Source organism: Shewanella sp. ECSMB14102 (assembly GCF_000813075.1).
Taxonomy (GTDB): Bacteria; Pseudomonadota; Gammaproteobacteria; order Enterobacterales; family Shewanellaceae; genus Shewanella; species Shewanella indica.
Window position 1 is genome coordinate 1 of record NZ_JWGX01000018.1, and the last position, 57,671, is coordinate 57,671.

Genomic DNA, 57,671 nt, shown 5'->3' on the forward strand with positions numbered 1-57,671 from the left:
GCTGACATCAAAGCTTAAGGTGATGGTTTCACCGACGGCGAGGAACTGCACCAGGCTGTTGGCAATCTCATAGCTCCAGCCGGAGTTATCGACACTGAAACCAGCTTCCAGAGCGCTAATGAGGGCCGGATCCAGAGGGGGATTATTGCTCCATGTTGCGTCATCATTGTAACTGCTGCTGACGCTGTGGCTGTCGTTGATATCGACATCGGTGAAGCTCAAGTCGCCGCTGTCGCTGAGCATGCCATTGATGACATCGACATCCTCGGTGACCGCGCCGCTCATGTCGATGCTCAGCACCGGCGCATCATTGGTGCCGGTGATGGTGACAGTGACAGTCTCGGTATCTGTGCCGCCGTTGCCGTCATCGACAGTGACATCAAAGCTTAAGGTGATGGTCTCACCGACAGCAAGGAACTGCACCAGGCTGTTGGCAATCTCATAGTTCCAGCCGGAGTTGTCGACACTGAAGCCAGCCTCCAGAGCGCTAATGAGGGCTTGATCCAGTGGGGGATTATTGCTCCATGTTGCGTCATCATTGTAACTGCTGCTGACGCTGTGGCTGTCGTTGATATCGACATCGGTGAAGCTCAAGTCGCCGCTGTCGCTGAGCATGCCATTGATGACATCGACATCCTCGGTGACCGCGCCGCTCATGTCGATGCTCAGCACCGGCGCATCATTGGTGCCGGTAATGGTCAGAGTGACTTGTTGTGAATCACTGGCGCCAAAGTCATCGGTGACCGTCAGCGTGAAGCTTAAGGTGATGGTCTCACCGACGGCGAGGAACTGTACCAGACTGTTGGCGATCTCATAGTTCCAACCGGAATTGTCTGCACTAAAGCCCTGGGCGAGAGCATCCTGGGTGGCTTGATCCAGAGCGCCGCCACTCCAGCTTGCATCGCCATTGTAGCTACTGCTGACAGCATGGCTGTCACCAATATCGACATCGGTGAAGCTCAAGGCACCGCTGTCGCTGAGCATGCTATCAATAACATCCACGTCTTCAATGACGGCACCACTTGTGTCAGCGGTAAGAATGGGGGCGTCATTGGTACCTATGATAGTAATAGTGACCAGTTGTTCGGCGCTGGCGCCAAACTCATCCGTCACAGTAACAGAGAAGGTTTCAGTGCGAATTTCACCTTCCAGCAGCCCATCGGCTGCGGTGTTATCTAGCTGATAATTCCAGGCACCACTGGCGGCATCTATGTTGAAGTTGCCAAAGGGGCTGTCGGCACTGCCGGACCAAACAAGCACGGCACCATTATCCACATCGCTGGCACTGAGCTGACCACTGACGCCTGGGGTTCCGGGGTCTATGCTACCATCATCAAATTGACCGGCTTCTCGCACTGTACCATCGGCTTCACCTGGCTGGGGCGTGCTGATCACAGGTATATCATTGGTACCCGTTATGGTGATCGTTAAGGTTTGGACACTGGTATCGCCATCGGCATCTGTCAACAGATAGGAGAAGACTTCCGTCAGGGATTCTCCCTGAGCGAGCGCCTGAACTGCTTGTGCTGCAGAGTTTATTTGATAGCTGTAACTACCATCGTCATTGAGGGTCAGCAGGCCGTAGTTGCCGGAAACAAGGCTTTGATTGGACACGGTATTATCGAGGTTGCCGCCACTGCCGGCGGCTGTCACCTGTGCGGTATCGCCGCCCTGAACATCGTTATCGAGCAGATTGCCACTAATGGCCAGTTGTGAGTCTTCATCTACGCTGTTGATGTCATCCTGGCCACTTGGAGCGTCATCCAGTACCGAGATGGTAAGGGTATTCCCGACACTGTTTCCTTCTAGATCGGTCAATATCAGGTTGAAGGCCTCAGAGAAGTCATCGCTGAGGCTGTGGTCAACTGCAGAATTGAGGGTAAAGCTATAGCTGATATTGCCGTTTATCAGGTCAACGGCATTGATGGTGAGCACGCCATATTCGGTATTGATACTGACAGGGCCGTTAAATACGCCGCCAGAGACAATGGCAATCCCATCCAGGGTCAAGCTGGCTACGCCAGCCGCGGCACTGAAGCTCAAGTTACCGGTTTGGGTCAAGGCCGCGGGTGATGGCGTGGTTCCTGTCGGTAGGTTGGCATCTGAGAGTGTGGCTGCGCTACTGGTGAGTGTAGGGCCAGTCAGGGGAAGATCATCAAGTAATATTTCTTCTTGGGTGGTGATGGTGGTTTGCTCAAAGCCACTGGTATCGTAACCTGCGCTCGCCAATACTTCAGAACCATCCCTGGCTACGGATATATAGTCGAATCCGCCCTGGTTTCCAGCTGTCCCGGCACCGGCAGCTGTAGCGGGCAGGTTAGCGGTAGGGTCATCACCTGCAAGTATCTGTGCCTGTAATGCAGCTATTTCGGCATCGACCCCTTCATTGGCAAATTGGGCGCCATCAACAGCGGCGCTGTCTGACTGAGGTTGAGTGTTGGGCTGGGCATTTTGCTCTGTCAGCTGGGTACCGTCAGCATATTCTATGGTGAAAGTATCATTTGCAGTGAAGATGATCTCTTCACCATTGCGAATGACATCCCCGATACTCAGATCGCGGATATTGCCATTTTCGTCCTTGGCCTTGAGTTGTCCAACCAGATTGGTGACAACCGCGTCTTGCTTACTGATTGCGACGCCCATAACTCATACTCCTTTGCACGCATATACTGACGGCAAGGTCACTTTGTGCCCATGAGCGTCAGTTAAAGGTATTAATTATTAAGTCTGGGGTTGAAACAAAGACTGTCAAATATGTGACGTTAATGGTTGTAAAGTTATATGAGGGTGGGACAAAATGTCCACATCTTAGAATCTGTCTCGCATTCATGCGGTTACAGTATGTGTGCGGATAATCTTGTGATGATTAATAAAAAAGCCACTAAATAAGTGGCTTTTTTATTACGAAAAGATCTATCGATTAGTCGCACTTGGCGGCTTGCTTATAGCTCTTGAAAGCCCCTTGATGATCGGCTAACTGTTCCTGAAGTTTGGCTAAGGCGAGCCAGTACTCTTTGCGGGGCAGTAAATGACACAAGCGTTCCCATGCCGTGCGGGCCAGGCTGAATTCACGGCAGAGCTCATGGATTTGTGCCATACAGTGTTGGTAGTCGGCATGATTTTCGAGCTTGGGCTCCAAATTTTTCAGCAGTTTCAGGGTTTCGTTGTCCTGCGGCTCAAAAATTTTCGGCAACACTCCCAAAACCGCAGCGCAAGGTTCTTTTTTCAGCGCCTTATTCAGCAGTTTTAGGGCTTCGTCACGGCGGTTGAAGCCGGCCAGACCCAAAGCATATTGTGCCATATTGGCTTGTTGGCTGCGTTCCTGACGGCTAAGCCAGTGCCAACATTTTTCCAGTTCCTGTTCGCTGCGAAGGGCTGCCTGGGCCAGCAGAGCATTATTTACTCTTTGGTTCAGGAGGTCATACTCTTCATTATCCAGGAGTTGTTTTTTACGTAACGTCGGCAGTAGTAGTTTTAGGGCCTGCCAGTCTAACTGGCTCTGATAAAGCTCCAAGGCCAGTTGCAGTACCGGCGCTTTACTCTTGCTGCTGGGTTGTAGTTTATCCAGCTGCTCGCGGGCTTTTTCCAGCTCGCCTTGCTGCATGTAGTAGCGCACTCTGGTGGTGGTGACCGCTTGGGTTGCCAGTGGCAATTGGGCCGCCTTATTCAGGTATTCATCCCGCTCTTCATTCTTGAACTGTCGTTGGGCCGCTCTGGCGGCTGCCAGATAATTAAGAGCGGGCAGTTCACCGGCTTCGGCACCTTTTTGCATCGCCTTTTCGGCCGCAGGCCAATCTTCTTCTGCCAGTGCCAGGGCGCCAGTGAGCGTGTGCTTACGAGCAGCATTGCGGCGCCAGCGCCGCGGCAGGTAGCGACTGTTAAGCACCAGATTCAGCACAGTGACAAGCAGCCATTCCAGTAGCTGCAACAGGGCAAAGAATATGATGAGTGCCATAACGGCAAACAGCAGGTTAGTTTCCAGTTGCCAGTCCAGGAAGGCGATATAAACATAACCCGTCTTACCGGCTAAGAGTGGGCTCAGACAGGCGCCTGCCAGAATAATCACCAGATAGATGAGTACTCTTATCATAGTTCGGCCCCCGGCATGAGTTCGCCATAGGTGACCAACTGCTTGAGCTGGGCGCTGGATTCAAATTTAGTCAGACTGATAGGATCCAGCTGCAGACTGGACAAAGCATTAATTGCAGTCAGCACTTCTTCGGTGCGCGGATCATCAAGGTCGAAATATTGTTGGATCCATTTGCGGGCCATGGCCAATGATTGGCGGTAGTTGAGCTCATCATATTGGTAGAGGGCCAGCTGTGACTGCAGTAGTTTATTGCGGATATTCTCGAGTAGGTACCATTCCTGCTGGGGAGATAGCAGAGGTGTGATATCTGAGCTTATTTTGCGAATAGTGAAGAAGTCTTCCTTCAGCGCGCTCCAGGTCTTGGCCAGGTTGCTCTGCCAGTCACCAATAGAGTCAGACATTTTACTTTCAGTTTCCGGCTCTATTTGTTGACTGCCGACACGGTTAAGCGGCAGCTTGTCCAGCTTGGTGATAATGCCATCCAGGGTGAAAACAGTACCTGCGATGTCGGTATTCTTGATGGCGCTTACCGCCGCCATATCGTTGGCGAGGGCGCGACGCAGCGGCATAAGAGATGGCTCCTGCATGGCAGCAATACGCTCATCGGCGGCCTGTAACAGGCCAGTTGCCGTTTGCGGATCTTTCTCCAGCCACAGTTTACGTCCCGCCATCCGCACCAAGTATTCGGCTTCAGCCGCCATCCAATGGTTGGGACTACGTTGTGCAAGGGTAGCGATACGGGTTTGCATCTGTTGTTGAGCATCGCGCAGTTGTTCTATGGCACCTTGTTGCTGTTGATTTTGTTGCAGGTCGCTTCTCAGTTGCTGCTCCAGTGCCTGCAATCTGGCCTCCGGAGCTTGTTTGACTTGTTCGAGGGTCGTTGCCAGCTGCGCATTGGCGGTTTGCTGTTGCTGCAGTTGCCAAAAGAGATAAGCACCTGTGGCGCAGGCCAGCAGTGCCAGCAACAGGCTCAATAGTAGGGTTAGTTTCAGGAGCAATGAGCTGTGCTTGGCTGTCGCCACAGGGGTATCTTGCTCTGTGAGATCCTGGGGCTGGGTAGGCAGTGCGGGGGTATCGCTCCCGACTTCTGGCTTGCTGTTATCCATTAATGCAGTCCTTTAACGCGACAATAGGGCTGGAAATCGGGAGGGGGGAAACTAAAGCCTCAATGCCTTGAGTACGGCCTTACTGTTGGCCGCCGTAGCATCAGTCACCTGAGTTAATCCGGCGACGACGGCCTTATCTACCACCCGAATGCTGGGAACTATAATATGACATGCTTGCAGCCAAGCAAAATACTCTTTTGGCAGCAGCCGGATAAGGTTCGTCAGGCTTTCTGCACTGCTGATCACTATGGTGTCTATCCCGAAGGCTTGCCATTCCTTGACCAGTTGTACTGCATCATAGGAAGGGCAGGTGCGGCGATAGACCTCCCAGAACTTGACTACAGCGCCATATTGCTGAAGTGTTTTTCCCAGTACTTCCCGGCCACCGTTGCCCCGAATTATGACCACTTTCTTGTGTTTTACTACTTCGGGTTGCAGTCCTGGCAGGGTTAACAGGCCTTCGGTCTGTTGATTGTCATCCGGAGCCTTATGCCCCTGAATGCCATAATGTGCAAAGGCCTCAAAAGTGGCTTCGCCGACGGCAAAATATTGAATGTGTGACGGCCATGAGGCATTCAGCGCCTGAGTGCCGAAATGCACCGCATTGGTGCTGACAAATACAATGATGTCGGCATCCTGCACCTCGGTAGGGGAGATACTTTTGTCTTCCATGGCCTCGACTGCCAAGAGAGGGGTCACCATAAAAGGTATGCCCCTTTCTGCCAGCGCCTGTTCCATGGCGTGATTGCGCCCCTCAGGGCGCGTCAACAACACTTTCATAGTGCCGCCTTGTTATTTGCCGTAAACGGCATCCAATATGGTTTTGGCGCCTTTGCTCAGCAGTTCTTCTGCCAGGGCGTTACCCAAGGCTACCGCTTCGTCTTGATGACCACTTACCACTCCTGAAATGACTTCAGAACCGTCAGGATTACCTACCAAACCTCTCAAGGTTAGTTGTTCGCCCTGGATCTCGGCATAGGCCCCGATAGGTACCTGGCAACCTCCTTCAAGACGCGTATTCATCGCTCTTTCGGCCAATACCCTGTAGCGGGTTTCTTTATGTTCAAGCGGTGCCAGCAAGGCTTTTACCCGCTCATCATTAGTGCGGCATTCAATGCCGACAGCACCCTGGCCGTTGGCCGGCAGTGATTCTTCGGCGCTGATAAAACTGGCAATACGCTCTGACAGTTTCAAGCGGATAAGCCCGGCGGCAGCCAGAATGATGGCATCATATTCACCGGCATCCAGCTTACCCAGACGGGTTCCCACATTACCGCGCAGATCTTTGATGATAAGGTCCGGGCGACGGGCTCTGAGCTGACATTGACGGCGCAGGCTTGAAGTACCGACAACCGCGCCTTGAGGCAGTTCATTTATACTCTTGTAGCTGTTGGAAACGAAGGCATCACGGGGATCTTCACGTTCGCAGATCACTTCCAGCCCCAGCCCTTCCGGGAATTCAACCGGCACATCTTTCATGGAGTGCACTGCGATATCCGCCTGGTCTTCCAGCATGGCGACTTCCAGCTCTTTAACGAACAACCCCTTGCCGCCTACTTTGGCCAGAGGAGTATCCAGGATGACATCACCCTTGGTGCTCATTGGCAGCAGTTCTACTGTCAGCCCGGGGTGAATGCGTTCCAGCTCGGCTTTGACAAATTCTGCCTGCCACATGGCGAGAGGGCTTTTACGTGTTGCTATGCGAATGCGATTTTCTGACATGCCAATCTTTTCCGTGAGAGTACGTTAAATGCGCCAATGCTAACATTGCCCATTGGAGAATGGCACCGAACGCTGCTCAATCTTTGAAGTGGGCACGTTAAATTTTTGCCAAATAGTGTGATCTTGATCTCATTACTTGCCTGCTACCGCAAAAGTGTTAGCATGATCATCCAACTGGTTCAGGGATAGTGAAATTTGGATGACCGAGCGTCAGCGACAATACGCCGAATACGCCGAGCGCCTCAATCGAGTGCGTTTGGCTCGTGCTCAGGCGCTGTTTTCCCCATTGCAAAGGCATCTGTTTAACCTGATCCCCCTGTTGCTGCATCAGCACCACAGCCGACTGCCAGGATATAACAGCCCTTTGACGCCATGCGGAGTCAAGGGGTTCCAACTCTCAGTTGAGCTCAAGGAATCGCTCGCTACCCTAACGTTACCCCAGTTCGAGGATACCCTGCATGCCAGTCCTGTGCTGGAAGGGGTTTACGTAATGGGCAGTACCGCCAGTTTTGGCCAGAATCCCAAGAGCGATGTGGATGTCTGGTTAGTCTATGACGCCGGGCTGACACAAGAGGAAGTAGAGTTGCTGCGGGACAAGAGCCTCAAACTCACCCGCTGGTTTGCCGGCTTTCAATTTGAAGTGAACTTTTATCTGGTACACCCGCGGCAGTTTTGCCGTGACGACACTTGCAATCAGGATGCCGAGTGGGAGCTGCTGGGGCATGAACACAGCGGCAGCGCCCAACATTGGTTGCTGCTGGAAGAGTTCTACCGCAGCCATATCCGCCTGGCCGGCAAGACGGTCGCCTGGTGGCCCAATGCCGAGCCTTGCAGCGATTTTCTGTTTCTTGGTGATATGCACCAACTACCCGCCAATGAGTATTTTGGTGCCTCTTTATGGCAGCTCTACAAAGGCTTGGACAAGCCGCACAAGGCCTTGCTCAAGGTACTGCTGTTGGAAGCTTATGCCAGTAATTATCCACAAACCAACCTGGTCAGTGAATGGGTGTGGTTGAGAACTCTGGCCGGTGACTTTTCCAACGCCAACGATGCCTATCTGCTCCTGTATCAATATATAGAGTCTTATCTGCTTAAAGTGGGAGACGAGCGTCGGTTGGAGATAGTGCGCCGCTGTTTTTACCTCAAATGTGGTATCAGGCTCAGTGATGTCGAGCAGTGTCACGATTGGCGCTACCACAAACTCAAGCAATTGGTGGAGCAGTGGGAATGGCCCCAGAGTCTGCTGATTACTCTGGATGATTGCGAACATTGGCACAGTGGGCAGTTGCAGTGGTTCAACGCTCAACTTAACGAGTTGATGCTGGCCAGCTACCAAACTCTTTTGCATTTCGCTTCGACTCACAGGCTGAGCGAGTACTTTAAAGTAGAAGACTTGGGGCTGTTGACCCGCAAGTTACACACCTATTTCAGCGAGGACAAGCAGCAGATCCTGCGGCTCAACCGGCTTTGGAGTCAGTCGCTGGCTGAGCCGAATCTGACCATAGTTCGCAGCGAGCAGGATGGCCGCTGTCATCTCTATCGTCTATCGCCGGAGCCGCGACAGTTTATGGGCGAGGTGGCCATCTATCAGGCCGATGATGCCGCCTCTTTGATGATTTGGGCTTGCCTCAACGGGGTGGCTACCGCCAACAGCCGCTGGTTTGAGTATCGCGCGGGTCGTCTACGGTGTCGGCGTCTTAACCAGGTTGCCGAACGGCTATTGCCTTATACCGAAGACAAGCAATGGCGGGGGTCGAAACTGGATCTGTGTCAGCCTTGGCATTATCGCAAGTTGGTGTGGATTCTTAATCTGGAGCAGGACCCCAGCGAGCATTGGCAGGGTCAAAGCTTGATGCTGGAACTCATGGGCAGCAACCTGCTGGCGACAGGAAAACCGGCAGCCAGTTTGCTGGGTTCGGTGCAACTGATGAGCCTTAATTCTTGGGGGGAATGGCATTGTCATAGCTTTAGCGGTGAGCAGGCGCTATTGGAGGCCATTGCCTTTGCCACTCCAGGTATGAGAAGGGCGCCACAACAGGTGGCCTTCGATGTCGTCAGCGCCTCGCAAAAGCTGCAGTCCCAGCTGGAACAAACTGTAGTGGATATTCTCAAGCAGGTGCACCGACTGATAAAAGACGCCTGTCCGTCCAAGACTTTAGTGCAGCCATTACAGCTGGGTGAAAAGAAATATGGCCTGTTTTTCGATGCCAAGGGCATGAGTTACCGGGATCTCAGCGATGTGAAGTCCCTCTATCGTCAGTTGGCCAGGGGCGAGCTACAGAGTCTGCCAAGGCCCGAGCTTGCCAACGATCCTTGGGTCAAGGTGCCCGAGGTTATCCAGAACTATGCGGTGAAAGGAGTGATCCAGTATTTCCTGCGCAGCCGGGAAGATGAGTTGGATGTGTTTGTACTGGATGAAGGAAATGGCTTGAGCCACTATGTGCACAGCAATCCGGATGTCAGTGAATTGGTTAATACTGTCACCCAGCATTACGCCTTCGGTGAAGTACTGAACCTTAAAAATCAGTTCAACTTTCCGCAGTTTTTCCGCCTGGTGCGCCAGAGCGGTAATCTGGATGTGGTGCCTTTTGGGGTCACGGCAAGGGCGGCGCAGACAGAGTTCTGACCGCCCCTAAATCATCAGAACGACAGTTCTATACCACCCTGGCGGCTGATGGACTCTCTGACGAAGGGCATAAACTCGCCGCCGTTGCGCTCATCTATCCATTTACCGTCGACATAGCCAAAGTGATAACCACCGAAACGGGTTGCTACCCAGATCTGGTGCAGCGGCTCCTGTTTGTTAATCACGATTTTGGAGCTGTCGGCGAACTCGAGCTGCAGTACATTGCCTGAAGCGTCGATATCAACATCGGCATCCTGCTCATCTATTGCATTTTCAATTGCGGTTTCTATCCGGTCGAACATTTCATCGGCGAGCTGATGATATTCGGTATCTGTCATGGCCATGGAATATCTGTCCTTTGCTTTCATCAAGATGAATGCGATTATAAGGCTAATGTAATCCTGCTGCCCAGATGTTGAGTAAAATGAGACTGTTTTTATCCCTGATGCTTGCTAGCCTGTTGCTGCTTGGTTGTGGTCAAAAAGGCGTGCTTTACAAGAGCCCGGATCTGCCGGACAACCAATCCCAGACGGAACAAACCGAGCAACCCCAGCAATCGACAGAGGAAAACTAATTGGATCATTTTCAATATCAAGCTCAGGCTCTGTATGCCGAAGACTGCGCCGTAGCCGATTTGGCGGCTCAATATGGTACGCCTTTGTATGTCTATTCGCGGGCAACATTGGAGCGCCATTGGCATGCCTTTGACAGAGCCGTGGCCACTCATCCACACCTTATCTGCTATGCGGTCAAGGCCAACTCCAATCTGGCGGTGCTCAATGTGTTGGCGCGTCTTGGCAGTGGCTTTGATATTGTCTCAGGCGGAGAACTGACCCGGGTAATCACCGCAGGTGGCGATCCGGCCAAGGTGGTGTTTTCCGGTGTTGGCAAGACAGCGGCAGAAATGAAACTGGCACTGGAGCTGGGCATATATTGCTTCAACGTCGAGTCCCGCGCCGAGCTTGAACTGCTCAACGAAGTGGCAGGCTCTTTGGGTAAACAGGCGCCGGTTTCGTTGCGGATCAACCCAGATGTGGATGCCGGTACTCACCCCTATATCTCCACCGGCCTGAAAGAAAACAAGTTCGGCATCGCCATGGATGAAGCCGAGGAAGCCTTCCTGCAGGTGCAATCCTTGCCGCACCTGGCCATCAAGGGCGCCGACTGCCATATCGGCTCACAGCTTACTGAACTCAGGCCGTTTCTCGATGCTATAGATAGAATGCTGGCATTGATCGATAGGCTGGCAGAAAAAGGCATAGTGATTGAGCATCTGGACGTGGGCGGCGGTCTGGGAGTCACTTATGATGAAGAAACCCCGCCACAACCGGACAAGTATGCCGCCGCATTGCTCGAGCGTCTGGGTGAACGACCACTGAAGCTAATTTTCGAACCGGGCAGGGCGATTGCCGCCAATGCCGGGATCTTTGTCACCCAGGTATTGTTCCAGAAAGAGAATGCCGGCAAGCATTTTGCGATAGTGGACGGTGCCATGAATGACCTTATCCGGCCGTCACTCTACAGCGCCTGGCAGCAGATTATCCCGGTGCAGCCAAGAGAGGGTGAAAGCCGGGAATACGACATTGTCGGCCCAGTGTGTGAAACCGGGGATTTTCTGGGTAAATCACGCGCCTTGGTGCTGCAAGCTAAAGACTTGCTGGCGGTGCGTTCCAGCGGCGCTTATGGTTTTGTGATGTCCTCCAACTACAACACCCGTCCGCGAGCGGCCGAAGTCATGGTCGATGGCAGTGAACATTATCTGGTGCGTGAACGGGAAAAGCTGGAACAACTGTGGCAAGGTGAGCACTTGCTGCCGTAAACTAGTGTGAGTACTTTCCCGCTGTAGGCGTTGGAACCTAGGAGTAATCTTGATCCACTTCACTAAGATGCATGGTCTGGGCAACGACTTTATGGTCGTCGATGGCGTGACTCAGAATGTGTACTTTTCGCCGGAGCAGATCCGGCGCCTGGCCGACCGCAACTTCGGTATCGGTTTCGATCAACTGCTGCTGGTCGAGCCGCCCTATGATCCGGATCTGGACTTTCATTATCGTATCTTCAATGCCGATGGCAGCGAGGTCGAACAGTGCGGCAACGGCGCCCGCTGCTTTGCCCGCTTTGTTCGCAACAAGGGCCTGACCCAGAAATACAAAATCAAGGTCAGCACTTCATCCGGCAAGATGACCCTGCGCCTGGAGCGCGATGGCAATGTCACCGTCAATATGGGCGTACCTATCTTGGATCCGGCGCGGATCCCCTTCAAGGCCAAAAAGGCCGAAAAGACCTACCTGTTGCCTACCGAAGGGCAAACCTTCCTCTGCGGTGCAGTCTCCATGGGTAACCCCCACTGCGTGCTGGAAGTCGAGGATGTGGCTGCCACGGATGTCGATGTTATCGGCGCGCAACTGACCAACCACGAACGCTTCCCCAAAGGGGTCAATGTCGGCTTTATGCAGGTGCTCAACAAGGGTCATATCAAGCTCAGGGTTTATGAGCGCGGCGCCGCTGAAACCCTGGCCTGTGGCAGTGGTGCCTGCGCGGCTGCTGTGGTGGGCCAACTGCAGGGCAAGCTGGGCAATACAGTGCGGGTCGACCTGCCCGGCGGCACTCTGACAATCAAATGGGACGGTGAGGGCAAGCCGCTGTGGATGACAGGCCCGGCCGAACAGGTATACGACGGACAGATACAGATATGACAGACGCCAAAGCTAAGCTCAATCCACCTTTTGATGAGCAGATCATTCGTGAATATCTGTTGGATAATCCGGAGTTTTTCTGCCGTCATCCCGAGCTGCTGTTGGCTATGCGTCTGCCCCACGGCGAGCGTGGCACAGTTTCTCTGGTGGAGCGGCGGCAGGAGCTGCTGCGCAGCCGGGTACAACAGTTGGAAGAGGAGATCACCGCGCTGCTTGGCATGGCCAGCCGCAATGAGAAAATCTTTCGCTTTAACACCCAGCTTTCATTGAAGCTGCTCGATTGCGAAGATATGGGCGAGCTTAGGCAAGTGTTGTGCGCCGAGCTTAAAGAAGCCTTTAACTTCAGCCATGTACGCCTGATTACCGTGCATGATATCGACTCAGAACTCTCGGCCATCTGGCGTAAGCGCCTGCAGCACGGCTATTACTTTGGTCGCTTGACCAAGGAGGAGTCCAAGCGTTTGTTCGGCTCTGAAGTCGGCTCAGTGTCACTGGCACGGCTGTCGGAGCAAAATGGCCAGGTGATCTTTGCTATCGCCAGTGCCGATGTGACTCACTTCCATCCGGAGATGGACAATATGCTGCTGGATCAGTTGCGGCAGCTGTTGGACCATCTGCTGCCCAAGCTCTGATGGCCGTTAAACAGGATTCTCCCTGGCTTGGCCGCTTCGAGCGCCATCTCAGTGCCGAGCGGCAGCTGTCTCCTTACACAGCCCGCAACTATCTGCGCGAACTGCAACGGGTTGCCGGGCTGTTGCCGCAGGATATTGATTGGGATCAGGTAACCGATCCCCAGTTGAGTGCTGTGTTGGCCAAGTTACATCGTCAGGGGCTCAGCCCGCGTTCTTTGTCTCTGTGCCTGTCGGCGGTCAAGCAGTTCTACGAATTTCTGCTGCTCGAAGAGCTGGTCAAGAGTAATCCCGCCCGGCAACTGAGCGCCCCGAAACAGAATAAGCCGCTGCCCAAGAATCTCGACGCCGACAGCATCAACCATCTGCTGGATATTGAGGTGACAGATCCCCTCAGTGCCCGTGACAAGGCGATGATGGAGCTGTGTTACTCCTCCGGGTTACGTCTGGCCGAGTTGGCTTCGCTGGATGTGCCGCAACTGGATTTCGCCCAGCAGCAAATCAGGGTGATGGGTAAAGGTGGCAAGGAACGGCTGCTGCCTGTGGGCTCGGTCGCCATTGCCGCATTGCAACAATGGCTGGATTACCGCCGGGATATTCCCTGTGAAGATCAGGCGCTGTTCGTGACCGCCAAGGGCAAGCGCTTGGCGCATCGCAGTATTCAGGCGCGCATGGCGCGCTGGGGGCGGGAGCAGGTGCTATCCGCCAGGGTGCATCCCCACAAACTCAGGCATTCCTTCGCGACCCATATGCTGGAATCCAGCGGCGACTTGCGGGCGGTGCAGGAGTTGCTGGGACACGCCAATCTGGCGACCACCCAAATATATACCAGTCTGGACTTTCAGCATCTGGCCAAGGTGTATGACGGCGCTCACCCCAGAGCCAAAAAGGACAAATGATGCAGGTGTTTCTTCGCCCCGGCGCTATTAAAGCCATCAGTTTTGATCTCGACGATACCCTCTATGATAACCGGCCCATTATCGCTGCCGCTGAAGGCACATTGCTCGAGTGGCTGGCCAAAGAATACCCCCGAAGCGGCAATTGGCAGGCCGCAGACTGGCGGGCATTGAAGCGCCAGCTGTTGCTGCAGCAAGCCGAGCTGACCCATGACACCAGTGCCGCGCGATTGGCGCTATTGCAAACCGGGCTGGAGATACTGGGATATGATAAGCACAAGGCAAAACTGGGCGCGAAAGCGGGTCTGGCCTTGTTCCTTGAGCGGCGCAGCGACTTTAGGGTGTCACAGGAAGTGCTCGCCTTACTTGCGCAATTGGCTGAGCGTTTTCGCCTGGTTGGGATCACCAATGGCAATGTGGATGCCGGCAGAATTGGTCTGGGAGAGATGTTTGAGTTTGTGCTGCATCCGGGCAATGGCATCAGACGCAAACCTTGGGGAGATATGTTCCAGCTTGCCGCCGAGCGTCTGGCCTTACCCTCTGAGGCGTTGCTGCATGTCGGTGACCACCCGCTGACTGATGTCGAAGGTGCCCGTAAGGCCGGCTGTCAGGCTGCTTGGCTCAATCCGGCTTTTGCCGCTGACAACTGCAGAGCGGCTAATACCTTACTGCCTCACATACAGTTTAGTTCCCTAAGTGAATTGACACTTTTGCTGTAGTCCATCTGTGGATCTGACAATATATTATTTATAATCAATTGGTTGTTTTTGATTGGCTAGGTCTGTATATCCAGGGTACATTCACTGAATGCAACTTATTGAAACAATTGTTTGCCATCAAGGCGCGCATTAACTTATTTCTTATCATTTTACTAACACCGGCTTGATGCTAGTGTATAATAGTTTACAGTTAGTGCCTGAGATTTAACCTATGCCATCTCGAATAATCATGCTGTTTTTGTTGCTGCTGAGCCTGCCGGTTTCAGCTCACGAGCTGCATGCGGATGGGAGTTTCTGGGATGGATTCAATCATCCCCTGTTGGGATTTGATCATCTATTGGCTATGCTCAGTGTCGGTATTTTCAGCACTCAGCTCGGGCGCAGCGCCATCTGGTCAGTGCCGTTGGCATTTCTGTTTTTTATGACTTTGAGTGCTATCACGGGGATGCTCGCTACCCCTATACCCTTCGTTGAGCCCGGCATAGCGCTGTCGGTATTGTTGCTGGGGCTGGTTATAGCCCTCAATCGAGAAATGCCTATCTCTTTTGGCATGGCTTTTGTCGGTGTTTTTGCTTTGTTTCACGGTTATGTCCACGGCGCCGAAATGCCTGAATTGGCAAGGCCTGGTATTTATGCCATGGGCTTTATACTGGGGACGGCGGCGATTCATGTCGCTGGAGTGACCATTGGCAGTTTGATAAACCCGGATGGCAAGCGCAAACGGGCGGTGCAGCTCATGGGCTCGGCTATTGCCTTGGTGGGAAGTTATTTGACCCTGGAACTCTGGCTGGCTTGAGTATTGTGTCTTTGTTTGCGTCTTAACATACGTTTTACCTGCGCCGGGCTGGCGCGCATATCAGCATCTCCAACCCTGATATAGGTGCCGCCAATCGCTTCTGTCCCCAGATAGACTGGCTGCTGGCTGTAGTCTGCTTGAGGCACCCGAAAGCGGAGCAACTGCTTACCGGCCAGTTCTATCAGCTGAATGTCGGCCGGGCCAAGAATATTGGCACTGATCTTTTGCGAATTATTGAGGATCTTCCAGGCTTCATCGATAAGGGGCCTGGGCTCGGCTATCCCTTCGATAAAAAACTCGCCCTTTTCCTCCCTGACACCGAGAATGATCTCGCCACCATTGGTATTGGCAAAGGCGCTGTAGCTTTCCCACAGCGCTTGTGGCAGTGCGCCCTTGCCGTGGCGTCCGGCGGCGAGCTTGAACTCCACTGCGGCAGACTCACGCAGATTTTCAATATCGTCCAGAATGAAACCTGTAACCGGCATGACTGACCCCTTGTTTACTGCTGTTACTGCAGTTGTAGCAAGTCAGCCGGGATTTGAACAGCCCTCAGTTCACCAGTGCCAGAGCTTTGGGAAACAAGAGGTTATTTTCCAGGTGGATGTGACGGTGCAGATCGGCTTCAAACTCGGCCAAGGTGGCATAGCATACCCGCCAGGTAGTACAGGCATGTTCAGGAGCCTGGTAGTGATTGGTCAACTGCTGCAGCTTGGCCAGAATTTGTCCCGCCTCATCATGCTCATATTCCATTGCCCGGATAGGATTGCCTATATGGCCGAAACAGGCGTTGAACTCTTGCCCCTGACTCAGGGCGCGAATGGCCGGAAACAGTATCTGTTCTTCTTTTTGCAGGTGGGGTAAGAGGTCGTCCATCAGGGCGCGGATCCAACCGGCCAAGGGCTTGATCTCTTCATAATGCTCACCGTGGGCTCGCACCATCTTCTGGGCATATTCCAGCAGCAGCGGTGCGGTATCGCGTATGTACTTGTGGTGGGTCGCTTCGATATGCTCGATAAGCTCACCAAGTGGCAATTTGGCCAAGGCATCGTCCGGTGTGCCCTCTGCGGCCAGTTGGCTCAAGGCGTGCAACACCTCGGTAGGCTCGGCGCCGGCTCGCTCGCAGGCCGATGCCAATGAACGGCCACCGCCACAGCAAAAGTCGATACCAAAACGGCTGAAAACATGGGCGTTACGGAAGTCTTCGGCGACCAGTTCGCCGACTCTGCGTTCGAGGGAGATTTGCGCTGACATAGGATGCTCTCTGTGTTATCTATTTACATGCATAATAAAAGCATCTTTAGATTTAGCCAAGCTTAGGCAAATAAAACTTGACTGTTTTGCTTGGTTAATCACATTTTGCAGCAAACCTGATAGAGCCTCAGGGGCCGTCCGTGAGGTAGTTTATTTGATTCAGCCACTGAGCCGCCGTCGTCTGGTACTCTCCCTGATTTATCGCTTTAAGCAAGGTTTTGGCTTGTTGTAACTGCCCGGCTTCGTAGTGGCTCAGGGCCAGCAACAGCTGCCAGTAGCGGTTATCTGCATCTTGCTGCCGTAGCTGTGATAACAGTTGTTGTGCCAGCGGCCATTGCCCCAGGCTGTAAGCCAATTGTGCCCGTAGCGGCAGCGATTTCTGCCCTTGGGTTTCGTTTGATTTCTGCAGCAGGCTCAGCGCCTTGTCTCTTTGACGTGACAACAGATAGGCCTGAGATAACAGCGGCTTATAGCTGGAGTGTTGTGCCAGTGCCTCGCTGTGTTGCTCCAGCAGATCTGCCGCTCGGCCGGGGGCCTGATGCAGCATCAATAACTGTGCCAGCAGTGGAATACTGCGAGTGGGCAACTGCCCGGCCTTATAGGCCGAGCTGAGGACATTGAGTGATTCCTGCTCTTGCCCCTGTTGCTGCAGGTTATGGCCCAGGCGTTCCCAATATAGTGGGCGATCCGGATAGGCGGCGATCATCTGCCTCAACAGTTGCTCTTCTTCCGGCAAACGCTGCTGCCTTTGATATAGGGACTGCAGAAAGTGTTGCCGGGTTTCGGTGACTTCCCAATCCAGTGCCAGACGCATCTGCTCAGTGGCCTTTGGCAGGTGCTGCAACTGAAATTCGGCGTAGGAGGCTAGCGAGTGCATGGTGGCAAATTCAGTGGCGCCGGGTTTGAGTTCTTGTTCTTGGTCTATGATTTCGCTCGCCAGTTGCAGCCACTGCTTACTGTATTCGAGGCTTTGGCGGTATTCGCTTTGCTGATAGTTCAACTGGGCACCCAGCTTATAGAGATCCCGTTGCTGCAATGCCGTGACGGGTAAAGCCAGCAACAGCCGGGTTTGCTGCGCGGCGCACAGATAGTCCTTGAGGTTGATGCAGGCCTGCAGATGCAGGTAGGCCGACATCTGCTGTTCGTTGTCGCTGCCTTTGGCATACTGACGCTGAAAGCTTTCAATCGCCTTGAGCGCCGCAGCAGGATCCCGCTGCAATTGAAACTGCAGTTGCTGATAACGTTGCAGTGCATTGCTCGCCAGCAGCGGCGCGCTGAACAGAATGCAGCAAAACAACAAGCTATTTTTCAAGTTCATATCTGATCACTATCCGTTGCCATTGGGTCTGTTTGGGCGCTGCGAAGCGCCACCTGAGCACGGCTCTGGAAGCCGAGCGGTAAAACACGCCGCTGGGGGTTTCATCCACCAACTTGATATCTTCCACCCGACCGTCCGGGTTGATCGCCAAATCCAGAGTCACCTGTCCTTCAATGCCCCGCTGTTTGGCCTGCAGCGGGTATTCTGGCGGCATTTGAAACACCACCTGCGCCATGGCTATACTGGCCTGCATGGTACTGCCGGGAGCGCTGCCGCTTTGACTGAAATTCAGCGTCGGTGGTTGGATTTGCTGAATATCATCCGGCGTCGGCCACAGGGGATCCGGCACAGGAATACCTGTGTTGGCGTCTAGCGCGCTGAGATCCAGTGTCATGGGCGGAGGCGGTGGCGAGGAAGTCAGCGGCGCAGCGCTGAGACGAACCTCAGGCAAGGGCTCTTGCGGTTTGCTATCCTGCCGCTCGGGAAAGTAGACTCCGCCCAATGTAACCTGTTTAACCGGCGCCGCGCCCTGTCCCAGCGTCAGGGCATAGATCAGGCTGGCCAATGCCAGATTGATCAGTATGGCACTGGTGAAAATCAGTCCTGTTTGGTTAGCTGGGGTCTTGGGTTGCGACGGCCACATTATTGACTCCTGCGATGCGTACTTTGTCGACCACTTCGATGAGCTTGCCGCTGGTGACATGCTTATCCACTTCGATAATGGCCGAACTCTGCTCTGAACTTGCCAGCGTGTGTTTCAGCCTGGCAGGCAGTTCAACCGCCTTGACGGCTTGCTGCTCCAGCCAGATCACATTGTGTTTGTCTATGCTGATTAAGATGGCGCGCTTATCCTGATTGTCTTGCACCTGAGCCGTGGGACGTTCCAGTTCCAGCGACTGGTTCTTCTGAAATGACGCCGATAAGATAAAGAAGATCAACAGGATAAATACCACGTCGATCAAGGGAGTGAGATCGACATTGGCTTCTGTACCTTGATCATCTGTGTGTTTGAATTGCATCTTTTACTCCGAAAGTGTCCGGCGCAGCTCCGCCAGCAACCGCTGATTGCTCTGCTTGAGCTGATAGGCCAGATAGAGCCCGGACAAGGAGGTCACCAAGCCTGCCAGTGTGGTCAGCAGTGCCGAGCTGATCCCGGATGACAGCTGTTTTTGGACATCGAGTTGCCCAAGTTCGGCAAAACTGCTGATCATCCCATCGACAGTGCCCAAGAGCCCCAGCAGCGGCAGTATCTTTATCAGTGAATCTATCCAGTCGAGTCCGCCGCTTAGACTCAGGGCGGCGCGGCTGAGAAAAGCTTGTTGCAACTGCGCCTTTTGCCAGAGGCCATAATGCGCAAGCCTGACGCTCAGCTGATTTGCATCATCCCGCCAGCGGGGGCTCAGGCGGCGAATACGGCTAAAGCCCTTCAGCAGCAGATACCACATCAGACAAGAGAGCAGCAGTATCAGCCAAACGATGACGCCGGCCTGCAGCACAAAATCATAGAAGGCGCTCATTGCCCGGGGTTACCTGTGCCACCAAAGCGCTGCAATATCACCAGAGCGGCCGTTTCCTGCTCAAGTATCTGGGTCAGTTGCCGACTCTGGCTCTTGACTGCGCAGTGCAGCAACAGCAGCGGAATGGCTGTCATCAGTCCCAGTTGGGTGGTCAGCAGCGCCTCGGCAATACCACCCGAGAGCAGTTCAGTATTATTGCTGCCGAAACGGGTGATCACATCGAAAGTTTCAATCATGCCGCCAACCGTGCCCAGAAGCCCCAGCAGCGGCGGGATCCCCGCCAATACCGCCAGGGTGCCAGTACCACGGGTCAGGCGGGGGACTTCGCTGAGTACGGCGGCGTTGAGCCGCGCTTCGAGTTGCTCCTCGGGGCAGTCGGTTGCCGCCAACATCACCCGGCCGAGGGCATTGTCACTCTTGACTTGCTGGCTGGCCTGCTGTTGGGTCAGCCGCCGTTTTTCGCGGCGCAGTATCCACAGGCGGTTCAGGGCTATGCCTGAGGCTATCAGGGCTATCAGACCGATAAAGATGCCGACTATCCCTGCCGGTTTGAGCTTGTCGAACCAGCCGTTAGCGTTTGCCGCCTGTTGCAGCAACTTGCCAAATGAGGGGTCGAGCCAGACACTCCCCTGGGTGGTCGATAGCTTTGGCTGCTCTGCCAGCAGTTGCCAGCTTTGCTGCGCCGGCAAGTAGCGTACCCAGCCTTTGTCGCTGAGGGCATTGAAAGGCCCATATTCGGTGACATTCAATAGCACTGGGGTGCCATCGGCATTGAGGCCTTCGCTGCTTTGCACTATGGGTTTGGCTGCCAATACGCTTTGTTCTGTCAATGCGGTCCAAAGCGCCTGCAGTCGCTGCAGGCCAAGTTGGTCAGTGGGTATCTCGGCAAGGCCGCTGCTGTCGTGGCGCCAGAGGCTGTGGGGTGCCACTGTGGTGAGCAGCAACTGCTCATGTTCCTGGATGGCGCGAAACACCCCGTCGAGACTGGCTTTCTCGGCGTTGAGCTGCGCCTGTTTGTCCTTAAGGCTTTGCTGCAGTGCCAGCAGTTGGTCTTCAAGTTCCAGGTTATTTGCCTGAGTCCGGGTGAGTTGCTGTTGCAGTTTCTTATGGTTGCTGCGCACCTGCTCCAGGCTCTGACGGCTTTGGTTCTCTTGCCGCTCGGCGGCCACTTGTTCCTGGCGACTGCCACTGCGAACCTGTTCCAACACCTGTTGCAGACTTTCGGCCTGGCAGGGGAGGGACAATGAGAGCGACAACAGCGATAGCGACCACAGTAATGCGGGACGCATCATGCTCTGGCGAGTGAGGGAAGACAAAAAGCTCATGATGCCTCCACTATCAGAGGCAGTTGCAGCAGTGTCGGTATGCCATCTCCGGAGGCGACTCGGATGGCCGCGGCGACATTGCCAAGCTGCTCAGGCGCCAGCGCCTGCCAATTATCTCCCTGCCAGCGGCCACCGGCCTTGCCATCCAGGGTGAGGAAAAAGTACCCCAGGCGCCCGGCGCGCAGAAAATTCACCAGCCGACCGTCGCCGAGTTTGCCCTGCCAGCTTTCCACACTGTAGCCATAGCTGAGCTCAACCTGGTAGGCATCCAACAGCCGGGTCAGTTTCTCGCCCTGGTTCAATTCGGCGCTTTGCAGCAGGAGTTGCAAGTTATCGAGACGCTGCTGCCGTTCTTGCTGCTGAAATGGCAGATCGGCCCGCACCAGTTGCGTAAGTGAAAGCAGCATTTCGTCCATCATCGGGGCCAGCTGCATCCGGGTCTGGCGCAGTTGCCGACGCTGCTCGCCTAGCTCCTCCAGAGCAGAGTGCAGTTGCCCTATCTGCTGCTGTAATTGCTTTTGGTAATGGCTGGCCAGTTGGATTTCATGCTTGAGTTGGCGGTTTTCCTGGATCAGGGATTGCTGCTCATCATCGAGTTTCTCTATGACTTGCTGGGCGTGTTGGCTGGCCTTTAATCCCTGACGGTCGGCCTTGTGGATCTCGTTGAGGTCACTTGGCGTGGCCGTTACCTGTAATACCCAGGCGGCCAAGACAGATACTGCTGTTTTAGTAAACATCTGAATGAAAATATTTTTTGTCTGGAATGCTGTGGTTTTGCGCACATCATCACCAGAATGTTGACATGATTTGAGACATTATCAGCAAATAGTAATGATAACAATTGTCATTTGTATTTGATCAAGTTATTTTGGCCAACCTCACACTTTAGTGGTGCGGGTTCAACTCCGGCATCGCTGTTTTTAACAATAAAGGGATTGAGGATGAAGAAACACGCGGCTGCAGTCTGTGGTCTGGCATTAGTGCCGGTAGCTCAGGCGCAACAGGTTGATGTGGCTGATCAACAGGAGATAATCGTCAGAGAGCAGGCCGACAATGGCCTGACTCAACATGAAACCCTGACCCGGGAAGATATTAAAAAACGCCCAACAGGTGACGGTAACCTGACCGACTTGCTCAGGTCTAATCCAGCGGTGCAGTTTTCCAACAGCGCCAACAGCAGTTTGAATCAAGGGGAGATCAAACCCGCCGACATTTCCATTCACGGCAGTAATGCCTACCAAAATGCTTTCCTGCTCGATGGCATGAGCATCAATAACGATCTGGATCCGGTCGATGGCAGCGTGGTCACCAATGCCCGCCTGTCCAGCGATGAGCAGGGCCTGTATGTCGACAGCCGCCTGATAGACAGCGTGACCCTCTATGATGCCAATATTCCGGTGGAATTCGGTGGTTTTACCGGCGGGGTAGTGGATGCTACAACCCGCAGTTGGCAAGGGGAAACTGCCGCCAGTGTTTATTTCCGCCAAACGGATGCCAGTTGGAACAAGGTGCATATAGATGACAAATTGCAGTTCGACTCGGCTAATAATGATCTGTCACAACCGGCCAGATTCCAGACGGATTACAGCAAGCGCAACTATGGCCTGAGCTTTGAAACCGGCATTACCGACGATTTGGGTTTTGTGGCTTCGGTTTCCCGGCGTGAGTCGAAAATCCCCATGATGAATGTACCTGCTACCGCAGTGGGACTGGATGCCAACGGTGAGCTGGTGGCCTTCAAGACAGGCGGCGGCCTCAAGCATCAACGGCGCACCTCAGACAATCTGTTCAGCAAGTTTTCCTGGTACGCTTCACCACGCACCACGGCGCATCTGTCGCTGGCCTATTCGGCCTATGAAGCGGACATGTTCTTCAACGGGGTGGCCAATTCAGACTACCGCGATGAACACAAGGGCTACAGTTCTACCCTGGAGATAGAGCACGGCTTTGACGCTTCGACACTGGAGTTGTCGCTCAACTATAACCGCATGACAGACAAGCGTGCCGGCGAGCAGACTTACTGGGTGCAATTGATGGACTGGCAGAGCAATCGCTCCTACTCCTCCGGAGGCCCGGGCGATCTGGACTCTACCCAGGAAACCAGTACCGCCAAGTTGAAGTGGAAATGGGATCCCCTCAAATGGGCCGGTATGAGCCACACCTTTACCCTGGGGGGCGAAGCCAGTTACACCGACGCCGAGTTCAACCGGGACAAGACTTACTACCGCAACAACTACGACGGCAGCCTGGAGATGATGGGCTGGTCACAACTGCGTCTCGATGCCTTCCTTGAAGGCCGATACAAGAGCACTCATAGCCAGTACGCCCTCTATGTTGAAGATGTGATCAACTGGGGCGATTTTAGCTTCAGGCCTGGTCTAAGGCTGGATCACGACGGCTTTGTCAATCGCAATAACCTGGCTCCGAGACTCAGCAGCAGCTGGAATCTGTTTGGCGACGGCAACACCCTGCTGACCGCCGGGGCCAACCGTTACTATGGGCGCTCCATGTTGACTTACGCCCTCTACAGCGGCCAAAACGGTGGCCTGGTACATTGCTACTTTGACTGTAAACCCAACTCTGCCGACAACGACTGGATGCCGACCCGGGACTATGAGGGGATGGAAGATCTGCAAACGCCCTATAACGACGAGTTTACCGCCGGTGTTCAACAGATTTGGGACAACAGCATCTGGAAGCTGAATTATGTGCACCGTAACGGCCGCGATGAAGTGCGCAGCCGTTACAAGTATCCCGGCACTGATGATTATGAACAGCGCGCCATTCGAACCTTCGACAACAGCGGCAGCACCAGTCATGACAGCGTGATCTTCACCCTGATGAATCGGGAAACCCTTCAATTCTTGGGCGCGAACCACCAGGCCAAGTTCTCGGTCGCTTGGCAGGAAACCAAGAGCAACACCCCAAAAGATCAGGGTTACAGCTATTTCGAATCCGGTCTCAATGTGGATGCCGACAAGGTTTGGTATGACGGCAAGGTCATTGCTGCGGCCGATTTACCGGCCACAGATTTCAATGCGCCCTGGAAGATAGATCTGGAACTGACCCACGAGTTCGATGACTACGGCCTCACCTGGTATAACCTGCTGCATTGGACCTCCAGCCGTGAGCAGGCCAGTCGCGATCAGAATGGTTATTTCCGCGATCCCGAGACCGGCAAGGATCTGGTCAAGTACAGCAAAGTGGATTTTGCCTCGACCTTCCGTTGGGATACCAAGCTGCAATGGCAGCCCGAATTTGCCAAAGGCGCTTCAGTGTCGGTAGAGATCTATAACCTGCTCAACCGTAAAAATGCCAACGACTCCTTTGTTCACCAGGATCAACTCTATTTCAACTATGAACCGGGGCGTCAGTTCTGGTTGCAGTTGAACTACGAATACTAAGCTGACCCTTCGGCGGGCGGCCCAGCGGCCGCCCGTTGCTATTGATGGATTTTCCGATATGAAACATCTGGCCATGTTCTGGCATTTGATAAAACCCTTTTGGTGTAATCGGCAACGGCTGCCGGCGTTGGCATTACTGCTGGTGGTGTTGACCTTAAGCCTCTCCTCGGTGTGGTTCAGCGTACAGCTCAACCAGTGGAACGGCGACTTCTTCAACGCGCTGCAGCAGTTGGATGGCAGCCTGATTTACCCCCTGTTGCAGCAGTTTATGCTGATCATAGTCGCCTTGGTGCTGGTGTTGGTGTACGCCGACTACCTGAAGAAAAAATTGATCATTCAGTGGCGTGAATGGATGACCCGGGATCTCTGTAGCCGTTGGCTGTCGCCGGATAGTCGCCATTACCGAATCCAGCTTGGGCAGCAGGAGCCTGACAACCCGGATCAACGCATCGCCGAGGATGTTTTCCTGCTGGTGGAGACTTCGCTGGATCTGCTGTTATCCTTCCTGCGTTCTGTACTCACCATAGGCTCCTTTGTGGTGATCCTCTGGACGCTGTCCGGCGAGATCAGCATTCCCTTGGGGTCAGCTGAGCTGACCATACCTGGCTACATGGTGTGGGTCTGCCTGCTCTACACCCTGATAGGCACCCTGATCACCCACAAGGTGGGTAGGCCATTGCACCGGCTTAACTTTCAGCAGCAAAAGCGCGAGGCGGATTTCCGTATCGCTCTGGTGCAGCGTCGTAACCATAGTGAGGCCATTGCCGGTCAGCGAGGTGAGGACTGCGAGCAGCAGGCATTGGCGCAAAGCTTTTCCCGGGTAGCCGGTAACTGGTATGCCTTGATGTCCAAGGAGCGTAATCTGGCCTTCTTCACAACAGGGTACAGCCAGGTCACCATGCTAGCGCCGATATTCTTTGCTCTGCCCAAGTTTCTTGCCGGGGCAATTCAGCTCGGCGGTTTAATGCAGATAAAGATGGCTTTCACCCAGGTGGCCAGTGCCCTCAGCTGGTTTATCTACGCCTATAAAGACCTGGCGCGCTGGAGCGCTACGGTCGAGCGTCTGAGTCATTTTGAAGCCAGTCTGTTTGCCGATACGCCGCGGCCCGAGGCGGCAGTCGCCGCCAAGCCCTCAGTTGCAACCGATAGTGTCCCAGATAAAAGAGTCAATGTGCTTGAACCTCAGGCAGTGCCGCTGTTGCAGGCCAGTCTGGATCTCTTGTTGCCGGATGGTCGGCCGCTGCTGCAAAGACTGCGCCTTTCACTCACACCGGGAAAGCTGCTGGTACTGCACGGCCGCTCCGGTATCGGGAAAACCAGTTTACTGCGAACCCTGGCAGGCTTCTGGGATGGCTATTGCGGGAAACTGGCAACTCGGGTCAGCCCCTGCTGGATATCCCAGCGCCTTTATCTGCCGGAGGGTTCACTCAAATCGCTCATCTGTTATCCGGCTGCCACTCAGAAGTTTAGCGACGAACGTTGCTGCCGAGTGTTGCAGCAGGTGGGGTTAGGGGAGCTGCAGGACACGCTCGAACACACAGATAACTGGCTGCAGCGGCTATCGGGCGGCGAGCAGCAAAGAGTGATGTTTGCCCGGTTGCTGCTCAACGCCCCTGAGCTGATCCTGCTGGATGAAACCACCTCGGCGCTGGACATAGCCGCCGCCACTTCGCTGCTGCAACTCTTGCGCGCCGAGTTGCCCAAGGCTTGCATAGTGTTGGTTAGCCATCAATTGCCACTGCATCAGCTGGCCGATGAGATTATTTCCCTGGAGCAGGATGAACAATGTCAACCTGCCAACATTACCCGCCTGAGGGAGGCCTGAAATGAAACCCTTGATAGTATGTTTGCTGGCCGGTTTGCTGCTGGCTTGCCAAAGCACTACTGAGCCGAAACCACAGTCACAACAACAGTCGACGTCACTGCAACCACTCGCCGAGGGCAGCTTGCCACTGAGGCCGGATCTGCAAACTTATACCTTGGAAAACGGTTTGCAGGTGATGCTGCTGCCCAGGAAAGATCCGCGGCAAAATGTGGAACTCAGGCTGCTGGTCAAGGCCGGCTCGCTGCAGGAAACCGACGCCCAGCAGGGCTTGGCCCATTTCGTTGAACACATGGCGTTCAAGGGCACAGAGGCGTTTGCAGATCAGCAAAGCTTTAAACAGCTGGAGCAGCAGGGGATCAGCCTTGGCAGCCATGTCAATGCGGTCACCAGCTTTGCTTCCACCGTCTATAAGTTGTCTTTACCCGCCGCCGATGAGCAGCAAGTGGTGTTGGGATTGAAAATCTTATCCCAATGGGGCCATAAGTTGACGTTCGATCCCCAGGCGTTTGAGCGCGAGCGGGAAGTAATCATCGAAGAGTGGCGTCTGCGTCAGGGGCTAGGGCAGAGGATCAATAGCGCCCTGGAGCAACTGCGTTATCAAGGCAGTGAACTGGCCGAGCGTAATCCTATAGGTCTACCCGAGGTGATCCGCACTGCGCCTGTGACCCTGGCCAAGCAGTATTATCAGGACTGGTATCAGCCGCAAAATATGGTGCTGATGATGGCCGGTGAATTCGATGTCGAAGAGGCTCAGCAGCATATTAAGCATTTCTTCGGGCCTATGGCGAAGGGCGACAGTAAAGTCGCCGCCGACTGGGGCCGTTTCGATTCCTCTGCTGCCGAGGTGCAACTGCAAACTGTGTTGGATCCCGAGCAATCGCAGCGTTTCATCCAACTCATGCTGCAACAGCCCCTGCCCGCGCCGCTCAATAGCGTCAACGGCCAATGGCGGGATCTGCTCGATAGGCTCTGGCTGGCGGTACTGAATCGTCGTCTCGGCCTGATGGTGGATGAACAGCTGTTTGCCAAGGCGCAGCTCGGCGATCAGAGCGCGGTACTGTCGCCCTCGCGAATTCAGCATCTGGCGATTCTGCACCCGCTCGATGCCGACTATGGCACCGCGTTGCAGCGCTTTGCCACCGAGCTTAAACGTTTGGCGAGCCAGGGGGTGAGCCAAGCTGAGCTGGATGCCGTTAAGGCGCCCTTGTTGGCGCGCTTGCAACAGCAGGCGCTGAGCGAGTCGCGCTATGACAGCGGTTATCTGCTCGAGCAACTGACTAATGCCGTCAGCTTTCAAATGCCTATGCTGAACAAGCAGCAAGAGTGGCAGATGACCCAGACCTTCCTCACAGAGGTTACGCCCGAGCATCTGCAGGCGGCGGTACAGTCTTTGCTGCAACAGGCCGAAGTCAAAATTGCTCTCATAGGGCCGGACACAGACGCCGAAAAGCTCAATAAAAATAGCCTACTGACCGCCTGGCAACAGGGGCTGACGAGCACGCCAGGCGCCTTTGCGCTCAAACCTAGGCAACTGACACTGGACTTAACGCCGCCTGCGTTGAACAAGGTCGTGGATAGAGTATCACTGCCGGCGCTTGGCGCCTTGCCCAAGGTGCGCAGCGAGCGCTGGCAACTGGCCAATGGCCTGACCTTGCTGCTGCACAGCGATCCTATGCTGACCGATAATATTCAGCTGGATCTGCGCCTTCCCGGTGGCCGTTCTCTGGAAAACCACAACACCAAGGGCTATGTCAGCCAAGCGCTTTACCTGCCATCCTCCTGCGGTATCGGCGAGTATTCGGGCCGGGATCTGCTGGCCTTGCAGAAGCAATACGGCATCAGTATCACCCCCTATGCCGAGCTGCTGCATCATGGCCTGCGTGGTCAGGCATCCGCCGATACCCTGGCGCCGCTGCTCAAATTATTTGCCCTGCGTTTGACTCAGCCCAAGTATTGCCAGGAGGCTTTGAGCAGGCAGCTTCAGGCTATTCAGCAACAGCGGAATCATGTGCCCGCCGAGCGGCGCTTTATGGATGCCATCACACAAGCCGCCTTTGAGAACGGAGAGCTGCTCTTGATGCAGGGCAATGACCCTGCATCCGAGCTGGCAAGGCTTGAGCAATTAGATAGGCAACTGCTGGGTGACCCGGGCGTCATGGTGCTGAGCATCAGCGGCAATCTGCCGCTCAAGCAATTGGGCAAGCAGGCCAACCTCTGGCTCGGTCATCTTGCCAAACAGGATGGCAAAACGGTGCAGAGCTGGACTGACCGCAATATTCGCCCCAGGGCCGAGTCCATGGAGCGCCATTATCCCTGGAGCAGTAGCCCGAAAACCATGGTGCAGATCCAATACAGCCAGGATGCGAAGTGGAGTGCGGCAAATAGCATGGCGATGCAACTGATAGAGCAGGTGCTGAACCAAAGGCTGCGGCAGAAACTGCGCACCGAGGCTTCCGGTGTCTATGTGATCCAGATGTCGCAGCTGTTGGCGCGTGACCCGGCAGCTTATTATCTGGGACGGCTCAACTTCACCGCGGCGCCTGAGCGGGCCGAGGCGCTGGCCGCAGACGCCGATGCTGTAGTGCAGCATCTGGTGCGCGAAGGCATGAGTGTGGCCGAGTTCAAACAGGCCAGGCAAACCCTGGCCGTGTTGCAGCGTCAACAGCGCCAAAGCGCCGCCTTTTGGAGCGCTGCTCTGGCACAGACCATGGCCGATGAAGGGCGACTTCAGGAGCTGGCTGAGACGGATAACACGCTGAATAAGCTGACGCTGGAGCAGACCAATCAACTGCTGCAACAACTTTTGGGACAGCAGAAGAAGGTCTTTATGCTGGAGCCGGCAGAGGTTTAATACCCAAGAGCCGAGGTATCTAACAAGACGGCCATTCGGCCGTCTTCTTTTACTAAACAATATGTTGAGGGCATTTATCAGAGTGATTTTTACCGAATTATATATTGTATGAGCTGTGTCGAATATTTCGCCATCAGACCTACTCGTTGACATGGGGCTATGGCAGACTGAATTTATGTTCTGGTGACGACAGCTAAATGTCCATGGAGGGGAAGGTGAGCAATTGTAAGTTGCCGATAGAGCGATTTGCTTTTCTCGAGATGTTGGCCTTTTGGAAAGGGAGAGTCCGCAATAAAGATATCGAACACCAATTTGCCATTACCCGTCAGCAAGCCCACAAAGATTTGGCCAAATACCGGGAATTGCACCCCGGCGCCCTGATAAAGCTTGATAAGGCCTGCTTCGGGTTTGCGGAGCACGCTAGTCTTAGCTACTCATCTGCTTCCCTGGATGATTTTTTTCTCTGGTACGAGACAGGTTACTTTGCTCAGCCCCGCCCCTTGAATGGCTCCTGTGCCACCCGAATGGCATTGCCGGAGCGCAACACTTGCCGCCATGTTCTCGCCGGTTTGATTAATGCCATCGAGCAAAACCTCAGGCTTGAGGTGGAATATGTCTCTCTGTCCAATCCCGAAGATGAAAGCCGAATTTTTACCCCTCATACCTTAGTCAAGGCCGGCAGCCGCTACCATGTTCGGGGCTACTGCGAAAAGTCAGCGGCTTTTCGCGATCTTGTTCTGAGCCGTTTTCGGGGAATTCCTGCGGTGGAGGGCATCGCCCATCAAACTGTAAAAGATGACTCGGCCTGGCAGACCATGCTGGCGGTAATTCTGGCTCCGGATCCCCGCCTGACAGCCCAGCAACAACAGGTGCTGGCCAAAGATTATCAGATGGAAGGGGGACAACTCATTATTCAGTGCCGGGCAGCCTTGGTGGATTACCTGCTCAGGGAAATGCAGGTCAATACCAAGTATCTGGATGGCACTCCAGAGGCTCAGCAGTTGGTGCTGGTAAACCGAAATGACATCAAGCAGTGGTTATTTAATAGCTAGGACCGGCATGGTTTGAGCCAAGGTAAACTCAGTTAACCTGTAAGAATTTACAGGATTGTCAGTGTGTTGGGTTTGGTCAAAGCTAAGCCCAAGAGTAGGGAACGGACACGAATGGCATGACAGAATACTATTACCGTTATTGGGGCAAGGCACAAAAAGGTGTCGATCGCTCCGGAGATGAGTACCATTTGTTGGCTTATCACGCCTTGGATGTAGCCGCTTGTGGTTGGTGCCTGATGTCTGAAAAATATGACTTTGGCAAACGCCTCGCAAAGCAGTTGCAAATATCTCAGCAACAGTTACAACGCTTGTTTGCTTTTTTACTTAGTATTCATGATCTCGGTAAATTCGCCCGGGCTTTTCAAAACCTGGTTCCCCATCTGTCTGAACAGTTAACCGAGTCGCTATTCGATTATCAGTATACAGAGCGGCATGATTCCTTGGGCTTTTGGTTGGTCAAGGGGGCTGATGATGTTATTGAGGCATTTGCCAATCAAGCCGAACTCCCGGCGCGAAAAGTAGCTATTAGTACTACATTCAGCTGTTGGTTGCAGATAGTGATGGGTCACCATGGACAGCCACCGAAAGCGCGGCCTAAATCACTGCCGCAGTTTTTTTGCACAAGTGATATTGCCGCCGCCGTTAGTTTTGTAAAAGAGATGCTGGCCTTTTGGCTTACTCAGGACGAGGTCGGGCTGCTGTTTGATAAGGAATTGCGCGCTCAGTTGCAGCAGTGTTCCTGGCAGTTGGCGGGACTGGCCGTTTTGGCAGACTGGCAGGGTTCAAATCAGCATTTCTTTCCTTATCAAAGTCGTGTTATCTCCCTGAGTGACTATTACCAACAGGCTCAAAAACAGGCTGCCGAAGCAATAGCGCAGGCGCAGTTAGCGCCCCTGGCTGCCAATCCATTCAATTCGATTCAGCAACTGTTCCCCTTTATTCAAACCCCGACTCCCTTGCAGCAATATGCTGTCGACCAAGCGCTCAGTGATTCCCCGCAGCTGTTCATCCTGGAAGATGTCACCGGTGCCGGTAAGACAGAAGCTGCGCTCACCTTGGTACACAGAATGTTGACCCAAGGTTTGGCATCTGGCTTGTATGTTGGTTTACCGACTATGGCGACAGCCAATGCCATGTATCAAAGGTTGGCGGCTTGTTATCAGGCATTGTTTAATCCCGATAGTCGCCCTTCGCTGGTGCTGTCCCATGGGGCCCGTCACCTATCGAGCCTGTTTCGTCAATCGGTTATGTTACCGGAACAGCCCAAGGATCTCAGTTATCAAAATCAGGAACTCTCGGCATCGGCCTATTGCAACCAGTGGTTGGCCGATAGCCGCAAGAAGGCCTTGTTGGCCAATGTTGGGGTGGGCACGCTGGACCAAGCATTGATGAGTGTCTTACCCGCCCGTCATCAATCACTGCGTTTACTGGGGCTGTCCGGCAAGGTGTTGTTGGTGGATGAAGTCCATGCTTACGATGCCTATATGCAAACCTTGCTGGCAAGACTCCTAAAACTGCATGCCAGCCAGGGGGGCAGCGCAATCTTGTTATCGGCAACCTTGCCCCAGGCGATGAAAACCACCTTGCTCAAGGCTTATGCCGAAGGTTTGGCGCAACCGTCTCTGGAGTTAACGTGCAGTGACTATCCTCTTGCGACCCAGTTTCCAGCCGTTTCCTGCCATGAATACCCCTTGGCTACTCGTGCCCAAGTGTGCCGCACCGTGAATGTCTCCAGGTTGGCAGATGATCAGCAGGCATTGACACTGATAAAACAAAGTTGTGCCAGGCAAGAGTGTGTCTGCTGGGTGCGTAATACCGTAGATGAAGCCCGCGCGGCCTATGAAATGTTGCACAACTGCGGCTTTGACGCGGAACGGCTGACTCTATTTCATAGTCGCTTTGCCATGGTGGACAGGCAAAGGATTGAACAGCAAGTACTCGCCGCCTTTGGCAAGGAAAGCAATGCGGCGACTCGTGCCGGACGAGTGCTAATCGCCACTCAGGTGGTTGAGCAGAGCCTGGATCTGGATTTTGATCTGATGATATCCGACCTGGCTCCAATCGATTTAATGCTGCAGCGAGCCGGGCGCTTACATCGGCATCGTCGCCTTGCCAATGGCGACCCCATTACAGATGCCTCTGCTGATCGGCGTGGTACACCTTGCCTCTACGTGGTCAGCCCGGAACCGACTCTGGATGCCGAAGCGGATTGGCTGCCCAAGCGCAGCGGCAGTCGCGCCGTATACCAAGATTTGGCTTTGTTGTGGCGTTCTGCTTATTTGCTGTTTGGCAAACCGGCTTATCGCATGCCTGAAGATGCCCGTGACTTGATTGAGACCGCCTATGACATGGATACCCCTCTCGATGCTCCAGAAGCCTTACTCGACAGTAGTTATCAAGCCTTGGGGGAGCATAAGGCTGCCATCAGCATTGCCAATGCCAACTTGTTGAACATAGAGCAAGGGTACAGTCAGTCGAGTAACGAGACAGGTTGGGGGGAAGAGCTCAATGTGCCCACCCGCCTCAGCGATAAGACCCTATCAGTGGTATTAGTGGGCAAAGATGAACAGGGCCAATGGCAACCGTATGCTCAAGAGCATGAATTTGCTTGGGATCTTAGTCAATTAACCCTGAGAGAAAAGCAATGGGTCGAAGCCGATGCGGCCCTCTCGGCCGATATTAAGGCGCAACTGCAAGCCCTGCAGGCCGCAACCCCTGCCTTGAAGTGGCATCAGTTGTTCCCGCTGGCTCAGCAGTGGCAAACATTTTATTCCGCCAAGCTGGGCTGGGTGGGGCAAAAAGGAGAAGCTATATGAATCTAATCAATGACGCCTGGATCCCGGCGATTCGGGCCGATGGCTCAACCTGCCAAATAGCACCTTGGCAGCTAGCCGAAACGGACAATCCCGTGGTGGAACTCGCCGCAGTGCGGCCAGATTTCCAAGGCGCACTCTATCAATTCTTGATTGGCTTGCTGCAGACAGTGGTGGCCCCGCAAGATGCGGAAGACTGGAGTGATAGGTACGAAGGTGCGCCGGATGCTGAGCAGTTAAAGGCTCGTTTTAGTCAGCTGGCGCCGGCGTTTGAGCTTTTCAGTGAAACCGCTCAAGCGGCCTTCTTGCAGGACTTGGGTCTGGCAGAAGGCGAAGCGAAGGAGATTGCCGGGCTGTTAATCGAGGCTCCGGGCGGTAAAACCATTAAAGACAATCTCGACTTCTTTGTTAAAGGCGGCCTAATCAAGCAGCTTTGTCCTGCCTGTGCGGCCCAGGCATTGTTTACCCTGCAAACCAATGCCCCTTCCGGCGGGGTTGGCCATAGGGTTGGGTTGCGGGGCGGCGGGCCATTGACCACGCTGCTGCGTCCGGTTGGGCCATCGAGTCTGTGGCAAAAGCTATGGTTGAATGTGCTGGATACTTCAACCGGGTTTAAGCCGCCGCTTGAGCCGTTATCCGCCGATATTTTCCCTTGGTTGGGGCCAACCCGGCTTTCGGACAAGGGCGGCACGGCGACTTTTCCGCAGGACGTACACGCCTTGCAAATGTATTGGGGCATGCCGCGTCGTATTCGCCTGCGATCAACCGAGATGGCCTGCCAGTGCGATCTTTGTGGCCAGAATAGCCAGATTGGTGTCACTCAGTTTATCACCCGTAACTATGGGGTGAACTATGATGGGGCTTGGATGCATCCATTGACGCCCTATCGAGTCGACCCCAAGAAGGAAAAAATCCCCTTGTCATTAAAGGGGCAAAAAGGGGGCCTGGGTTATCGCCACTGGCTGGGGCTGACGCTGGCCGACAGCGACAACGGCGACCAGGCAGCCAAAGTGGTGCAGGACTTCTATGAACACAAAACCTATGCCCTGAGTAGCAAGCAGCAACTGCAGCTGTGGTGCTTTGGCTATGATATGGACAACATGAAAGCCCGCTGTTGGTACGAACAGACGATGCCGGTATTGCAGTTGGCGAGCGAGCACACCACTCAGGTGCAGGAGTTGGTGCAATACCTGGTCAATGCTGCCCGCGAATCTGCCAAGCTGTTACGTCATCATGTTAAGCAAGCCTGGTATCGGCGTCCCCAGGATGTATCCGGTGACATTAGCTTTATCGATGCCGAGTTTTATCACAGCACATCCGCTCACTTTTACAACTTGTTGAATGATTGCCTCGTTGCGGTTCAGGGGCAAAGTTTTCAACGCTCCGAGATTTTTCATGTCTGGCATCAACAGCTGCAGCGCACGCTGGCAAGGGTGTTTGAGCAATTTACCTTAAATGCCACCCCGGAAGATCTCGACCTGAAACGGGTTATGCAGGCGAGGGCATCCCTCTTTAAAAGTTTTAATACCAATAAGCAAATTAAAGTCATTAAACCGAGCAAATCCACAACCAAGGAGGCCGTCTGATGAGCGAAAACTATGGGTTGCAGGAACATGGGTTACAAGGAGCGGATGGCACGGCGCTTAGGCGCTGGCATACCTCTCTCGATGAACAACGTGGCATGCGGGCGCAATTGCGCCGAGTCGATAAACCGGAAGAAGTGCTGATGACAGAGGCTTTCGCCCACTTTTTGCAATGGGTGCCGGCCTCCTGGCGCACTGAGCAACAGCTGATGGCGAGTGCTCTGGTTGCTGCCATTCTGCCCTGGGTTAAAACAGATGACCTTGGCCGCAGTTTTGCCAGCCAACTGAAAGGCCACGAAGAACGCCCGCTTATGAGTGAAATGCGCTTCAAACAGTTGCTGAAAAGCCGTACTACCGAGGAGTTTTATCGGCGCTTGCTGCGCGCTGTTCGTCTGCTCGATGGCAAGGTGAATTTATTGTCGCTGACAGCGGATATTTTGCAGTGGTATCGGGAGTTTTATCAGGGGCCTGAACTTAACCCGGTTAATCGTCTGGCCGTTAAATGGGCGCGGGATTATTACGCCGCTTAACCTTCAATTTTATGGTGAATTTTAAGGAAAAAATGATGAGTCGTTTTATTCAGGTACACATGTTGACCAGCTATCCACCCGCTAACTTAAATCGTGATGACCAAGGCAGACCCAAGACCGCCAAAATGGGTGGGGTCGAGCGTTTACGAGTGTCGTCCCAGAGTTTGAAGCGCCACTGGCGCACTTCAGAGTTATTCCAGAGTGCCCTGGCGGGGCATCTTGGGGTTCGCACCAAAATGCTGGGCGCCAAGGTTTTTGATAAGTTGCTGGCTGCTGGCGTGAAAGAAAAAAGTGCTATCGAATGGAGCTGCGCCATTGCCGAAGTGTTTGGCAAATTGAAAAAGGCCAATAAAGACAAGCCATTGATAGAACTCGAAATTGAACAGCTGGTGCACGTCAGCGGTGACGAATTGGCAGCGATAGATGCTTTAGTGGAAACTTTGATTGCCGAACAACGTGCACCGCTCAAGGAAGAACTGGCATTGCTGCGTCATAATACCAGCGCCGTGGATATCGCTATGTTTGGCCGCATGTTGGCGTCTAAACCCGAGTTTAATATTGAAGCCGCTTGTCAGGTGGCCCATGCCTTAAGCGTTCACCCTGTGGTGATTGAAGATGATTACTTCACCGCGGTGGACGACCTCAACGATGGCCGCGAAGATTCGGGGTCATCCCATATAGGTGAAACCGGTTTTGCTGCTGGATTGTTTTACAGCTATATCTGCATTAATCGTGAACAGCTGGCCGACAACCTTGGCGGTGATGCTGCGCTTGCTGATAAGGCTGTGGCAGCATTGATAGAAGCTGCCGTAAAAGTGGCTCCTTCCGGTAAACAAAACAGCTTTGCCCAGCAGAGCTATGCCAGCTATGTGTTAACTGAAATCGGTGAGCAGCAGCCGAGATCTTTAGCCAGTGCCTTTCTTAAGCCCATAGATATAAGGGGGTGGAAAGATGCTGACTATCTCGAAGAGGCCACTTCACGCATTAAAGCCCAATATCAACTGTTTGACAAAGCCTATGGAGCCTGTGCCGCCAAGCGCTACGAGCTGAATGTGAATGACGAACAGGGCACATTCGCCGAGTTGCTCGCATTTGTTGCCGGGGCAGATAAGTAACGGAGGCGGCATGGAATATTTAGTCATGCGCCTCTATGGGCCAATGGCCAGTTGGGGGGATATTGCCATCGGCGAATCCCGTCACAGCCACTATGGCCCAACCAAGGCGGCAGTGATGGGGTTGGTGGCTGCAACATTGGGGCTCAAGCGGGATCAGGAAGCGCAACACTTAGCCCTGAATCGTGGTTACCAACTGGCGACAGAGGTGCAGGCTGGTCAGCTGTTGCGGGATTATCATACAGTGCAGGCGCCGGATAAGGTGGGGAAGTTTCAATATCGAACCCGCCGCGACGAGTTAATCTTGGGGAGAGACAGGCTGGGCACAGTGCTTTCAACAAGAGAATACCGTACCGATGCCTGTGCGTTAGTGGCACTCAAAGCTAATGACAATGCACCCTATAGCCTGCAACAACTGATGGATGCCATTACTCGGCCGGTATTTGTGCCTTACCTTGGGCGTAAAGCCTGTGTGCTTGCGGCGCCTATGGAGCCTCAGCTCATTCAAGCAAAGGGTTTTGCCGACGCATTTCGTCAGTATCAGCCTCTGGTTGCATTGAATTTGCCTCGTGACACTCATGCTAAAGATTACTTTTGGGAAGGTAAGCTGCAGGACTATGCCGCCGAGGGCGACTGGGAGTCTCAAGTGATGCAATTGGTATTGCACGATCAGTTGCGCTGCCGTCAGCGCTGGCAGTTTGAACCGCGCTGCGTGTATCACCTACATCTATCGGAGGAGAGCTGATGTTCTTATCTAAAGTGACTTTCCGTCCGGACATTTTACGCGGTTCGCAGTTGGTGAAGGTGTTGGCTGGCAACAGCTATGGTTATCACCAGTTGCTTTGGGATCTCTTTGAGCAATCCCAACGGGATTTTCTGTATCGGACGGAACTCGCCAAGCAGCAAAATAGCCCAGATATGGCGTTGGAAGATGGGCCGCTGTTTTTTATCCTGTCGCAAACCCAACCTAAACTGGACTCACCACTCTTTTCAGTGGTGAGCAAACCCTTTGCACCTGCTTTGGTAGCGGGCACGCGCTTGGCTTTTCGGCTGCGGGCCAATCCCGTGGTGACCAAAAAAGGCAAACGGCACGACTTGGTGATGGATGAGCAAATTGCTTTTTATCAGCGTATCGCCAAGGAACTGGGCTTAACACCCGCGGCGAGTAAAGGGGCGTTGTTGCAACAGCTAAAACAAACAGTCATACGACCACAGTTAAATGATTGGCTCTTGAGTTACTTGAGCCAAACTCGTTACTTTGCCGCAGTGAGAGGTTTTGCCTGCGAATCGTTGCTGACGCTGGCGCTGCAAGAGGCTGTCTCAGTCCGTCTGCAGCATTGGCTTACGGGTAATCCGTCCCGCCAAGGCATTATGTCGCTGGTGTCCTACCCGGTGGAAGATGAACAAAGCGATGAGCTGGTTGAAGCTAGCCAGTTTCAATGGCAAGCCTATCAGGCGCATCCTATTCCGGAAAAAGGTAAGCAAGCGCAATTTCGCAGTGTTGATCTGCAAGGCGAGTTAATCGTGCACGAGCCACAACAATTCTTGCAATTGCTGGCGCAAGGCATAGGCCCCGCAAAGGGCTTTGGATGTGGGCTTATGTTAATTAAACCTGTTATCTCATAACTCATAACAAGGAGACGTTATGCCGTTTATTCCACTGCAGCCCATCCCCATGAAAGACAGAGTCTCGATGATCTTTTTGCAATATGGGCAGATTGATGTAATTGATGGTGCTTTTGTGCTGGTGGATAAAAACGGCATTCGTACCCATATCCCAGTGGGTTCAGTGGCTTGCATCATGCTGGAGCCGGGCACCCGCGTTTCTCATGCGGCCGCTAAGCTTGCTGCTGCGGTAGGCACTCTGTTGGTGTGGGTGGGCGAAGCCGGTGTCAGGCTATACGCCAGTGGCCAACCCGGAGGAGCGCGTTCCGATAAGCTGCTTTATCAGGCCAAATTGGCCCTGGATGAAGAGTTACGTTTAAAAGTGGTACGCAAGATGTTTGAACTGCGTTTTGGTGAACCGGCACCCAGCCGCCGCTCAGTGGAACAGTTGCGCGGTATTGAGGGAGGGCGGGTAAAGGCTACCTATAAAATGCTGGCGCAACAGTATGGTGTACCTTGGCACGGCCGCCGTTATGATCCTAAAGACTGGAACCGCGGTGATAAGGTCAATCAATGTATCAGTGCAGCAACCTCCTGCCTGTATGGTATTACCGAGGCCGCGATTTTGGCGGCTGGATATGCACCGGCAATCGGATTTATTCACAGTGGTAAACCACTTTCATTTGTTTACGACATAGCCGATATCATCAAGTTTGACAGCGTAGTGCCTAAAGCCTTTGCCATTGCCAAGCAAAATCCGCGCGAGCCAGAGCGGCAGGTGCGCATCGCCTGCCGGGAAATTTTTCGTAACGATAAGGTGCTCAACCGTTTGATCCCACTCATCGAGGAAGTACTGGCAGCCGGTGAAATTGAGCCGCCTCCAACTCCAAAGGATGCCCAGCCCATTGCTATACCAGAGCCGAAACAGCTGGGAGAACAAGGACACAGGAGCCAGTAACTATGAGTCTGTTGGTTGTGGTGACCGAAAATGTACCGCCTCGCCTACGTGGTCGTTTGGCCATCTGGTTACTGGAGGTGCGGGCCGGGGTTTATGTGGGTGACACCTCCCGCAAGGTGAGGGAAATGATCTGGTATCAAATCAGTGAATTGGCAGAGGAAGGCAATGTGGTGATGGCCTGGGCCACCAATACAGAGTCAGGATTTGAATTTCAAACCTTGGGTGAGAATCGTCGTATGCCGGTGGATTTGGATGGTCTGCGACTGGTCTCATTTTATCCAACTGAAAAATAACAAAATATTGCTCTTTAACAACTTGGAATAATAGCCTAAAAAGTTGGTGAATATTTTTAAGTGAAAAATTGCTTAAAAAACAATAGTATTTACCAAGAGAGTTCCCCGCACCCACGGGGATAAACCGGTTGAAAATAACGTCTTCAATGCCATTGATATTGAGTTCCCCGCACCCACGGGGATAAACCGCATTGAGCCTGTTGGTTTTTTGCACGGACTGTGTGTTCCCCGCACCCACGGGGATAAACCGCCAGAGGATATGTTCTCGGCAGTAAAGCGTGAGTGTTCCCCGCACCCACGGGGATAAACCGCTCTCCCTCGTAAATATCAAGCTTGGCCGTCGCGTGTTCCCCGCACCCACGGGGATAAACCGCTATATCGTGAGTAGATTAATCAGTGATAAAGGTGTTCCCCGCACCCACGGGGATAAACCGGCTCGCACCTCACCCACATGGGTGCCGCCGGCGTGTTCCCCGCACCCACGGGGATAAACCGCTTGTTTATCAGAGGTGCTCGCTGCTTGTCATGTGTTCCCCGCACCCACGGGGATAAACCGCAAGTCAGTTTGGTGTCGGTGGCAAGGATATTGTGTTCCCCGCACCCACGGGGATAAACCGTTTATGATGGTAATCGCTGGGTTAGCAAAACCGTGTTCCCCGCACCCACGGGGATAAACCGACTATTGATACGGCAAGTGGCATCAAGTTTATGTGTTCCCCGCACCCACGGGGATAAACCGCGGTACGAATGAGTTTAACGAGTTCACCTAATGAGTTCCCCGCACCCACGGGGATAAACCGTATCAGACTTACGTGAACCCACTTTAACGATAGAGTTCCCCGCACCCACGGGGATAAACCGGCGTAATAGTGCCGCTTCCCGTCAATGTCACGGAGTTCCCCGCACCCACGGGGATAAACCGGTACTCCACAGAATTTACCTGTCGATTTCAATGAGTTCCCCGCACCCACGGGGATAAACCGAATCTCGCTATTTTCGCAGTAAGCGAGAGCCTGAGTTCCCCGCACCCACGGGGATAAACTGTTTTTCAGCGCCTTGCTATAACCGTGTTCGTCGAGTTCCCCGCACCCACGGGGATAAACCGGCTTTTCTAGAAGAAAAACATGGCAAAATTGTGAGTTCCCCGCACCCACGGGGATAAACCGGTCACGACATAGAAACCGTGCTTGAGACAGTGGAGTTCCCCGCACCCACGGGGATAAACCGAAACTTCACCTTCCTTGATTAAGGACGCTTTAGAGTTCCCCGCACCCACGGGGATAAACCGCTTGCCTGTGCTTGTAACCGTGTCATACGCAGGAGTTCCCCGCACCCACGGGGATAAAGTGTATTTCTTTACTGTACAACCCCAGCAATATCCGAACGTCCTGCATTTGTGGGGCTGAAGAGGCCGAAACTGAGGTGATCTAAATAGCGGCCCGGCTCAAGGCAGCATGTCTACTCGAAGTAGTCTGCTGGCGCTGCGGCCTTTGTCGTCGCTGACCGATAACTGGAAGCGTCCTGCTCTGGGTGGGCGCCATTCCAGGGTTTGGCCCGGCAGGCTCTGGCCGAGCAGGCTGTTACCGGCAAACCAGTAGAGTATTTGGCTGTCGGAGGCGGCGTCGGCCTTGAGGGCTATGTGTTCATTGGCCACGCTTTGGCGCAGGCTGTAGGTGACACCCTTCAAGGGGGAGCGGATAAGCGGGGCCGAGTCGCTAACCGCGACTCTTTGGCTACAGGCGGCCGGAAGCTCCGGCGGCCTCCTGCGGGGTAAACCTGCCTGCTCGAACAGGGCCGCCAAGTCTGACGGCCAGAAGGCAAACACCTCCTGGTGGTGAATTGCCGAGTCGTAGGGTGGGCAGACGGCGGCGCCGGTTTTGTTATCCAGCCACACGGGGCGATGCAAGTTGGAGACCTTGATGGGGGAAACTCCCGGGATATACCAGCCATCGACCAATTTGGGGCACCAAGGGTTGGGCAGCTCGCCGGAGGCGGCGCAGAAGGCTACCTTTTTCACTGTATCCGGCGGCGTGTTGGCCATGTCAGCCGTGCCCGGCAGCGCGCCCTGCAAGGCATCGCTGAGGGCGAAGAACAGTGGCCCGGCGGTACGGACGCCGACAAAGGCCGGGTTGGGAGTGGCGTCGAAGTTACCCACCCAGACTACCAACACATAGGGGCCTGTGATGCCTGCGCTCCAGGCATCGCGATACCCCCAGGAGGTGCCTGTTTTCCAGGCCACGGTCCAGTTGCTGCCGGGCAGGCCGTCGGCGCGGGGGTTGTCCTTGAGTATGTCCCGCACCATAAAGGCGGCGGCCGGGCTCAGCAAGCTCTTTCCTTGCGGGCTGATGGGCTGGCTTTGTTGATCCCGCAGCGGATAGTCATGGCCCTGGCTCGCCAGCATCAGGTACAGCCGCGCCAGCTCCGCCATGGTCAGCTCGCCGCCCCCCAGCGCCAGGGATAATCCATAATGGCTTTCACCTCTGAGCCCCAGAATGCCGGCCTGGCGCAGGAAGCCGTAGAGATTGGGTTGGTTTACTTGTCCTGCCAGCCACACGGCCGGCAGATTGCGGCTCTTGACCAGGGCGTCGTGGGCGCTGATGGGGCCGGTAAATCTGTGGTCAAAGTTCTCCGGTTGGAAACTACCAAAGGCGGTGGGCGCATCCTTGAGTATGCTCAGCGGGTGTATGAGCCCCTGATCTATGCCCAGGCCAAACAGAAATGGCTTCAGGGTTGAGCCCGGCGAGCGGCGGGCGGTGACGCCGTCCACCTGGCCTTGGATATCGGTATCGAAGAAGTCTGCCGAGCCTATCCAGGCCTTGATGCTCTGATCGCGGCTGTCCACCAGGATTGCGGCGGCATTCTTGACCCCCAGATGGCGCTGGCTTTCGATATACAACCCAAGGCGCCGTTCCAGCAAGGTCTGCAAGCCGACGTCCAGGGTGCTGTGAATTAGGGTGTCACTATTATCCCGCAGCAGGCGGCGGCTGAAGTGCGGCGCCAGAAATGGCAGCTCAGTGCGGTCATGGCCGATGGCGGTGAGGGTCAACAGGCCGTTGTTACGGGGATCGTCGCGATAGCTTTGTTGCCAGAGCAACGCCAGACGGTCGCGGGCATCCTGAAAGTCGGCGCCGAAGCGGGCCCGGCGCGCCGGGCTTTGCGGCATGACCGCCAGGCTGAGGGCTTCACTGAGTGACAGTTCACCGGCGTCTTTATGAAAGTAGATGCGGCTGGCAGCGCCGACACCTTCAATATTGCCGCCCATGGGCGCCAGATTGAGATAGGCCTCGAGAATATCATGCTTGGAGTAACGCAGCTCCAGCCAGAGCGCCGCCAGCATCTGTTGCAATTTCCCGGCAACCTGGCGGCTGTTGATGTTGTAAACTCGCCGGGCCAGCTGCATGGTCAGGGTCGAAGCGCCCTGGCGATCATCCTTAAGATAGGTGGCGACTATCGCCCTGGCGGTGGCCGCCGGGTTGATGCCGGGGTGGAAGTAAAAATAGCGGTCTTCCTTGAGCAAGATGGCTTGCACCATGTTGTCTGAAACCCCTTCCAGGGGTTGCCAGAGCCGATACTGGCCATCACTGGCCAGCGTCAGCCGCAGCAGGCTGCCATCGGCGGCCAACACCATGCGGGAGCTGGGCGCCAGCTTTGAAAAAGGTTGTGCCGGCCAGAGTCTCAGTCCCAGCAGCAAGGCTGCCAGGGCCAGCAGGCACAAATAGCGGCGTTTCATGGCGCTTCGATCACTAACTCACCACTTGGGCCCTGAGCCTGAACCAGGGGATCATACAGCCCCTCGGCGTAGGCGGGCGGCACCTGGAACTGGCCGACATTGGTGGCCCGTACCTTGTAGACAAAGGTTTTGGCATCGCGCCAGGCGGTACCGTAGAGCACCAGGCGGTCTTCGCGAACATTGAGCCACTGTGGCGACCAGTCGCTGTGCTGAGCCATACCCACTGGCGGCTGCCAGCCGTCGAAGCTGTCATCCTTGTCACGATAAACCGGCTCCACGCCGCCGGGCAGCAGATCTATTAGAACCACCTGCTGCAACTGGTCCATATCTGTGGCGCGCAGCCGCAGCCTGACCAGGAATTCATCCCCGACCTTGACCTTGGCAAGAGGTTGCAGCTCCTGGGTCAGATAGTCGCGGCTCACCTCCAGCCCCTGGCTGAAAGGCTTGGCCGGGCTTTGGTCAAATCCCTGCTGGCTGAGAAGATAGAAGGCAGGGTTGCTGCCGGTTTTCTGGTATTTCACTTCTTCACTGCCGAGGGGCAGCTTAGCCTTGGGTAGACTCAGTGCCTGCCAGGCCTTATCGACCAAGGCTTGCATGGCCAGCCCCTGATCGCCGCGGGAGTTATCCAGGGCGGTCAGTGCCCGCACCAGAGTACCGGCAGACAGCGAGCTGTAACGCTGCTCGCTGAGCCACTGGCCCATGCGCGGCAGCAGCTGTTCCGGCAGGTCATCCAGGCGCTGTGGCGCCTGACGGGCGATGAGTGTAAGCAGCTGGGCATCGTGCACCATGGGATCCAGGTAGAGGCCTAGGCGCTGGGGCTTGTCCTCAAGCAGCTGCCACTTCTGCGCCTGCCACAGCGGCTCGGCCAACTGTTGCTGCTGCATCAGGGTAAAGCTGGCGGCCAGCCAGGCACTGGCGATGTCTGCTTGCCAATCCTTGGGATAGTAGCGCTGCAAACGCTCGCGGATATCGGCCAGAGCGCCGCTCACCTGCACGCCCTGGCGGGCCAGCAGATACGCGCCATAGGCACGCTCGCGCAGCTCATCCAGGCCGCTGCTGGGGCCGGAGCTCACGCTCGACAGATAGCTGTTGGCCTTGTCCAGTAGATCCTGGGGCACGGGGTAACCCTGGGCCTTGGCGTCCAGCAGCATGTCTACCACATACAAGGCCACCATAGGCTCGACTATCGGGTTGGCGGCCCAGAGACCGAAGCCGCCGCTGCTGTTCTGGCGGCTACGCAACTGGCCAATGAGTTGGTTAAAGTCATTGAGATTATCCTGGGGCTTGCCCAGCAGCAGCGCCGGTACGGCTTTGGATACCAACTGCTCGGTACAGGCGTGAGGATAGTTGTCCAGATAGTGGCTCAGCCCCTGAGCCCAAACCAGCGGGCTGTTGCTGAGGGCCGCTTCCACCTTGCTGAACGGCGTAAACAGCTGACGGTCAAGTTTGAGCTTGGCTTCGGCACGGTCGAGCACAGCCGTGGCCAGGGTTAAACGGTGGGGCGTTAACGGCCGCACCGAGATGCTCTCACTGATCTTGAGCTCGCCTTCGCTGGTGGCCAGCTTCCAGTGGAGCTCCCCTTGACCCAGATTTTCGCCTGCCTTGACGGCAAAGTGCGCCGTGGCCTCTCGGCCCGGTTCGATATGGAACTGCTGCGGTTGCAGGTCGCTGCGAAGGGCGCCGCTCAGGCTGAGGGTCAGGGTAACATCTTGCGCCTCGGCTTCTGTGTTATAGAGTCCCACAGTAACATCGGCGCTGTCTCCGGGTGCCAGGAAAGCCGGCACATTGGGGCTCATCACCACAGGCGCTTTAACCGCGACACTGGCCTCGCTGGTGCCTATGCCGCTTTCGGTGGCACTGACGGCAAAGAAGCGGATACTGCCGTTGAAGCTGTCGGGCACAGTATATTGCAGCCGCTGCTCTCCGGCGGCCAACTCACGAATACCCGACCAGTAGACCACAGGCTTGGCGCGCTTGCGCTTGAAGGGGTTGAGGTTGGCTGCCAGCAGCGCGGCGGCGTCACCTCCGGGGGCAGCCTGGCGCATCAGCACCTTGAGATCCGGCAGCAGCAGGTCGAGAATTTGGCTCGAATCTACGCTGAGAGCCTTCTTGTCGAAGAAGTGCGCCAGTGGATCCGGCGCTTCATAACGGGCCACCTGCAAAATACCGGCATCAACCCCGAATACCACGACTCTGGCTTTGCTTGGCAGCTTGAGGTTGATATCCAGTTGCGTCCCGGGTTTAACCTTTTCCGGCAGGCTCAGGGCGATGGCTTGACGCCGCTCACCGAGATCCACCTTAAAGGGTTTCACGGCATAGGACAGCGGGCTCATAAAGACTTCTTCCGAGTCCGGTGCCCGCAGGAACTGCACATTGATATAGGCATTGCCCTCAATGCCTTGCGGCAGGGTAATGCTTTGCAACGAACGGGTGCTGTCGGCCTTGAACCATTTGAAGGCGTAGACCTTGTCTCTCTCTATGGTGATGAGTCCGGCGCCGCTGTAAGGGGCCTGGATCGCTACCTGAATGCTTTCACCCGGCAGATATTCTGCCTTGTTTAGCGTCAGTTCCAGCTCGGCGTTGCGCTCCAGCGTGCGACTGGCGTTGCCGCTGCCGGCAACGCTGTAATCTATTTGGTTCAACTGGCGGCCGTTTTCATCCAGCAGTCGCAGGCGGTAGTCACCCGGCTCCCTGGTGTCGAGTTCCAATTGGCCACCGCTTGCGGCCAGACTCAGGGCGCTGCTGCCCAGCAGTTTGTCTTTGCGGCGCGATTCATAGCGATAGGTGCCGTCATTCTGTTTCACCAACACAGACACCCAGCGCCGGGCGATACGCTCGACTTTGAGCTCAGTAGCCACACCTTGAAGGTCCTGGCCAACGGCTTGCAGGTTGAGCACACGCTTGCCGTCTTTGCTGATGAAGTCCAGATCGCCATCGCTCTTGTAGCCCAGTAACCAGTCGGCATCGGATACCAGTAGCTGGTCTTGGGCGCTGACGCCGTGGCCTGAACCGGCTTCAAATACCCGCGCCAGCAAGTGCAGCTTGTAAGTGCTGCCGGCAAAGCGGTCCAGCGCCAAGTCCAGGCTAGCCTTGCCTTCGCCGTCTGTGGTGGTTTCGCTCAAGTCTTCGCGGAACGATTCCTTGAGCTTGCCCAATACCCCAAAACGATAGCCGGGCCAGGCTTTGAAGCTGATATCGGTTGGTGACAGCACCATCTCGCCGCTGACTCGGCGATCGCTCGCCGGGCCGCCGAAGAGTTGCTCGGCCAAGACCTCGGCCTTGAGTTGCTGCGGCTTGCGCCAGCCTTCAAATTGCTTGTCGGTGCCCAGAGAGACTCGCACCTTGATGCGGTCCGGCTCGAAGTCGCGCACCTTGAAGGTGACATCCCCAAGACGCGTGAGGCGGTATCTGTCTTTGATGAGGGACAGAGTGGCGAGATAGTCACCGGCAACCGCGGTTTCACCGGCGCTGAAGTCCAGGCTGTCAAAGCCGCTGCCATCGAGTTTGAAGGTGCGATCCAGCACGGTTACACCGCGGGGGTCGGTGATCTGCATTTTTACCGGCAGACCACCCAGGGCGGTACTCCAGTCCTGCCCCCGCACCAAACTGGCGATATGAGCCGTTTCACCGGGGCGATACAACCCGCGGTCGGTGAAGAGGTAGGCTCTCAGGGCGCCGGGATCGTCGCTCTCATAGCTGCCGCCGGTGTCGAAACGGGACAGATTGAGCTGGCGACGCCAATCAGCCAGCGGCAGGAAGGAGAGATCGCCATCCTTTTCGACCCGATAGTAGAGCGGGGTCTTTTCCCGGCGCAGATCGCCAAGCTTGGCAAAGCTTGCATGACCGCGTTCATCGGTCAAAGCCTCGGCTACCGGCAAACCGTTGCGGCCGATGACGGCCACCCGGGCTCCGGCCACTGGAGTCCCCTTGCCGAGGGATTGCACGAACAGATCCTGGCTGCCATCACGGCTGCGTTTGGCGAGTATCCCCAGATCTGTCACGACCACAAAGCGCAGATCGTGGGCCTCGGTTTGGTAATAGTCGAAGGTTTGGCTGTCTCTTTCATCGGCCGGAGTCAGCTTGACCACAAAGATGCCACGCTTGTCCTTGAAGAAGGGCTTGAGGTCGACGCTGCCGTAGAGCGTCTTGCTGGGATCGCGCCCGGCAAGCTGTTGCTTGAACACCTGACGGGTGACCAAACGGTCGAAATCTGTGTTGTTGAGGTAGGGCTCGGCAAAGCTGCCCGAGCTTTGATCTATCAGGGCATTGAGCTGATCAGGCAGCAACTGGGCGACCTCAATCTGTACCTTTTGCACCCCACGGGCCAGATAGCCGAGGCGTTGATCTTCGTCCAGAGTCAGCAAGGAGCCTTCGCCGAGGAAATTGAGCGCCTTGGGATATTGCGGCATTCGCAGCACTGTCAGCACGGCATCGCGGGACAGATAACCCCCTTGGCCTTCGACTTCCTTATCCACCATTACCGCCACGTAGCGATCGACCGGAGCTTTCAGCTTGAAGCTGTGCAACTGGTTGAGGCCTTCGGCGCCGGGGATCTGGGTCAAAGTCAGTTTGTCGGCCTTGGCCAGCACCTGCTCGGTGACATTTTCCTGATACCAGTGACGGCTTCCCTTGGGATTTTTCAGCGGCAGCAACCAGGCATGTACCTTGCCTTGAAGCGCTTCGTCGTTGACCGGACGTGAGCTTTCCATTGTCAGTACCGGCTCGGGTTCATCCTTGTCGTTGTAGGCGAAGTTGACCTGAGGGTGTTTAAAGCTCAGCTGATAACGGCCGGGAACCTCTACTTGCCATTGGCTCTTGCCTGCCTTGTTGCCGCCGTTGGCCGCCTGGATCCCTTTGCTGACTTCCAGGGTTACAGTGCTCTGCTCAAGTGGCGTAGCGAGCGCAGGAGAATGTATGTAAGCGAACAGATGCTTGTCGTCGAAGGTGACTTCGGTATCGCCATTGCCGCTGTAGCTCAAGCCGGGGCTCAGCAATATCGCCAGTTGGGGTTTGACCGAGGCCGTATCCACCGGGTGGCTGAAGGCCAGGGTGGCGACCAGCTTTTGAATACTCGGCTGGGCCGGATCCTGGTACAGACGCCCCTCAGAGATGGTGGCGGTGAAGGCGGCTGTGCTAAATTCGCTCTGGTATTTATCCAGTAAGATATGGTCTGCCAGCAGCTGTTTCTTATCCAGGCTGACCGCGAACTTTTCCGCAATCGGCCAGTCGTTATCCGGAGTAAATTGCAGATGCTTGTCACTGGCCCAGCGCCACTGCCCGGCGAGTTGGGGGCTGAGACTGACGCCCTTGGAGACGGGTTTGCCTATGACATCCAAAGGCGCGACCGAACCACTGAAGGTCAGGGTCAAGGGAGCGACCTGAGGTTTGGCTTGGTGGTAATCGGTCAGCCGCGGCGCCTTGAGCGTGTAGTGCAGGGTATAGGGCTTGGGTAAATTCTGGTACCAATACCAGCCGCCCCAGCAAAGCACAGTCAGCACAGATAGCAGCAGTAAGCTTGCCAAGGCTTTAAAGGGATGCTTTATGCACCAATGCATCCAGGGCGGAGCTTGCCAGTGACCAAAAACGGCAGCGAGAACTCGCCAAACTACCGAGAAGAAATTTCCTATAAGCTGTCCCATCAGTCCATGTCCTTGCTGTGTCTCGTAGCGCTATCGCCAAGTTGGGTGACGTTTTAAAGATGTCAGTCGCCGATGTCAATCAGACCGGGCCGATGCTGTGATGCCCTATTCGATATCGCTTCTGCAACTGTGGCTATATGGTACAGCAATCAGGCTGATTTTTGATCCGCGTTTGAATTCAAAATTGAGAATGGGGCGGCAGTTGCATCGATATTTGCAGAAACCCTCCTTCCCAGCAACGAGCCCGCCGGCAGGACGTCGGTACTCGAGGTTTGACTTTGTACTTTATATTCGCCGTATCCATATCTCTTACCTGTAATTCTTCTTGTTTGGGGCAGGTTGAGTTGCAGGTCCTGTCTATCTGCCCATCGATAATAACAAACCTTATGGCGCAGGTTCCGGGTCGCTACAGGTTCATACATTCTCAACAGATCCCTGCTATACCTTTCTTTGCAGTAACTGGAACCCTGGCTGCGAATATTGACTCGATAGTGGTCTTTGGGAAAAGCATTTGGAGATTGCTTATCCTGCTTGTGAATGGTTAGGGCTTAAAATGGCTATATGTGCAAATAAATGCTTTTTAAGTGAATTTAAATGCATTAACATATTGTTCGTGCCACAGGTGTGGCATTCATTTCTGCCGGTTTTAACGAGTGTGAGGTAAATCCCAAGGTGCGTACCACAGAATTGGTTGATGGTTTTCGTCATTCTGCTCCCTATGTCAATGCTCACAGGGGTAAGACATTTGTTGTGATGTTAGGAGGGGAGGCGCTGGCTCAGCCTAAGTTTCGTTCCATCATCAATGATGTTGCTTTGCTGCATAGCCTGGGGATCAAGGTGGTATTGGTTTATGGCGCCCGGCCGCAGATAGATGAATCCTTGGCTCATCATCAGATTGAGCCCGCCTATCATCAAGGTGTACGGATCACCGACGAAGCCACTCTCAAGCTGATTAAGCAGGTGGCTGGTTCTTTGCAGTTTGATATTACAGCCAGGTTGTCCATGAGCTTGTCGAACACACCTATGCAGGGAGCTCAGATCAATGTGGTTAGCGGTAATTTTGTCATCGCCCAGCCTTTGGGGGTCGACAATGGCATTGACTATTGCCTCTCCGGCAAGGTGCGCCGTATTGATGTTCAAGGGCTTAAGCGGCAATTGGAAAATAACTGCATCATCCTGATGGGGCCGATAGCTGCTTCGGTCACCGGCGAGAGCTTTAACCTCACCGCTGAAGAGGTAGCGACTCAAGTAGCAATCAAGCTCAAAGCCGACAAGATGATAGGTTTCAGCTCCCAGAACGGTATTTTGGACCGTAATGGTGATGTGATTGCCGAGCTGATGCCCAACGATGCCCAGAAAATTCTCGATAAACTGGCTGGTCAAGGTGAAGGTTGCGTCGGCACCATGGCGTTTCTCAAGGCCAGTATTGATGCCTGTCGCAGTGGCGTACCCCGTTGCCATTTGGTCAGCTATCTGGAAGATGGCGCCCTGTTGCAGGAATTGTTTTCTCGTGAAGGTATAGGTACCCAGATAGTCACTGAGAGTGCCGAGCGCTTACGGCGTGCATCCATTGCCGACATTGGCGGCATACTCAACCTGATCCGCCCGTTGGAAGAGCAGGGTATCCTGGTGCGTCGCTCCCGCGAACAACTGGAGATAGAGGTAGAGCAGTTTATGCTTATTGAGCGTGATGGCTTGGTGATAGGCTGCGCGGCGCTTTATCCCTTTGAAGAGGACAATGCCGGCGAATTTGCCTGTTTGGTGGTACACCCTGACTATCGCGATGCCGATCGCGGTAGCTTGCTGCTGCAAAACATAATAGGCCAGGCCAAGGTACGTGGTTACTCCAGGTTATTCGCGTTGACGACCCGTAGTATTCACTGGTTCCTGGAGCATGGTTTTGAATTGGTGGAGGTGGATGCTTTGCCTAACAAGAAGAAGCAGCTTTACAACTACCAGCGCCGCTCGAAAATCTTGGCACTCGACCTGTAAGATTCAACCTGTTTGACATAACACCATTCAGTTAAGCAAACTTTGACTGAATGGTGTTAATGGATTTCTGAGTAGGAACGGTCCTATGAGGACCGTTGCCTTTTGCATCAAGACTTGGTGCGCTTCATCGCAGTGAAGAACTCTTCATTGGTCTTGGTCATTGCCAGTTTGTCGATCAAGAATTCCATCGCGCTGACTTCATCCATAGGATTGAGGATCTTACGCAGGATCCACATTTTCTGCAGCTCATCCGGCGTGGTCAGTTTCTCTTCACGGCGGGTACCACTGCGGTTGAAATCAATGGCAGGGAATACTCGCTTCTCAGCGGCCTTGCGTGACAGATGCAGTTCCTGGTTACCTGTACCCTTGAACTCTTCGTAAATTACTTCGTCCATCTTGGAGCCGGTATCGATAAGCGCAGTGGCGATAATAGTCAGGCTGCCACCGTTTTCGATATTACGGGCAGCACCGAAGAAACGCTTGGGTCTGTGCAGTGCGTTGGCATCTACACCACCTGTCAGTACCTTACCGGATGAAGGTACAACCGTGTTGTAAGCACGAGCCAGACGGGTGATAGAGTCCAGCAGGATCACTACGTCTTTCTTGTGTTCAACCAGGCGCTTGGCCTTTTCGATAACCATCTCTGCAACTTGTACGTGACGGCTTGCAGGCTCATCGAAGGTGGAAGCGATCACTTCACCTTGAACCAGACGCTGCATTTCGGTCACTTCTTCAGGACGTTCGTCGATCAGCAGTACCATCAACACCACTTCAGGGTTGTTATAGGTGATGGACTGGGCAATGTTCTGCAGCAGCAGAGTCTTACCGGCTTTGGGTGGCGCAACAATCAGACCACGCTGGCCTTTACCCACGGGTGAGCAGAGGTCCAGAATTCGGGCGGTGATATCTTCGGTGGAACCGTTACCACGTTCCATACGCAGACGTTCTTCTGCATGCAGTGGGGTAAGGTTTTCAAACAGGATCTTGTTGCGGGAGTTTTCAGGCTTGTCGAAGTTAACTTCGTTGACTTTCAACAGAGCAAAATAGCGTTCGCCTTCTTTTGGGGGACGTATTTTGCCGAAAATGGTGTCACCCGTTCGCATGTTGAAACGACGGATCTGGCTTGGCGAAACATAAATATCATCGGGACCGGCCAGATACGAACCATCGGAACTGCGCAGGAAACCAAATCCATCCTGAAGTATTTCCAGAACGCCGCCGCCGAAGATGTCTTCACCACTCTTGGCATGGGCTTTCAATATAGAGAAGATGATATCCTGCTTGCGGGCACGAGCCATATTCTCCAGCTTCATTTCTTCGGCCAGTGCGACTAAGTCTGCAATAGACTTGTTTTTTAATTCAGTTAAATTCATTTTTGGTGGGTCTTGTTTCACGCGACAAAGCTTACGCGCTCAATCTCTCAAATTGGACTTGATGGATGTTGATTGAACAGCGAGAAGTGGGTTAGTAGAAAGAATCTGGTTATTAAAGTAGCACTATCAGGACAGGGCGTCCAGAAGTTTAACTGAACCCGGCACATTTTTATTTCTAGGGCGTGCCGGGTGTCACTTATTTGATTTGAGTGATCAAATCTGGGCGTCGATGAACTCTTTCAACTGAGTCTTGGACAGGGCGCCAACTTGATTGGCAACCAGTTCACCGTTTTTGAACAGCAACAGGGTAGGAATACTGCGAACACCGTATTTAACAGGTGAAGCGTTGTTCTGATCTATGTTTAATTTGGCGATGGTCAGTTTGCCAGCGTATTCTTCGGCAACATCGTCCAGGATGGGAGCGATCATTTTACATGGGCCACACCACTCGGCCCAGAAGTCTACCAATACAGGCAGTTCTGATTTCAGGACGTCATTTTCAAAGCTGTCGTCGCTCAGGTACACAATTTTATCGCTCATGATGTTCTCCAGTTGGGTTGCCATTACTGGTCTGTTAATGGCTTAACCTGTATATTGGGTTGGATTAACGGCAATTCAAGTCACCGTTTTTTTCTTGTCGCTATTTCAAACGATCGAGTATCTTATTGCAACCCTAACTGGTATGCTTGCGCTATGAGCGAAACACATTTATCTCAACAAAAATTTGCCGAACTGCCACTACATCCTGAAGTAATTCAGGCGCTTGCAGAAAACGGTTTCGAATATTGTACGCCTATTCAGGCACTTTCCCTGCCGGTACTTTTGCAGGGCAAGGATATCGCCGGTCAGGCGCAGACAGGTACGGGCAAGACCCTGGCCTTTCTGGTAGCAACTTTTAACCATTTACTTTCAACCGATATTCCCGCCGAACGCCAACTTAATCAGCCCAGAGCCATCATTATGGCACCAACCCGGGAACTGGCGATTCAGATAGCCAAAGATGCCACCTTGCTGTCCAAACACACCAAACTCAAGGTGGGGATTGTCTATGGCGGCGAAGGCTATGATGCCCAGCGCAAGGTGCTGGACAAGGGCGTGGATATCCTGATTGGTACTACAGGACGCATTATAGATTATGTGCGTCAAGGGGTTATCAACCTCAGTTCCATTCAGGCGGTAGTGTTGGATGAAGCGGATCGCATGTTTGATCTGGGCTTTATCAAAGACATTCGCTTCCTGTTCCGCCGTATGCCGGATGCCAAAGACAGGCTCAACATGCTGTTCTCGGCTACCTTGTCGATGAAGGTGCAGGAGCTGGCTTATGACCATATGAATGATCCGGTCAAAGTCGAAATTGCACCGGAAGAGAAGACCTCAAAAAACATCAAGGAAGAGCTGTTCTATCCTTCGATGAAGGACAAGATCCCACTGCTGCTTACCCTGATAGAGGAAGATTGGCCGGATAAGGCGATAGTCTTTGCCAACACCAAGCATCAGTGTGAGAACCTCTGGGGCTGGCTCGAAGGAGATGGTCACAGAGTCGGTCTGCTGACCGGTGACGTGCCACAGAAGAAACGTCTTAAGATCCTGGAGCAGTTCACCAAGGGTGATCTGGATATTTTGGTGGCCACAGACGTCGCAGCCCGTGGCCTGCATATTTCTGATGTGTCCCATGTCTATAACTTCGACCTGCCTGATGACTGTGAAGACTATGTTCACCGTATCGGTCGTACCGGCCGCGCCGGTGCCAAAGGGGTTTCAGTCAGCTTTGCCTGTGAAGAATACGCCCTCAACCTGCCGGCTATCGAAGACTATATCAAGCACTCGATTCCGGTAACCTCTTACGATGCCGAAGCCTTGCTCGATGATATTCCTGCACCGGTTCGTATCCATCGTAAGCATGCCGGACCGCGTAATACCCGCGATCGCGGTCAGGGACGTCCTCAGGGAGCTCATCGTAGCGGTGGTCGTCCACCTCGTCACGACAGGACCCGCAGACATTCCTGAATGCCGAAACCCGCCTACGCCGCCATAACCCTTGGCTCCAATAGCTTCAATATGCTGGTTGCCCGTACCGTCGGCGGCCAGCCCAAGGTTCTTGCCAAATACAAACGTAAGGTGAGGTTGGCCGAGGGAATTGAGGCCGATGGCAGTCTTAATCAGGCGGCATTCGAACGAGGCCTCGATTGCCTGGCGATGTTCGCCAATATGCTTGTCGAGCATCAAGTTGGTGATGCCAATGTGGCTGTTATTGCTACCGCAACTCTTCGATGTATCAGTAATTCAGATGAATTCAATCGTCGTGCCCTGCAAATATTGGGGCACCCGATAGAGATCATCTGCGGTATGCGCGAAGCCGAACTTATCTATCAAGGCATGGTGGCGACCACTCATGGTGAAGGGCGACGCCTAGTGATAGATATAGGTGGCGCCAGTACCGAGTTTATTGTGGGTGACGGTGAAAAGGTGCTGTTTAAAACCAGTCTGCCCATAGGCTGTGTCACCTATAATCAATGCTTTTTCACCTCTGCCCCCCTGCAACCGCTGGACTTTGACGATGTGCGAGCCAAGGTGGAGCAGGCCTTGGCTGAACACAAATCGACTTTGAAAGCGCTGGGCTGGCATTCGGTGGTCGGTGCTTCCGGAGCAGTGCAGTCAGTGGTTGAAGTGTTGCAGCACAGGCAGGAGTCGGAAACCCTGACCCTGACGGTACTGGAGTCGTTGAAACAGGAGTTGCTTGCGCAGGAGAGCCTAACTTTGGATAGCATAAGTGGCCTTTGTCCCGAGCGGGCGCCGACCTTTGCATCCGGAGTTGCCATCTTGCTGGCGCTGTTTGAACTTTTGGGTATTGAACGCCTGCATTTATCCGGCGGCGCTTTGCGTGAAGGGGTGCTGCAGATGTTGGCCAAACGGCAGTTTGCAGAATAAGCACAATTAAAAAAGGACCTTAACCAGGTCCTTTTTACTATCTCATTTTTTTGTTGCTACAGTCCGAGTGCACCTTAGGTTACGCGGCATAGTGGCTTGAAAGATTACTCGAGGATCTTGGCCAGATCCTGCTCCAGAGAGACTTCCGGGCGTTCAACGATACGGCCAATCTCTTTGCCATCCTGAAGTACAATAAAGGTTGGGATCCGCTGGAAGTCATATTGAGCGGCCAAGCCTTCCGGATCCTGTTTCTGGCGATCTACCCCGATATAACGCACTTGGATATTAGGGTTGGCTACTTGCTCCATGATGCGGATAAAGCGCGGTGTTTCTCTGTGGCAGTCCGGGCACCATGTACCTATGATGACGACAATTTCTGTGGCTTTCTTGACCGCTTTTACTGGAGCCAATACCTCTGCTTCTACCTGATAACTTTGATAGCCACTGCTGAATTCGGGTAATTCTGTCACCAGTTTCTGTGCTTCGACTGCGCCCGTTAAGATCACTTCCTGTTTCTCCTCGCTGCAGGTGGCGATAAAGCCTTCCTGTTTGTCTTCGAAACCACAACCGCCATTGGCCATAACCTGGCAACTGAAGAATAACGCGGTGGTGGCGAGTAACGCTTTTACATTCTGGTACATCATACTACCTCGGGTGGGGTGACTCCATACCTTGATTCAACCATTGGTGAGGGATATCGCAAAGAGACAAACACTATGTATGTTAGCAAGATCACTAAATAATTTTGATCTGAACAAAGAGGTTTTTCAACGAGGGAGTGGATTCTTGCCGGGAATGAGACAAATACAAAAAGCCGCCTTGAAGGCGGCTTTGGAGTTCAATTTACTTGGCGTCTTTCAGCCATTGGGCGGCCTGCTTGGCAAAGTAAGTGAGAATGCCATCGGCGCCGGCACGTTTGAAGCACAGCAAAGATTCCATCACTATGGCTTTTTCTGCCAGCCAGCCGTTTTGAATTGCTGCCATATGCATGGCGTATTCACCGCTGACCTGATAGGCAAAAGTCGGTACACCCAGTTCGGTTTTGACTCTGCGCACTATATCCAAATAAGGCATGCCTGGCTTCACCATCACCATATCGGCGCCTTCCTGAATATCCAGGGCGACTTCATGCAATGCTTCGTCCGAGTTGGCCGGATCCATTTGATAGCTGTGCTTGTTACCGCCTTTGAGGTTGCCGGCAGAGCCGACCGCATCGCGGAAGGGGCCATAGTAGTTGGAGGAATACTTGGCGCTATAAGCCATAATCTGAGTGTTGACGTGGCCTGCGGCTTCGAGTGCCTGACGTATGGCACCTATGCGGCCATCCATCATATCTGAAGGGGCTACCATATCTGCACCGGCTGCGGCGTGGGACAGTGCCTGTTTCACCAGAATTTCTGTGGTGATGTCATTAATGATGTAACCGGTCTCATCTATGATGCCGTCTTGTCCATGAGTGGTGTAGGGATCCAGTGCGACATCTGTCATCACGCCCAATTGAGGGAACTCGGCCTTGAGCTCTCGAACGGCTCGTTGCACCAAACCGTCAGGATTGTAGGCTTCTTCGGCCATCAGAGACTTTTTCTCCGCCGGTGTTACCGGGAAGAGGGCAATCAAAGGGATACCCAGCTCTACCAGCTCTTCGGCTTCTTTGAGCAGCAGATCTATGCTGTAACGCTCAACGCCCGGCATGGAGGCTACAGATTCGGTACGCTTGTTACCTTCGAGCACAAACATGGGGTAGATGAGATCATTGACTGTCAACAGGTTCTCAGCCATCAGGCGGCGGCTGAACTCATGCTTGCGCATACGGCGCATACGACGCTGTGGGTAGGCACTGGTAATTATGTTCACTTTGGGCTCCTGGCTGGATCTGAAAGGGTATCTTGCTCGGGATCAAAGGCGTAGACCTGATCCCTGCCTGAATTCTTGGCGCAATACAGTGCCTTGTCGGCTTGCTCCAGCAACTGGGTGATGTGCATATCCGACTCTATAATGGCGACACTGACGCCGATACTGGCGGTCAGAGGGATTGTCTGTTTATCCCAGCTGACATCCAAGGCCGAGATGGCGTGACGTATCTGTTCTGCCACACTCAGGGCCCCGATAGTATCAGTATTAGGCAATATAATAGCAAACTCCTCACCACCAAAACGTGATACCAGATCACTTGGGCGCCTGAGGATATTCTTGAGGGTATTGGCAATACTTTTAAGGGTTTGATCGCCGGCCAAATGGCCATGGGTGTCGTTAATGGTCTTGAATCTGTCTATGTCCAGCATCAGCAGTGCCAGCGGCGTCTGTTGTCGGCGGCTGATGCGCCCTTCGGCCTGCAGACGCTTGTCGAAGGTGGAGCGGTTTTTGACCCCGGTAAGGCTATCTATAGTGGCCTTTTCGGTGAGCTTCTGGTTGGCCTCATTCAGCTCTCTGAGCGCTATTTCCAGCTCCAGAGTGCGTTCTTGCACCATACGTTCCAGTTTCTCGTTACTTTCGGCTTCCATTCTAAGGGTTTCTTCTCTGGCTTCGCGGATCCGTTCCGCCTGTCTCAGAGCTTCCTGTTGAATTCTTTGCTTGGCTTTGCGTTCATCGTTGTAGCGTATCGCCAACACTGCCGCCATAAATACGACTTCGAAGGTGAGCCCCAATAGCACCGGCGTTTGTGGCATCAGGGGTAGCTTTAAAATACCCAGATACATGAAACAGGAGACGAAGATCCCCAGCGTCATCCCGCTCCAGGATACTGTGTAGAGTTTGGCGAGTTTATTGCCGCGTATCGCCTGCAACATGCTGAAAAACAGTAGCATCAGGCTCACAGACATGACTGAGACTATCTCAATATAGATGGCGAGTGCGTAATCAAGCAGTATAGTGGCGAAAATCAGCAGTATGGCGCTGGCCGCCGTATAGCGACAGGCCCTCAACATACGGATACTGTGGTATTTGAGCTGTAATACCTTCTCGGTAAAGAGTATCCCAAAGGCAATCACCAGAGGGACCAACGAAGGGATAACATATTGTTGCAGCTGCGGCACATTGGGCCAAAGATAGCGAAAGGCCGTACCATTGATGCAGGCAACCAATAGCGTCATGGTCAATACATAACCGGCATAATAGCTGTAACTGAAGGAGCGGGTTGTTAGGGCGATAAACAATGCAAACAAGCCTATAGCGGCCAGGGCGCCTAACTGTATGCCATTGAGCATATTGCGGGTTTCCTGGCTTTGTAGCAGCGCGTATGGCTCCCAAAGGTGAATAGGCAGATAGCTGCTGCCGGCGGTGGTCAATTTGAGCC

44 protein-coding genes and 1 CRISPR repeat array (1 of these 45 running past the window's edge) are annotated in these 57,671 nt (G+C 54.1%); of the genes, 23 read left to right on the forward strand and 21 right to left on the reverse strand.

Features of this window, described 5'->3' with window-relative positions; translation table 11 throughout:
- The 5 genes from RC73_RS07255 to hemC form a co-directional block, all read right to left on the reverse strand.
- The coding region (locus RC73_RS07255; protein WP_039034022.1) for a retention module-containing protein at positions 1-2,643 on the reverse strand (2,643 nt) is incomplete at its 3' end.
- Positions 2,644-2,920: 277 nt separating this feature from the next.
- The gene (locus tag RC73_RS07260; RefSeq protein WP_039034023.1) at positions 2,921-4,090 is read right to left on the reverse strand and encodes a heme biosynthesis HemY N-terminal domain-containing protein; all 1,170 of its coding nucleotides are present in this window, start codon (positions 4,088-4,090) and stop codon (positions 2,921-2,923) included.
- Positions 4,087-5,196: a uroporphyrinogen-III C-methyltransferase gene (locus RC73_RS07265; RefSeq protein ID WP_052248048.1), complete on the reverse strand. Its 1,110-nt coding sequence runs from the start codon at positions 5,194-5,196 to the stop codon at positions 4,087-4,089. Before RC73_RS07265 ends, RC73_RS07260 begins: the two co-directional genes overlap by 4 nt.
- A 51-nt stretch (positions 5,197-5,247) precedes the next feature.
- Positions 5,248-5,976, reverse strand: a complete 729-nt coding sequence (locus tag RC73_RS07270; protein WP_039034024.1) for a uroporphyrinogen-III synthase — start codon at positions 5,974-5,976, stop codon at positions 5,248-5,250.
- A gap of 12 nt (positions 5,977-5,988) precedes the next feature.
- On the reverse strand, positions 5,989-6,918 hold the full coding sequence (gene hemC, locus RC73_RS07275) for a hydroxymethylbilane synthase (protein WP_039034025.1): 930 nt from the start codon (positions 6,916-6,918) through the stop codon (positions 5,989-5,991).
- A 199-nt stretch (positions 6,919-7,117) separates the two neighbouring features.
- On the opposite strand from hemC, the gene RC73_RS07280 reads away from it, so the two are divergent.
- On the forward strand, positions 7,118-9,544 hold the full coding sequence (locus RC73_RS07280; RefSeq protein ID WP_039034026.1) for a class I adenylate cyclase: 2,427 nt from the start codon (positions 7,118-7,120) through the stop codon (positions 9,542-9,544).
- 14 nt (positions 9,545-9,558) lie between these two features.
- On the opposite strand, the gene cyaY is transcribed toward RC73_RS07280, so the two are convergent.
- Entirely contained in the window at positions 9,559-9,888 is a 330-nt protein-coding gene (cyaY, locus tag RC73_RS07285; protein ID WP_025011356.1) for an iron donor protein CyaY, read from the reverse strand.
- 80 nt (positions 9,889-9,968) lie between these two features.
- Here cyaY and lptM point away from each other — a divergent pair, with 80 nt between their 5' ends.
- The 7 genes from lptM to RC73_RS07315 all read left to right on the forward strand — a co-directional run bounded on the left by lptM (position 9,969) and on the right by RC73_RS07315 (position 15,280).
- Entirely contained in the window at positions 9,969-10,118 is a 150-nt protein-coding gene (gene lptM / locus RC73_RS21425) for an LPS translocon maturation chaperone LptM (protein ID WP_162206859.1), read from the forward strand.
- Positions 10,119-11,363, forward strand: coding sequence for a diaminopimelate decarboxylase (lysA, locus tag RC73_RS07290; RefSeq protein ID WP_039034027.1), 1,245 nt, complete (start codon positions 10,119-10,121; stop codon positions 11,361-11,363).
- A gap of 49 nt (positions 11,364-11,412) precedes the next feature.
- Complete coding sequence (gene dapF, locus RC73_RS07295; RefSeq protein ID WP_039034028.1) at positions 11,413-12,240, forward strand: diaminopimelate epimerase; 828 nt, start codon at positions 11,413-11,415, stop codon at positions 12,238-12,240.
- Positions 12,237-12,872: a DUF484 family protein gene (locus tag RC73_RS07300; RefSeq protein WP_025011355.1), complete on the forward strand. Its 636-nt coding sequence runs from the start codon at positions 12,237-12,239 to the stop codon at positions 12,870-12,872. The genes dapF and RC73_RS07300 overlap by 4 nt, the downstream gene beginning before the upstream one ends.
- On the forward strand, positions 12,872-13,768 hold the full coding sequence (gene xerC / locus RC73_RS07305; protein ID WP_039034029.1) for a tyrosine recombinase XerC: 897 nt from the start codon (positions 12,872-12,874) through the stop codon (positions 13,766-13,768). Before RC73_RS07300 ends, xerC begins: the two co-directional genes overlap by 1 nt.
- Positions 13,768-14,484, forward strand: coding sequence for an HAD-IA family hydrolase (locus RC73_RS07310; RefSeq protein WP_039034030.1), 717 nt, complete (start codon positions 13,768-13,770; stop codon positions 14,482-14,484). The genes xerC and RC73_RS07310 overlap by 1 nt, the downstream gene beginning before the upstream one ends.
- 211 nt (positions 14,485-14,695) lie before the next feature.
- A complete protein-coding gene (locus RC73_RS07315) occupies positions 14,696-15,280 on the forward strand; it encodes a HupE/UreJ family protein (protein ID WP_039034031.1) in 585 nt (194 codons plus the stop codon).
- Here RC73_RS07315 and RC73_RS07320 read toward each other — a convergent pair.
- The 8 genes from RC73_RS07320 to RC73_RS07355 form a co-directional block, all read right to left on the reverse strand.
- Positions 15,250-15,765 (reverse strand): AlbA family DNA-binding domain-containing protein, encoded by a 516-nt coding sequence (locus RC73_RS07320; protein ID WP_039034032.1) that lies wholly within the window; start codon positions 15,763-15,765, stop codon positions 15,250-15,252. The genes RC73_RS07315 and RC73_RS07320 overlap by 31 nt on opposite strands.
- Before the next feature lie 64 nt (positions 15,766-15,829).
- Entirely contained in the window at positions 15,830-16,531 is a 702-nt protein-coding gene (gene ric, locus RC73_RS07325; protein ID WP_039034033.1) for an iron-sulfur cluster repair di-iron protein, read from the reverse strand.
- A 127-nt stretch (positions 16,532-16,658) separates the two neighbouring features.
- Positions 16,659-17,849: a hypothetical protein gene (locus RC73_RS07330; RefSeq protein WP_039034034.1), complete on the reverse strand. Its 1,191-nt coding sequence runs from the start codon at positions 17,847-17,849 to the stop codon at positions 16,659-16,661.
- Positions 17,833-18,492: an energy transducer TonB gene (locus RC73_RS07335; RefSeq protein WP_039034035.1), complete on the reverse strand. Its 660-nt coding sequence runs from the start codon at positions 18,490-18,492 to the stop codon at positions 17,833-17,835. Before RC73_RS07335 ends, RC73_RS07330 begins: the two co-directional genes overlap by 17 nt.
- Positions 18,461-18,868: an ExbD/TolR family protein gene (locus RC73_RS07340; protein WP_039034036.1), complete on the reverse strand. Its 408-nt coding sequence runs from the start codon at positions 18,866-18,868 to the stop codon at positions 18,461-18,463. The genes RC73_RS07335 and RC73_RS07340 overlap by 32 nt, the downstream gene beginning before the upstream one ends.
- Positions 18,869-18,871: 3 nt before the next feature.
- On the reverse strand, positions 18,872-19,366 hold the full coding sequence (locus RC73_RS07345) for a MotA/TolQ/ExbB proton channel family protein (RefSeq protein WP_052248049.1): 495 nt from the start codon (positions 19,364-19,366) through the stop codon (positions 18,872-18,874).
- Positions 19,363-20,691 carry a MotA/TolQ/ExbB proton channel family protein gene (locus RC73_RS07350; RefSeq protein ID WP_039034037.1) on the reverse strand — a complete coding sequence of 443 codons (1,329 nt, stop codon included), beginning with the start codon at positions 20,689-20,691 and terminating at the stop codon, positions 19,363-19,365. The genes RC73_RS07345 and RC73_RS07350 overlap by 4 nt, the downstream gene beginning before the upstream one ends.
- Entirely contained in the window at positions 20,688-21,428 is a 741-nt protein-coding gene (locus RC73_RS07355) for a DUF3450 domain-containing protein (RefSeq protein ID WP_143078346.1), read from the reverse strand. Before RC73_RS07355 ends, RC73_RS07350 begins: the two co-directional genes overlap by 4 nt.
- A 204-nt stretch (positions 21,429-21,632) precedes the next feature.
- Between RC73_RS07355 and RC73_RS07360 the strand changes: the two genes are divergently transcribed.
- The 12 genes from RC73_RS07360 to cas2e all read left to right on the forward strand — a co-directional run bounded on the left by RC73_RS07360 (position 21,633) and on the right by cas2e (position 38,717).
- The gene (locus RC73_RS07360) at positions 21,633-24,095 is read left to right on the forward strand and encodes a TonB-dependent receptor plug domain-containing protein (protein ID WP_052248050.1); all 2,463 of its coding nucleotides are present in this window, start codon (positions 21,633-21,635) and stop codon (positions 24,093-24,095) included.
- A gap of 58 nt (positions 24,096-24,153) precedes the next feature.
- A complete protein-coding gene (locus RC73_RS07365; protein ID WP_039034039.1) occupies positions 24,154-25,920 on the forward strand; it encodes an ABC transporter ATP-binding protein/permease in 1,767 nt (588 codons plus the stop codon).
- Position 25,921: 1 nt separating this feature from the next.
- The gene (locus RC73_RS07370) at positions 25,922-28,771 is read left to right on the forward strand and encodes a M16 family metallopeptidase (RefSeq protein WP_052248051.1); all 2,850 of its coding nucleotides are present in this window, start codon (positions 25,922-25,924) and stop codon (positions 28,769-28,771) included.
- Between the two features lie 215 nt (positions 28,772-28,986).
- On the forward strand, positions 28,987-29,823 hold the full coding sequence (locus RC73_RS07375; protein WP_200887988.1) for a WYL domain-containing protein: 837 nt from the start codon (positions 28,987-28,989) through the stop codon (positions 29,821-29,823).
- 116 nt (positions 29,824-29,939) lie between these two features.
- Entirely contained in the window at positions 29,940-32,639 is a 2,700-nt protein-coding gene (locus tag RC73_RS07380) for a CRISPR-associated helicase/endonuclease Cas3 (protein WP_039034040.1), read from the forward strand.
- Positions 32,636-34,222 (forward strand): type I-E CRISPR-associated protein Cse1/CasA, encoded by a 1,587-nt coding sequence (gene casA, locus RC73_RS07385; RefSeq protein ID WP_039034041.1) that lies wholly within the window; start codon positions 32,636-32,638, stop codon positions 34,220-34,222. The genes RC73_RS07380 and casA overlap by 4 nt, the downstream gene beginning before the upstream one ends.
- Entirely contained in the window at positions 34,222-34,749 is a 528-nt protein-coding gene (casB, locus tag RC73_RS07390) for a type I-E CRISPR-associated protein Cse2/CasB (RefSeq protein WP_039034042.1), read from the forward strand. Before casA ends, casB begins: the two co-directional genes overlap by 1 nt.
- A 32-nt stretch (positions 34,750-34,781) precedes the next feature.
- Complete coding sequence (cas7e, locus tag RC73_RS07395; RefSeq protein WP_235369976.1) at positions 34,782-35,864, forward strand: type I-E CRISPR-associated protein Cas7/Cse4/CasC; 1,083 nt, start codon at positions 34,782-34,784, stop codon at positions 35,862-35,864.
- Positions 35,865-35,874: 10 nt separating this feature from the next.
- On the forward strand, positions 35,875-36,606 hold the full coding sequence (gene cas5e / locus RC73_RS07400; RefSeq protein WP_039034044.1) for a type I-E CRISPR-associated protein Cas5/CasD: 732 nt from the start codon (positions 35,875-35,877) through the stop codon (positions 36,604-36,606).
- Positions 36,606-37,487, forward strand: coding sequence for a type I-E CRISPR-associated protein Cas6/Cse3/CasE (gene cas6e, locus RC73_RS07405; RefSeq protein ID WP_039034045.1), 882 nt, complete (start codon positions 36,606-36,608; stop codon positions 37,485-37,487). Before cas5e ends, cas6e begins: the two co-directional genes overlap by 1 nt.
- 19 nt (positions 37,488-37,506) lie before the next feature.
- Complete coding sequence (cas1e, locus tag RC73_RS07410) at positions 37,507-38,424, forward strand: type I-E CRISPR-associated endonuclease Cas1e (protein ID WP_039034046.1); 918 nt, start codon at positions 37,507-37,509, stop codon at positions 38,422-38,424.
- A gap of 2 nt (positions 38,425-38,426) precedes the next feature.
- The gene (cas2e, locus tag RC73_RS07415) at positions 38,427-38,717 is read left to right on the forward strand and encodes a type I-E CRISPR-associated endoribonuclease Cas2e (RefSeq protein ID WP_039034047.1); all 291 of its coding nucleotides are present in this window, start codon (positions 38,427-38,429) and stop codon (positions 38,715-38,717) included.
- A 98-nt stretch (positions 38,718-38,815) separates the two neighbouring features.
- Positions 38,816-40,066: a CRISPR direct-repeat array (repeat unit 29 nt; unit sequence GAGTTCCCCGCACCCACGGGGATAAACCG).
- Between the two features lie 95 nt (positions 40,067-40,161).
- Here cas2e and pbpC read toward each other — a convergent pair.
- Together pbpC and RC73_RS07425 are read right to left on the reverse strand one after the other, a co-directional pair.
- Positions 40,162-42,447, reverse strand: a complete 2,286-nt coding sequence (pbpC, locus tag RC73_RS07420) for a penicillin-binding protein 1C (protein WP_039034048.1) — start codon at positions 42,445-42,447, stop codon at positions 40,162-40,164.
- Positions 42,444-48,086, reverse strand: coding sequence for an MG2 domain-containing protein (locus RC73_RS07425; protein ID WP_052248052.1), 5,643 nt, complete (start codon positions 48,084-48,086; stop codon positions 42,444-42,446). The genes pbpC and RC73_RS07425 overlap by 4 nt, the downstream gene beginning before the upstream one ends.
- 672 nt (positions 48,087-48,758) lie before the next feature.
- Between RC73_RS07425 and argA the strand changes: the two genes are divergently transcribed.
- Positions 48,759-50,078, forward strand: a complete 1,320-nt coding sequence (argA, locus tag RC73_RS07430) for an amino-acid N-acetyltransferase (RefSeq protein WP_039034102.1) — start codon at positions 48,759-48,761, stop codon at positions 50,076-50,078.
- A gap of 107 nt (positions 50,079-50,185) precedes the next feature.
- On the opposite strand, the gene rho is transcribed toward argA, so the two are convergent.
- Positions 50,186-51,451, reverse strand: a complete 1,266-nt coding sequence (gene rho, locus RC73_RS07435; protein ID WP_039034049.1) for a transcription termination factor Rho — start codon at positions 51,449-51,451, stop codon at positions 50,186-50,188.
- A gap of 213 nt (positions 51,452-51,664) precedes the next feature.
- Positions 51,665-51,991: a thioredoxin TrxA gene (gene trxA / locus RC73_RS07440; protein WP_025011563.1), complete on the reverse strand. Its 327-nt coding sequence runs from the start codon at positions 51,989-51,991 to the stop codon at positions 51,665-51,667.
- Between the two features lie 153 nt (positions 51,992-52,144).
- Between trxA and rhlB the strand changes: the two genes are divergently transcribed.
- On the forward strand, positions 52,145-53,458 hold the full coding sequence (gene rhlB, locus RC73_RS07445; RefSeq protein ID WP_039034050.1) for an ATP-dependent RNA helicase RhlB: 1,314 nt from the start codon (positions 52,145-52,147) through the stop codon (positions 53,456-53,458).
- Complete coding sequence (locus RC73_RS07450) at positions 53,459-54,379, forward strand: Ppx/GppA phosphatase family protein (protein ID WP_039034051.1); 921 nt, start codon at positions 53,459-53,461, stop codon at positions 54,377-54,379. It abuts the gene before it with no gap.
- Between the two features lie 104 nt (positions 54,380-54,483).
- On the opposite strand, the gene RC73_RS07455 is transcribed toward RC73_RS07450, so the two are convergent.
- From RC73_RS07455 to RC73_RS07465, 3 genes are all read right to left on the reverse strand, one after another.
- Positions 54,484-55,020, reverse strand: coding sequence for a thioredoxin family protein (locus RC73_RS07455; protein WP_039034052.1), 537 nt, complete (start codon positions 55,018-55,020; stop codon positions 54,484-54,486).
- A gap of 202 nt (positions 55,021-55,222) precedes the next feature.
- Entirely contained in the window at positions 55,223-56,233 is a 1,011-nt protein-coding gene (gene hemB, locus RC73_RS07460) for a porphobilinogen synthase (RefSeq protein ID WP_039034053.1), read from the reverse strand.
- Positions 56,230-57,671: the 3' portion of a sensor domain-containing diguanylate cyclase gene (locus tag RC73_RS07465; protein ID WP_039034054.1), read on the reverse strand. Its footprint extends 460 nt past the window's final position; only the last 1,442 of its 1,902 coding nucleotides appear in the window; its start codon lies off the right edge, out of view — the gene reads right to left on this strand; the stop codon is at positions 56,230-56,232. Before RC73_RS07465 ends, hemB begins: the two co-directional genes overlap by 4 nt.

What these genes read in the sequence shown, in the direction of transcription:
- RC73_RS07315 (WP_039034031.1), top strand. Translation starts at nt 14,696, where the DNA reads ATGCCATCTCGAATAATCATGCTGTTTTTGTTGCTGCTGAGCCTGCCG.
- RC73_RS07455 (WP_039034052.1), bottom strand. Translation starts at nt 55,020, where the DNA reads ATGTACCAGAATGTAAAAGCGTTACTCGCCACCACCGCGTTATTCTTC.
- casB (WP_039034042.1), top strand. Translation starts at nt 34,222, where the DNA reads ATGAGCGAAAACTATGGGTTGCAGGAACATGGGTTACAAGGAGCGGAT.
- RC73_RS07425 (WP_052248052.1), bottom strand. Translation starts at nt 48,086, where the DNA reads ATGGGACAGCTTATAGGAAATTTCTTCTCGGTAGTTTGGCGAGTTCTC.
- cas7e (WP_235369976.1), top strand. Translation starts at nt 34,782, where the DNA reads ATGATGAGTCGTTTTATTCAGGTACACATGTTGACCAGCTATCCACCC.
- RC73_RS07350 (WP_039034037.1), bottom strand. Translation starts at nt 20,691, where the DNA reads ATGAGCTTTTTGTCTTCCCTCACTCGCCAGAGCATGATGCGTCCCGCA.
- hemC (WP_039034025.1), bottom strand. Translation starts at nt 6,918, where the DNA reads ATGTCAGAAAATCGCATTCGCATAGCAACACGTAAAAGCCCTCTCGCC.
- cyaY (WP_025011356.1), bottom strand. Translation starts at nt 9,888, where the DNA reads ATGGCCATGACAGATACCGAATATCATCAGCTCGCCGATGAAATGTTC.
- RC73_RS07270 (WP_039034024.1), bottom strand. Translation starts at nt 5,976, where the DNA reads ATGAAAGTGTTGTTGACGCGCCCTGAGGGGCGCAATCACGCCATGGAA.
- cas2e (WP_039034047.1), top strand. Translation starts at nt 38,427, where the DNA reads ATGAGTCTGTTGGTTGTGGTGACCGAAAATGTACCGCCTCGCCTACGT.
- RC73_RS07450 (WP_039034051.1), top strand. Translation starts at nt 53,459, where the DNA reads ATGCCGAAACCCGCCTACGCCGCCATAACCCTTGGCTCCAATAGCTTC.
- RC73_RS07265 (WP_052248048.1), bottom strand. Translation starts at nt 5,196, where the DNA reads ATGGATAACAGCAAGCCAGAAGTCGGGAGCGATACCCCCGCACTGCCT.
- RC73_RS07310 (WP_039034030.1), top strand. Translation starts at nt 13,768, where the DNA reads ATGCAGGTGTTTCTTCGCCCCGGCGCTATTAAAGCCATCAGTTTTGAT.
- casA (WP_039034041.1), top strand. Translation starts at nt 32,636, where the DNA reads ATGAATCTAATCAATGACGCCTGGATCCCGGCGATTCGGGCCGATGGC.
- pbpC (WP_039034048.1), bottom strand. Translation starts at nt 42,447, where the DNA reads ATGAAACGCCGCTATTTGTGCCTGCTGGCCCTGGCAGCCTTGCTGCTG.
- RC73_RS07330 (WP_039034034.1), bottom strand. Translation starts at nt 17,849, where the DNA reads ATGAACTTGAAAAATAGCTTGTTGTTTTGCTGCATTCTGTTCAGCGCG.
- RC73_RS07335 (WP_039034035.1), bottom strand. Translation starts at nt 18,492, where the DNA reads ATGTGGCCGTCGCAACCCAAGACCCCAGCTAACCAAACAGGACTGATT.
- ric (WP_039034033.1), bottom strand. Translation starts at nt 16,531, where the DNA reads ATGTCAGCGCAAATCTCCCTCGAACGCAGAGTCGGCGAACTGGTCGCC.
- rho (WP_039034049.1), bottom strand. Translation starts at nt 51,451, where the DNA reads ATGAATTTAACTGAATTAAAAAACAAGTCTATTGCAGACTTAGTCGCA.
- RC73_RS07320 (WP_039034032.1), bottom strand. Translation starts at nt 15,765, where the DNA reads ATGCCGGTTACAGGTTTCATTCTGGACGATATTGAAAATCTGCGTGAG.
- RC73_RS07380 (WP_039034040.1), top strand. Translation starts at nt 29,940, where the DNA reads ATGACAGAATACTATTACCGTTATTGGGGCAAGGCACAAAAAGGTGTC.
- rhlB (WP_039034050.1), top strand. Translation starts at nt 52,145, where the DNA reads ATGAGCGAAACACATTTATCTCAACAAAAATTTGCCGAACTGCCACTA.
- cas5e (WP_039034044.1), top strand. Translation starts at nt 35,875, where the DNA reads ATGGAATATTTAGTCATGCGCCTCTATGGGCCAATGGCCAGTTGGGGG.
- RC73_RS07370 (WP_052248051.1), top strand. Translation starts at nt 25,922, where the DNA reads ATGAAACCCTTGATAGTATGTTTGCTGGCCGGTTTGCTGCTGGCTTGC.
- RC73_RS07360 (WP_052248050.1), top strand. Translation starts at nt 21,633, where the DNA reads ATGAAGAAACACGCGGCTGCAGTCTGTGGTCTGGCATTAGTGCCGGTA.
- RC73_RS07345 (WP_052248049.1), bottom strand. Translation starts at nt 19,366, where the DNA reads ATGAGCGCCTTCTATGATTTTGTGCTGCAGGCCGGCGTCATCGTTTGG.
- RC73_RS07280 (WP_039034026.1), top strand. Translation starts at nt 7,118, where the DNA reads ATGACCGAGCGTCAGCGACAATACGCCGAATACGCCGAGCGCCTCAAT.
- RC73_RS07340 (WP_039034036.1), bottom strand. Translation starts at nt 18,868, where the DNA reads ATGCAATTCAAACACACAGATGATCAAGGTACAGAAGCCAATGTCGAT.
- RC73_RS07355 (WP_143078346.1), bottom strand. Translation starts at nt 21,428, where the DNA reads ATGTTTACTAAAACAGCAGTATCTGTCTTGGCCGCCTGGGTATTACAG.
- RC73_RS07300 (WP_025011355.1), top strand. Translation starts at nt 12,237, where the DNA reads ATGACAGACGCCAAAGCTAAGCTCAATCCACCTTTTGATGAGCAGATC.
- cas1e (WP_039034046.1), top strand. Translation starts at nt 37,507, where the DNA reads ATGCCGTTTATTCCACTGCAGCCCATCCCCATGAAAGACAGAGTCTCG.
- xerC (WP_039034029.1), top strand. Translation starts at nt 12,872, where the DNA reads ATGGCCGTTAAACAGGATTCTCCCTGGCTTGGCCGCTTCGAGCGCCAT.
- trxA (WP_025011563.1), bottom strand. Translation starts at nt 51,991, where the DNA reads ATGAGCGATAAAATTGTGTACCTGAGCGACGACAGCTTTGAAAATGAC.
- lptM (WP_162206859.1), top strand. Translation starts at nt 9,969, where the DNA reads ATGAGACTGTTTTTATCCCTGATGCTTGCTAGCCTGTTGCTGCTTGGT.
- RC73_RS07260 (WP_039034023.1), bottom strand. Translation starts at nt 4,090, where the DNA reads ATGATAAGAGTACTCATCTATCTGGTGATTATTCTGGCAGGCGCCTGT.
- cas6e (WP_039034045.1), top strand. Translation starts at nt 36,606, where the DNA reads ATGTTCTTATCTAAAGTGACTTTCCGTCCGGACATTTTACGCGGTTCG.
- RC73_RS07365 (WP_039034039.1), top strand. Translation starts at nt 24,154, where the DNA reads ATGAAACATCTGGCCATGTTCTGGCATTTGATAAAACCCTTTTGGTGT.